Genomic DNA, 55,474 nt, shown 5'->3' with positions numbered 1-55,474 from the left:
CCGCCACAGCCCTCCGATCAAGCCAGCGTTGTGCGTGCGGCGTAACCCATCATCTGCGGCGTAACGGCTGACGCCATGTTGGGTTACGCGGCGGTTGAGGGCTGGGCTTGGTTCAGGATAAGCGTCCGCCGCTAACCCAACCTACGGGTCTAAAACCGCCGAAAACCCGGCAAAATATCCAGATAGCACCCCTGCTTGAGCTAAGCGCTTGTTGCCCATCAAGAAAAAACTTTCGCTGAATATGGCAAAAAGCCCCTAAAGCATCCCGGCTTAGCGCCGATAAAGATTACGAATGCGAAGTAACTGGGGTGCCTGAGCCAGGCAACCGCCCAAGCGCTCGCAACGCCCAGCTACCTTTAAGTACCAGCCCATTGGAGGCAAACACCATGGCCCTTACCGTCAATACCAACATTGCGTCGCTCAACACCCAGCGCAACCTGAACGGCTCTTCCAATGCGTTGGCTACCACCATGCAGCGCCTGTCCACTGGTTCGCGCATCAACAGCGCCAAGGACGACGCCGCTGGCCTGCAGATTTCCAACCGCATGACCAGCCAGATCAACGGCCTGGGCGTCGCGGTGCGCAACGCCAACGACGGCATCTCCCTGGCGCAAACCGCGGAAGGTGCTCTGCAGCAGTCGACCAACATCCTCCAGCGCATGCGTGACCTGTCCCTGCAATCGGCCAACGGCACCAACGATGCTACCGACCGCAAGGCGCTGCAAAAAGAAGTCAGCACCCTGCAGTCCGAACTCAACCGTATCGCCGATACCACCACCTTCGGTGGCCGTAAGGTACTGGACGGCTCCATGGCCAACGTGGACTTCCAGGTGGGCGCCAATGCGCGTGAAACCATTGGTGTATCGATCAAGGCTTCGAGCGCCAAGGATATCGGCTCCTATACCATCAAGTCGTCCGGTACTGTCACTGGCAGCGCTGTCGCAGCGGCAGCTGCCCCGCCAGTGTCAGGTTTGCCAGCTATTGCCGCAGGCGCTTTGGTGATCACCGGTCCAGAAGGGCAAAAAGGCACCGCTACAGCCGTTGCTGTTAACGGATCTGCTCGGGATATTGCAGCCGCCATCAATGGGGTTACTACCGATACGGGTGTCAGTGCAACCGCGACAACCAAAACTGAGTTGAGCGGGTTGGCAGAGACCGGCGTGGTCGGCTTCACTCTTAAGGGGTCGAATGCGACGGCAGTCAATATTGAAGCCACCATTTCCGATGCGACTGACCTTACCTCCTTGGCTAATGTGATCAATGCGCAGTCCTCTGCGACCGGCATCACGGCTGATGCAAGCAAGGGTGATGGCAAGCTGACTCTGACCAGCAAGGATGGCTACAACATTGAGATTGGCAACTTCCTGGTCGATAACGATGGTGCTGGTGAAAATACGACTGATGACATCGTAACGGTCACTGCTTTTGATGAAACGGGTGCTGCTGATACTGCTAACGCCATAACTCTGAATGAGGCTGGTGGTACCACTGCTTTTGACTCTACAACCGTAGTCGGCAACTTCAGCATGTCGGCCCTCGGCGGTTTCAGTGTAACGGGCTCGGCTACTACTTATATTGATGCTGCCGATGTCAACTCCAAGCAATCTGCCGTCAGCGCAATCGATATTTCCACTGTTGATGGTGCACAGGATGCGATTTCGGTCATCGACGGCGCCCTGGCGCAGATCGACGAAGTACGCTCCGGTCTGGGTGCTGCGCAAAACCGCTTCGACAACACCATCAGCAACCTGCAGAGCGTTCAGGAAAACGTCTCCGCCGCCCGTGGCCGTATCCAGGACACCGACTACGCCGCTGAAACCGCGAATCTGAGCAAGAACCAGATTCTGCAACAGGCCGGCACCGCGATCCTGGCCCAAGCCAATCAGTTGCCGCAGGCGGTTCTCAGCCTCCTCGGTTAAACTGACCGGCAAGGTCTGCAATAGGCTGCGGGGGAAAGTGCTTGGCACTTTCCCCCGCTTTGCCGTTGAGAGGTGATGAGATGGATATTGCACTTGGTAATGCATTGCCGGTTGCCGCGCCTACTAAAGGGCGTCTGGAGTCTTTGCCGCCAGTTACAGAGCAGGCGACAGCAGGGCAGGAACCGGCGTCAGTAACGACACCCGTTGAAGCCGAAGGCCAGGCGGATCGTGAATCGCTGGAGCAGGCAGTGTCGAGCATCAAGGATTTTGTGCAAACCATTCGCCGTGATCTGAATTTCAGCCTGGATGACTCCAGTGGTCGAGTTGTGATCAAGGTGACGGACAGCGCTTCCGGGGATGTCATTCGTCAGATGCCGACTGAAGAAGCGCTGCGGCTGGCCGAAAGCCTGGATGAGGTACGCAGTTTGTTGTTCAAGGCCGAGGCATGATTTTTCCGCGTTGCGGCATGTTTCTTGATTGAGTTTCGGTCTTTGGTAGCAAGCGTCAACTCCATGACGAGGTGATCAGCATGGCGGGTATAACGGGTATTGGCTCTGGAATGAATATCGACAGCGTCGTCGGTGCTATGGTCAGTGCGGAAAAGGCCCCAAAAGAGGCGCAACTGGCACGCCTGGAAAAGGCCACGACGACCAAGTTTTCTGCCTTGGGGCAGCTCAAGGGGGCCTTGAGCGAATTCCGGACCGCCATGAAGGATCTCAACAGCCTGGCGCTATTCGAGAAACGCACAGCCACTTCATCCAATACCAGCGTGCTCAGCGCATCCGCCGAAAAAACGGCATTGGCCGGCACCTACCAGCTTGCTGTGCAGGCGTTGGCTACCAGCAGTCGCGTCGCGACCGCTGCCGTTCCCTCTGCCTACTCGGCTGCGGAAGATGGCGTGCTGACGGTCAAGCTGGGGGCCGCTGATACCGCCGGTGTCGACGTGGAAATCGCTGCCGGCGACACCCTCGAGCAGGTGCGCGACAAGCTCAATACCGCCCTCAAAGAAAAAGGCATTAGTGCCAATATCGTCAATAACCCGGCTGATGGCGGCACTTCACGTTTGGTGTTGAGCGCCAAGGAAACGGGTGCTGACAAAGACATCATGATCAGCAGTGATACTTTGACGGAATTGGCCGTCGATGGCAGCGTCGCTGCGACCACTCTTGGTGGTGCTGGCTATCTGGGTTCCCCGGCTCAGGATGCGGAGTTCACTATCGATGGTCTGACGCAAACCAGTGCCAGCAACAGTGTTGCGGGTGTCATCCCGGGCGTAACGTTCAGCTTGTTGAGTGAGAGCGAGCCGGGCAAGACCCTGACTTTGTCCGTTGGACAGGACGCCGGTGGCGTGACGGCCAATATCAATAAGTTTGTCAGTGCCTACAACAAACTGATCGCTACCACTAACGAGTTGACCAAGGTTACTTCGGTCGGTGATGGCAATGCGCCAATTGCTGGGGGATTGGTGGGTGACGCTACCGTGCGTGCTTTGCTTGCCGGTGTGCGCAACGAGTTGGTGAACCCCTCGGATCAGGATGGTGTTCGTGCATTGACTGATTTGGGTATCACGACCCAAAAAGACGGCACCCTGAAAGTCGACAGTGGCAAGCTTAGCAAGGCACTTGAAGAGAACTTTGACGCTGTTGGTACTTTTTTCACTGGCGATAACGGCTTGATGAGCCGTGTTGATAAGCGTGTCGATGGTTATATTCAAACCGGCGGCGTGCTTGAGTCGCGTATGGCGGGTTTGCAATCGACAATTACGGATATTGATAAGCAGAGGGAAAACCTCACGCGCCGCGTTGAGCAGATGCAGACCCGTTTATATTCCCAGTTCAACGCAATGGACTCCTTGGTAGCCCAATTGTCCAACACCAGTAGTTGGTTGACGAGTGCCCTTGAGAATCTGCCCGGTGTAGTGAGAAAGGATAAATAGATAGTGAACAAGCCAATCGACACGTACAAAGCCGTTAAAGTCAGCCAGGAAGTCAGCCCTTACCGCGCCGTGCAATTGTTGCTCGATGGCGCGCTGGAGCGTATTTCTCTGGCGTTACACGCCCAGCAACAAGGTAGTCCCGATGTGCGGGGCGAAGCCGTGGGCAGCACCCTGTCCATCATCGGCATTCTCCAGGGCAGCCTGGACAAGCAGCTGGGTGGCGAGTTGGCGGAAAATCTGGATTCGTTGTACGACTACATGACCCGTCGCCTGGCCGGCGTGGCGCTGGACAAGACGCCGCAGAGCCTGGAAGAGGTGCAGGGTTTGCTGGAGCAGATACGTGATGCCTGGGTCGCCATCGGCCCTGAGGTCGAGCCAGTAGCATCCTGAGGTCAGGGGCGCTTTATAGCAGCCCCACCTATCCTGCGGCTCCTTGCATCTTGCTATTCGTTATTTAAATCAATCAGTTGCATTATCTCCACAGAGCTCCTAAAGCTGCCGCCGGCACTGCCGATACATGAAGTATTCCCGCACTACATTGGAGTACATTCAGCATGAACGCGATGGCAGCAATGCGGCAGTATCAAAGCGTCAATACCCAGGCCCAGGCCGTGGATGCCAGCCCTCATCGGTTGATCCAGATGTTGATGGAAGGCGGTCTGACCCGTATCGCCCAGGCGCGTGGCGCCATGGAGCGTCAGCAGACGGCGATGAAGGGCGAACTGATCGGCAAGGCCATCGGCATCATCGGAGGTCTGCGTGAAGGCCTGGATCTGCAGCGGGGGGGCGAGTTGGCGGCCAACCTCGATAGCCTGTACCAGTACATGGTTTCCCGTCTGCTCGAAGCCAATGTGAAGAATGACGCCGCGCCGCTCGATGAAGTGGCAGGGCTGTTGCGTAATGTGAAGTCCGGCTGGGACGCGATCGGCCAGTGATGCTGTCTGACGTTTTAAGGAGCACGTTCATGAGTTCATCTGTCCAGCGTCTGGAAAGGACCGGAAGCGCCTTGCGCGATGCCCTGGCCGCACAGGATTGGGCGGCCATCGGCGAACTGGATCTGCAGTGTCGCCAGGCGGTTGACGAAGCCATGGTCGAGTCCGTGCAGGACGAAGACGTGCTGCGCGCGCGCATGCAGGAGTTGCTGGATCTGTATCGCGAGCTGGTCGATGTCTGTCAGTCGGAGCAGCGGCGCCTGGCCGGCGAGCTGATGCAGTTGAACCAGGCCCAGCAAGGGGCCAAGGTCTATCAGTTGTTCGGTTGATGGGTTAGCGGTTAGCCGATCTGCAGCAACCCACAATCCGTAGGGTGTCACTCGCCGCAGGCAGTGCACCATGGCTCATCGGCGCGGCACAAAATCCGGCGGGCTGTCGCTTCGCTCCGAGGCCGCCCTACCGGATCGCCGTCCGGACCGTCCGACCGATTGTGTTGTCACGCTGCGTGTACGCTTCTTTTCCTTATCACGACTGTTCTTGTTTTCCCCTTCTTGCAAACAATCGCTTAGGCAATTGGTCGTGAAAATCAAAAAAAGCACGCCATAAAATTGACTATGCTCGGAAAATTGACTTTACTAGCGGCCAATTGCCAGCGCAGTTGTCGTGTTCGACGAAGTGCGCTTCCGTTCGCTCCCAGGATCAGATCAAACATATGTGGCGTGAAACGAAAATTCTGCTGATTGACGATGACAGTGAGCGACGTCGTGATTTGACGGTGATCCTGAATTTCCTGGGCGAAGATCACCTCGCGTGTGGTAGTCATGACTGGCGGGATGCGGTCGCCCAATTGGCTTCCAGTCGCGATGTGCTCAGCGTATTGCTCGGTGATGTGCAGGCCAGGGGCGGGGTCCTGGAGATCCTCAAGCAGGTTGCTGCCTGGGACGAGTTTCTGCCGATTCTGCTGATCGACGAGCATGCGGCTGCGGAGTGGCCGGAAGAGTTGCGCCGCCGCGTGCTGGCGACCCTGGAAATGCCGCTCAGCTACAACAAGCTGCTCGATTCCCTGCACCGCGCCCAGGTCTACCGCGAGATGTACGACCAGGCGCGCGAGCGCGGTCGCCAGCGCGAGCCGAATCTGTTCCGCAGCCTGGTCGGTACCAGCCGCGCCATTCAGCAGGTGCGGCAGATGATGCAGCAGGTGGCCGATACCGAGGCCAGCGTGCTGATCCTCGGCGAGTCGGGCACCGGTAAAGAGGTGGTGGCGCGCAATCTGCACTATCACTCCAAGCGGCGCGAGGCGCCTTTCGTGCCGATCAACTGTGGCGCGATTCCCGCGGAGTTGCTGGAAAGCGAACTGTTCGGCCATGAGAAGGGCGCCTTTACCGGCGCGATCACCAGCCGCGCCGGGCGTTTCGAGTTGGCCAACGGCGGTACCTTGTTTCTCGATGAAATCGGCGACATGCCGCTGTCGATGCAGGTCAAACTGCTGCGGGTGCTGCAAGAGCGCACCTACGAGCGGGTCGGCAGCAACAAGACGCAGAGTGCCGACGTGCGCATCATCGCGGCGACCCACAAGAATCTGGAAGAAATGATCGAGGCGGGCAGCTTTCGCGAGGATCTCTACTACCGGCTCAATGTATTCCCCATCGAAATGGCGCCGCTGCGCGAGCGTATCGAAGATATTCCCCTGTTGATGAACGAACTGATCTCGCGCATGGAGCACGAGAAGCGTGGCTCGATCCGTTTCAACTCGGCGGCGATCATGTCGTTGTGCCGCCACGACTGGGCGGGCAATGTGCGTGAGCTGGCCAATCTGGTCGAGCGCATGGCGATCATGCACCCCTATGGAGTGATCGGCGTGGGTGAGCTGCCGAAGAAGTTCCGCCACGTCGACGATGAGGACGAAGAGTTGACCACCAGCCTGCGCGAAGAGCTGGAGGAACGCTCGGCCATCATCGCCGGGCTGCCGGGGGTCAATACGCCAGCCATGCTGCCGGCCGAAGGCCTGGATCTGAAAGATTATCTGGGCAGCCTCGAGCAGGGCTTGATCCAGCAGGCGCTCGATGACGCCAGCGGCGTGGTGGCCCGGGCGGCAGAGCGCTTGCGCATTCGTCGCACCACCCTGGTCGAGAAAATGCGCAAGTACGGCATGAGCCGGCGCGACGACGAGGTGCTGGAAGACTGATGCCGTAGGGCGTCAGCCGTTACGAGTCTTGCTGTCGCGCCGATCAAGCGCCGTCCGTAGGTTGGGTTAGCGGCGGGCACCTATCATGAATCAAATGCAGCCTTGAACCGCCGCGTAACCCAACATGGGGCAGCCGGCATGTCGCATCTGATGGGTTACGCCGCATTCAAAACGCTGTCTTGATCGAAGCGCCGTGGCGGCTAACCCATCCTACGGGTCTGTTACAGCCGCGCTGTTTTCAGCGCCTTCAAGGCCAATCGCGGCCAAAGCCCCTCCCACTAGTGTCACGACAGGCTTCAAATGTCGCAAACCTGTAGGAGCACGCCATGCGTGCGAATCGCCGGCATGGCCGGCTCCTACAAGCCGATGCATGGGACTCCACAACAAATGATCTGTGACGCGACACTAGAGTCTGGCGCTGAACCGACATTCCAAGGTTGTAGCGACACTCGCCGACGGTCGCCGAGTCAGGGTCTTGGCGCCACTGCATTCCATTCAGCCGGGGCTTTGACGTATTTGCCTGTCTTGTTTTTCAAGCCATTGAAAAACAAGAAATTATTTTTAGGCACGGGTATTGCTAACTCTCTGCTAACTGACTGTCTTATGACGGCTCGCCAGGCGAGAGAGAATGATGAAGCCCAACGCCCAACCTGCCCAAAGTGCTGAACTCGAACCTGCGGTTCCTCAGGAGCTGACCAGCCGCGCCAGCCTGGAGCAGGCCTTTGCCCGCTTCAGCCAGATGTCGACTCAGTTCAGTGAGTCCTACAGCATGCTGGAGGACAGGGTCGCCGAGTTGAAGGGGCAGTTGGCCCTGATCAGCGCCCAGCGCATGCAGGAACTGGCCGAGAAGGAGCGCCTGGCCCAGCGTCTGCAGAGTCTGCTGGATCTGCTGCCGGGTGGGGTGATCGTCATCGACGGGCAGGGCGTGGTGCGTGAGGCCAATCCGGTGGCGTGCAATCTGCTCGGTCTGCCGCTGCTCGGCATGCTCTGGCGGCAGATCATTGCGCGCAACTTCGCCCCGCGTGAGGACGATGGTCACGAAATTTCCCTGAAAGACGGTCGGCGCCTGTCGATTGCCACCCGCTCGTTGCAAGGCGAGCCGGGCCAGCTGGTGTTGCTCACCGACCTGACGGAAACCCGGCGCCTGCAGGATCAGCTGGCGCGGCATGAGCGCTTGTCCGCGCTGGGCCGCATGGTCGCCTCCCTGGCTCATCAGATTCGCACTCCGCTGTCGGCCGCGTTGCTCTATGCCAGCCATCTGACCGAGCAGGTGTTGCCGGTCGAGCAGCAGCAGCGCTTCGCCGGGCGCTTGAAGGAGCGTCTGCATGAGCTGGAGCACCAGGTGCGCGACATGCTGGTCTTCGCCCGTGGCGACCTGCCGCTGCCGGATCGGCTGACGCCCAAGGCGGTGTTCGAGGCCCTGCAGGCGGCGGCCGAGCCCCATGTGCGTGGCATGAGTGTGCGCTGGCAATGCGACAGCCGTGACGGCGAGTTGCTGTGCAACCGCGACACCCTGGTCGGCAGCGTGCTCAACCTGATCGAGAACGCGATCCAGGCCGCCGGGCGCGAGGCGCGCCTGAAGATTCATCTGTATCAGCGTGGCAACAGCCTGCGCCTGTGTATCAGCGACAGCGGTCCGGGTATCGACAGCGTCACCCTGGCGCGCCTGGGCGAACCCTTCTTTACCACCAAGACCACAGGTACCGGCCTCGGCCTGGCCGTGGTCAAGGCCGTGGCGCGCGCCCATCAGGGCGAATTGCAGGTGCGTTCGCGGATTGCGCGCGGTACCTGCGCCCTATTGACTTTGCCGTTGCTTCCCGCGGCACAACCCTTGATTCAGGAGTAATCCCCATGGCTGCCAAAGTTCTGCTGGTCGAAGACGACCGCGCCCTGCGCGAAGCCCTGGCCGATACCCTGGCGCTCGGCGGTCACGACTACCGGGTGGTGGATTGCGCCGAGGCGGCACTCGCGGCTTTGGCGCAGGAACCCTTCGGCCTGGTGATCAGTGACGTGAACATGCCAGGCATGGATGGCCACCAGCTGTTGGCCCTGATCCGCCAGCGCCAGCCGCAACTGCCGGTGTTGCTGATGACCGCCTTTGCCGCGGTCGAGCGTGCGGTGGATGCGATACGCCAGGGGGCGGCGGATTATCTGGTCAAGCCGTTCGAGCCGAAAACCCTGCTGGCGCTGGTCGATCGCCATGCCCTCGGGCGCATGCCGGCGACCGAGCAGGACGGCCCGGTGGCGCTGGAACCGGTCAGTGTGCAACTGCTCGAGCTGGCCACGCGGGTGGCGCAGAGCGATTCGACGGTGTTGATCACCGGCGAGTCCGGCACCGGTAAGGAGGTGCTGGCGCGTTTCATTCACCAGCAGTCGCCACGGGCGGCGAAGCCCTTCATCGCGATCAACTGCGCGGCGATTCCCGACAACATGCTCGAAGCCACGCTGTTCGGCCATGAGAAGGGCTCCTTCACCGGTGCCATCGCCAGCGCGCCGGGCAAGTTCGAGCTGGCCGAGGGCGGCACCATTCTGCTCGATGAAATTTCCGAAATGCCGCAAGGCTTGCAGGCCAAGCTGTTGCGCGTGCTGCAGGAGCGTGAGGTGGAGCGGGTGGGGGGGCGCAAGCCGATCAGCCTGGACATTCGCGTGCTGGCCACCAGTAACCGTGACCTGGCCGGCGAAGTGGCGGCGGGGCGCTTTCGCGAGGACCTCTACTATCGCCTGTCGGTCTTCCCGCTGGCCTGGCAGCCGTTGCGCGAGCGCCCGGCCGACATCCTGCCGTTGGCCGAGCGACTGCTGGCCAAGCACGTCAAAAAAATGAATCACGCGCCTGTTCGTCTGTCGCCGCAGGCGCAACAGAGCCTGGTGACGCATGCCTGGCCGGGTAACGTGCGTGAGCTGGATAACGCCATTCAGCGTGCGTTGATCCTGCAGCAGGGTGGCCTGATCCAGCCGCAGGATCTGTGCCTGACGGCCGCTGCTGGCAGTCTCGCGGCTGCGGCAAAACCGTACCTGACGATGGTGCCGGCGAGTGCCCCGGTGGCGCCGGAAGCCGTTCCGGTCGAGGCGGGTGCCTTGGGCGAAGACCTGCGCCGGCATGAGTTTCAGATGATCATCGATATCCTGCGCGCCGAGCGCGGGCGGCGCAAGGAAGCCGCCGAGCGCCTGGGCATCAGCCCGCGCACCCTGCGCTACAAGCTGGCGCAGATGCGCGATGCCGGCATGGATGTGGAGGCTTATCTGTTTGCCAGCTAGTGTCACGACAGGGTCCAAATGTCGCAAACCTGTAGGAGCACGCCATGCGTGCGAATCGCCGGCATGGCCGGCTCCTACAACTCGATGGCTAACGGCGTCCACGACAAATGATCTGTGACGCGACACTAGCGCTGGCAGCGGCAAGTGGTAAGCAAGAGCCAAAGCCGGCCCGTAGCCAGCTCGCCAGGGTGGACTCAGGAGCGCAGCGAACAGTCCACTATCATCCCGCCCCACCATCCCAGCCAGCGACACCACAACGGCGTATTGCTTCGCGAGTACGCCCTACGGTCTGACCCGATGTTGGCAGCTTTTAGCTTACCGCTTGGAGTTGCATCTTCTAGCTGCCTCTACCTGGCACCCTTGTTGCAATACTTCTGCTACGAGCCGCGTAGTGTCAAAAAACCGCGGCCAGTGGAGGAAGGTCATGAGCCAGGGTATTCAATTCAATCGCTTGATGCTGGAAATGCGTTCCATGCAGACCGAGGCGATGGCGCGGCAGAAACCGGTCGCCAGTGCTCCGGAAGTCGGTGCGCCGAGCTTCTCGGACATGCTCGGCCAGGCGGTGAACAAGGTCAACGAAACCCAGCAGGCCTCCAATCAACTGGCCACTGCCTTTGAAATGGGCAAGAGCGGGGTGGACTTGAGCGATGTGATGATCGCCTCGCAGAAAGCCAGCGTCTCCATGCAGGCCATGACCCAGGTGCGCAACAAGCTGGTTCAGGCGTATCAAGACATCATGCAGATGCCGGTTTAAGGGAAGGTTCTAGATCATGGCCGACGCACTCGCCAGCAACATTCCTGCCACCACTGCCGGCAATGACTCGGGCAAGCCGCTGTTCGGCCTGGCGTTTCTGGAAAATCTCTCGGATATGTCGATGCTGCGCCAGATCGGCCTGCTGGTCGGCCTGGCCGCCAGCGTGGCGATTGGTTTTGCCGTGGTGCTCTGGTCGCAGCAGCCGGATTACCGTCCGTTGTATGGCAGCCTGGAGGGGATGGACGCTTCCCAGGTCATGCAAACCCTGGCGGCTGCCGACATCAGCTATACCGTCGAACCGAATTCGGGTGCCCTGTTGGTCAAGGCCGATGACCTGGCGCGGGCCCGCATGCGCCTGGCCGCCGCTGGCGTGGCGCCGAGCGATAACAGCATAGGCTTCGAGATTCTCGACAAGGAACAAGGCCTCGGCACCAGCCAGTTCATGGAAGCCACCCGCTATCGTCGGGGCCTGGAAGGCGAGTTGGCGCGCACCGTGTCCAGCCTCAACAACGTCAAGGCCGCGCGGGTGCACCTGGCCATTCCGAAGAGCTCGGTGTTCGTGCGTGACGAGCGCAAGCCCAGCGCCTCGGTGCTGGTCGAGTTGTATTCGGGGCGCGCCCTGGAGCCGAGTCAGGTGATGGCCATCATCAATCTGGTGGCCACCAGCGTGCCCGAGCTGGACAAGTCGCAGGTCACGGTGGTCGACCAGAAAGGCAACCTGTTGTCCGACCAGCAGGAAATGTCCGAGCTGAGCATGGCCGGCAAGCAGTTCGACTACAGCCGGCGCATGGAGAGCATGCTCACCCAGCGCGTGCACAATATTCTGCAGCCGGTGCTCGGTGCCGGGCGCTACAAGGCCGAAGTGTCGGCCGATGTCGACTTCAGCGCGGTCGAGTCCACCTCGGAAATGTTCAACCCGGATCAGCCGGCGTTGCGCAGCGAACAACAGGTCAACGAACAACGCAGCAGCGGCGGCCAGGCACCGCTGGGCATCCCGGGCGCCCTGAGCAATCAGCCGCCGGGCGCCGCCGGCGCACCCGAGCAGGCCGCTGGTGGAGCCGCCGCGGGCGGGGCGATTGCCGCGGGTCAGCCGCTGGTGGACGTCAACGGTCAGCAGGTCATGGACCCCGTCACCGGCCAGCCGATGCTGGCGCCGTTCCCGGCGGACAAGCGCGAGCAATCGACGCGCAATTTCGAACTGGATCGCTCGATCAGCTACACCAAGCAGCAGCAGGGCCGTCTGCGCCGGCTGTCGGTGGCGGTGGTGGTCGACGATCAGTTCAAGGTCGATGCGGCCACCGGCGAAACCAGCCGCGTGCCATGGACCACTGACGAACTGGCGCGCTTCACCCGCCTGGTGCAGGACTCGGTTGGCTTCGACGCCAGCCGCGGCGACAGCGTCAGCGTGATCAATACGCCGTTCTCCGCGGTTCTGGGCGAAGAAATCATCGAGATTCCCTTCTACACCCAGCCCTGGTTCTGGGATGTGGTCAAGCAGGTGCTCGGTGTGCTGTTCATTCTGGTGTTGGTGTTCGGCGTACTGCGCCCGGTGCTGAACAACATCACCGGCGGCGGTAAAGGCCGGGGACTGACGGCTGGCGGCCGCCATGGCGATGTCGAGCTGGGTGAGATGGGTGGCCTGAATGGCGAGCTGTCCGATGACCGGGTCAGCATCGGCGGCCCGCAAAGCATCCTCCTGCCGAGCCCTAGCGAGGGGTATGATGCGCAGCTCAATGCAATCAAGAGCCTGGTGGCGGAAGATCCGGGCCGCGTCGCCCAGGTGGTGAAAGAGTGGATCAACGCCGATGAGTGAGAACCGTACAGACGCGAAGTTGAGCAAGGTCGAGAAGGCCGCGATCCTCCTGCTGTCGCTCGGTGAAACCGATGCCGCGCAGGTGCTGCGCCACCTCGGGCCGAAGGAAGTGCAGCGGGTCGGGGTGGCCATGGCCGGCATGCGCAACGTACACCGCGAGAAGGTCGAACAGGTGATGGGCGAATTCGTCGACATCGTCGGCGACCAGACCAGCCTGGGCGTGGGCGCCGACGGCTATATCCGCAAGATGCTGACCCAGGCCCTGGGCGAGGACAAGGCCGGCAACCTGATCGACCGCATCCTGCTCGGCGGCAGCACCAGCGGCCTGGACAGCCTGAAGTGGATGGAGCCGCGCGCGGTGGCCGACGTGATCCGCTACGAGCATCCGCAGATCCAGGCGATCGTGGTGGCCTACCTCGACCCCGACCAGGCCGGTGAAGTGCTCGGCCATTTCGATCACAAGGTGCGCCTGGATATCGTCCTGCGCGTATCCTCGTTGAATACCGTGCAGCCGGCGGCGCTCAAGGAGCTCAACCAGATTCTCGAGAAGCAATTCTCCGGCAGCTCCAACAGCACCCGCGCCAGCATGGGCGGGGTCAAGCGGGCGGCCGACATCATGAACTTCCTCGACAGCTCGATCGAGGGCCAACTGATGGACTCGATCCGCGAGGTCGACGAAGATCTGTCGTCGCAGATCGAAGACCTGATGTTCGTTTTCGACAACCTCGCCGAGGTCGACGACCGCGGGATCCAGGCGCTGCTGCGCGAGGTCTCCTCCGATGTGCTGGTGCTGGCGCTCAAGGGCGCGGACGAGGCGATCAAGGAGAAGGTGTTCAAGAACATGTCCAAGCGCGCGGCCGAGTTGCTGCGCGACGACCTGGAAGCCAAGGGGCCGGTGCGGGTCAGCGACGTGGAAACGGCGCAGAAGGAAATTCTCACCATTGCCCGGCGCATGGCCGAAGCCGGGGAAATCGTCCTCGGTGGCAAGGGTGGCGAAGAGATGGTTTAACCGGAGAGGATCGGCATGGCCCCCAAGGAAGCGCCCAGCGAGTTGATTCGCGCCCAGGACATCAGCGTCATCGACCGCTGGGCATTGCCCAACTTCGACCCGCAGGTCGAGGGTGCCGATCCTGATCCGGCAAGCGCGGCCGACGCCGCCGAAGCCGAGTGCGCCGAGGCGGGGCCGGCCGAATCCGAGGAAGTGGCCCTGGAGGACGTCAAGCCCTTGACGCTGGACGAGCTTGAGGCGATTCGCCAGGACGCCTACAACGAAGGCTTCAGCACCGGCGAGAAGGACGGCTATCACAGCGGTCAGCTGAAAGCCAGGCAGGAAGCCGATGCCGCGCTGGCCAGCAAGCTGCTCGCCGTCGAGCGGTTGATGCAGCAGCTGTTCGAGCCGATTGCCGAGCAGGACCAGCAGCTGGAGGTGGCGCTGGTCAATCTGGTCAGCCACATGGCCCGCGAGGTGATCCAGCGCGAACTGAGCAGCGACTCCAGCCAGATTCGTCAGGTCTTGCGCGAAGCCCTCAAGTTGCTGCCGATGGGCGCCGGCAACGTGCGTATCCAGCTCAACCCGCAAGACTTCGAGATGGTCAAGGCCCTGCGCGAGCGGCATGAGGAAAGCTGGCGGATCGTCGAAGACGACGCACTGCTGCCCGGCGGTTGCCGGGTCGAGACGGAGCACAGCCGCATCGATGCGAGTATCGAAACCCGTCTCGCCCAGGCGCTCAAGCAGCTGTTCGAGCAACAGCGCGAGCAGGCCACGCACCCGCTTGCGGCGGATATTCGCCTCGATCTGGACGTGGGGGAGCCGCCGCATGCGTCTTGAACGCACCAGCTTCGCCAAGCGTCTGGCCGGTTACCGCGATGTGCTGCAGGTGCCCAGCCAGCCGGTGGTCGAGGGGCGTCTGCAGCGCATGGTCGGCCTGACCCTGGAAGCCGAAGGCTTGCGTGCCGCCCTTGGCAGTCGCTGCCTGGTGATCAACGACGACAGCTATCACCCGGTGCAGGTCGAGGCCGAGGTGATGGGCTTTTCCAACGGCAAGAGCTACCTGATGCCGGTCGGCAGCCTGGCCGGCATCGCGCCAGGGGCGCGGGTGGTGCCGATCCCTGACAGCGGGCGTTTGCCGATGGGCAAGTCGATGCTCGGTCGGGTGCTGGACGGCACCGGGCGGGCGCTGGACGGCAAGGGTGGGATGAAGGCCGAAGACTGGGTGCCGATGGATGGGCCGACGATCAATCCGCTGAAACGCCACCCGATCAGTCAGCCGCTGGATGTTGGCATCCGCAGCATCAACGGCCTGCTCACGGTCGGGCGCGGCCAGCGCATCGGTCTGTTCGCCGGCACCGGGGTCGGCAAGAGCGTGCTGCTGGGCATGATGACGCGCTTTACCGAGGCCGACATCATCGTGGTCGGCCTGATCGGCGAGCGGGGCCGTGAGGTCAAGGAATTCATCGACGAGATCCTCGGCGCCGAAGGCATCAAGCGTTCGGTGGTGGTCGCCTCGCCGGCGGACGATGCGCCGCTGATGCGTCTGCGCGCGGCGATGTATTGCACGCGCATCGCCGAATACTTTCGCGACAAGGGCAAGAACGTCCTGTTGCTGATGGACTCGCTGACCCGCTTCGCCCAGGCCCAGCGCGAGATCGCCCTGGCCATCGGCGAGCCGCCGGCGACCAAGGGTTATCCGCCGTCGGTGTTCGCCAAGCTGCCCAAACTGGTCGAGCGCGCCGGTAATGCCGAGGAGGGCGGTGGCTCGATCACGGCGTTCTACACGGTCTTGAGCGAAGGCGACGATCAGCAGGATCCGATTGCCGACGCCGCACGCGGCGTGCTCGACGGCCATATAGTGCTGTCGCGGCGCCTGGCCGAGGAGGGCCACTACCCGGCCATCGACATCGAAGCCTCGATCAGCCGGGTCATGCCGCAAGTGGTAACGCGCGAGCACCAGCGCAGCGCGCAACGCTTCAAGCAGCTGTGGGCCCGTTATCAGCAGAGCCGCGACCTGATCAGCGTCGGCGCCTATGTGCCCGGTGGCGATGCCGACACCGACCTGGCTATCGCACGGCAGCCGGCGATGGTCGAATACCTGCGCCAGAGCCTGGGCGAGAGTGAAAGCCTGGAACGCAGCCGTGCGCAGCTGATGGCGACCTTCACCCCCAGCGCCGCGCCGGGGGGCTAAGTGTCGAGCAGTCGCGCCGCACGCCTGGCGCCGGTTATCGAGATGGCCGAGCGCGCCGAACGCGAGGCCGTCATGCAGCTCGGCCACTGCCAGGGCTTGCTGAACCAGGCGCGGGTCAAGCTGGGTGAGCTGGAACAATACCGCGGCGATTATCAGCAGCAGTGGATCAGCGAAGGCCAACGCGGGGTTTCCGGGCAATGGCTGATGAACTACCAGCGTTTTCTTTCCCAGTTGGAAACCGCCATTGGCCAACAGCGCCAGACCGTGGCCTGGCATGGCCACAACCTGGACAAGGTGCGCGGGATCTGGCAGCAGCGCTACGCGCGCCTGGAAGGCCTGCGCAAGCTGGTGCAGCGCTATCGGGAGGAGGCCCGCCTGAGCGCGGACAAACGCGAGCAAAAACTCCTCGACGAGTTGGCACAACGCATACACCGGGGCGATTCCGCTTGATTGCCTGTTGCCGCTTACGCCGGCGAGTGCTACATCTTGATCACACGGATTGTGCCTCCAGATTGGTTCGGCTGCGATAAGCCTGGTCTGGGGTGTGATCGACTGTCCTGCTCGAGTAAGGAGTTCTGTATGGCCATCACCTCGCTGCCTTCGCCTGATGGGCAAGAGTTGACCATTGTGATTCAGGGACGTTTCGACTTCGGCGCGCACCAGGAATTTCGCGACGCCTACGAGCGCGTCAATTGCAGCCCCAAGCGCTATGTAGTGGACCTCAAGGGCACCACCTATCTCGACAGTTCGGCGCTGGGCATGTTGCTGTTGTTGCGCGATCACGCCGGCGGCGATCACGCGCAAATCCGCTTGCTCAACTGCAACCCGGACGTGCGCAAGATCCTCGCCATCTCCAACTTCGAACAGTTGTTCCAGATCACCTAGGTCCGAGTCATGCCTGCGCGCCTGTCGATTCTGATCGCCGAGGACAACGCGGCCGACCGCATGCTGTTGTCGACCATCGTCAGCCGTCAGGGCCATCGCAGCCTGACCGCCAGCAATGGTCTGGAGGCGGTTGCCCTGTTCGAGCAGGAGCGTCCGCAACTGGTCTTGATGGATGCGCTGATGCCGCTCATGGATGGCTTCGAGGCGGCGCGGCGGATCAAGCGGATGGCCGGCGAGGAGCTGGTGCCGATCATCTTCCTGACCTCGCTGACCGAAGGCGAGGCGCTGGTACGTTGCCTGGAGGCGGGCGGCGACGACTTTCTCGCCAAACCCTACAACCGGGTGATCCTTGAAGCCAAGATCAATGCCATGGATCGTCTGCGCCGCCTGCAGGATACCGTGTTGCAGCAGCGCGACCTGATCGCCCAGCACAACGAGTACCTGCTCAACGAACAGCGCGTGGCCAAGGCGGTGTTCGACAAGGTGGCGCATTCCGGTTGCCTCGCCGCGCCGAATATCCGCTACCTGCAATCTCCCTATGCCTTGTTCAACGGCGACCTGCTGCTCGCGGCGTTCAAGCCGTCCGGCGGCATGCATGTGCTGCTCGGCGACTTTACCGGCCATGGCCTGCCGGCGGCGATCGGCGCCATGCCGCTGGCCGAGGTGTTCTATGGCATGACCGCCAAGGGCTATTGCCTGACCGAGATCCTGCGCGAGATCAACGCCAAGCTCAAACGTATCCTGCCGCTGGGCGTGTTCTGTTGTGCCGCCCTGCTCAATTTCAGCTTCCAGCGCCGGGTCGTGGAAGTGTGGAACGGCGGTTTGCCGGATGGTTATCTGTTACGCGCCGACGGCGCCGAGCGGGTGCCCCTGGTGTCGCGGCATCTGCCGTTGGGGGTATTGGAGCCGGCAGCATTCAACGACCGCTACGAGGTCTTCCCGCTGCAGTTGGGCGACCGGGTTTTCCTGCTGTCCGATGGCGTACTGGAAGCCTGCAACCAGCAGGGTGAGCTGTTCGGCGAGAGGCGCCTGCAGCGGGTGTTTTCCGCCAATCGACAGCCGGCGCAGTTGTTCGCGGAGATCCAGCAGGCGCTGCTGAACTTTCGCGGCGAACTGCAAGACGATGTCAGCCTGGTCGAAGTCAGCATGGTCGAGGAGGGCAGCCTGAATCGTGGGCCATTGGTCTTCACCGGCAGCGGCCAGAACAGCCCGCTGGATTGGTCGGCGAGTTTCGAGTTTCGCGGCGAAACCCTGCGCCGCTTCAATCCGCTGCCGTTCCTGTTGCAGTTGCTGCTCGAGGTCGAGGGCTTGCGTCCCCAGGGCGGCGCGCTCTACAGCGTGCTCGCCGAGCTTTACTCGAATGCCCTGGAGCACGGGGTGTTGGGCCTGGATTCGAGTTTGAAACGCGATGCCGAAGGTTTCGCCGAGTATTACCTGCAGCGCAGCACCCGCCTGGCCGAGTTACGCGAGGGTTATGTGCGTTTTCATCTGCACCTGGTTCCCGAGGCTGCCGGCGGGCGCTTGATCGTGCGGGTCGAAGACAGCGGCTCGGGTTTCGATGGGCAGGCGATTGTAGAGCAACAACTGCGCGTTGACCGCCTGTGTGGCCGCGGCCTGGCGCTGGTTCGGCAGTTGAGCGAGCGCTGTACCTGGCCGGAGGATGGGCAGGGGGTCAGCGTGGAGTTTTCCTGGTCGGCTGGGGCATAATTCCGCGCCTGATGATCAGGGAGCGAGCCGATGTCAGCTATTCATCTCGATAGCGCCGTACTGGCCGCGTTGCAGGATGTCATGGGGGATGAGTATCCGCTGTTGCTGGATACCTACCTGGCGGATTCCGAAGAGCGCCTGCGCCTGTTGCGCCAGGCCCTGCACGAGGCCGACGCGCAGAGCCTGCGCCTGGCGGCGCACAGCTTCAAAGGCAGTTGCAGCAACATGGGCGCGCCCATGCTCACTGCCTTGTGCAAGCAACTGGAAGAAGTCGGTCGACGCGAGTCGCTGGCCGAGGCGCCCGAGCTGATCGAGCGGATCGAACGCGAATTCGCCATCGTGCGCATTCTGTTCAAAGCCGAGCGCCAGCGTTATCGGCGATGAAAGGGAGCTGGATCGGTCAGGGTTGGCGGCGGTGCTGGCCTGATTGGCGGTGCACGATCCCCATTCCCCTGGCTTGCCAGCAACTTGGCCCGGCCTTTGCTAAATCCATGGCACAACCCCATTTGAATGGAGAATGCCCATGGCCGTCGCCTCCGATCCGCTCCTCCGGTCGGCACCGCAAATAAAGCCGCAAACCGCTGCCGGCAAAGCACCGGAAAGACCGGCCGAGCCCCACAAGAACGAGGCTTCCAGTTTTGCCCAGGTGTATGCCAAGGAGCGTCAGGCGAAAGCAGCGGAGCGCAGCGATGCATCTGCCAAGCCCAATCGCGAAGCGAAATCCGCGACCCGGGATGCGCAGAGCGCGCAAGCGCCAGAGCCTGCGACTGTCGCGCAGCCGCCGGAGTTTGCCGATAGCGGCAAGCTTTTGCCGAGCGATGCCGACGATCCGGCCCTCGATCCGTTGCTGGCCTTGGGCCTGCTCGCTCAGCAGCCATTCAACGGCGAGGCGGCAGACCTCGATCTGGCGCTCGCCGGCGAGGCGCAGCCGCCGATGACGACCGCACTGCCGGGAGCCTGGCCGCCGCCACAGTTGCCGACGGCCAATGCCGATCCCGAGTCGGATGGGCTGGCGCAGCTGCCGGCGGTACAGATGGCCCTGGAGCTGGGTGCCAAAGCCAAGGTCGCCGTGGCCGAGCAGGGGGCGCCAGGCGCTGTGGTGACGCAAACGGCGCAGGGTGCCGGGCAGAGCTTTGCCAGCGCCATCGCGGCCATGGGCGCTCAGCAGGCGGAGCCCGAGGTCGACTTGCCGGCGCTCGAGCTGAGCACGCAGGGTCTGGAGGCGCTCAAGGAAAGCGCCGCGGACAATCGGCCGGAAAACTTCGTCGCCAAGCTCAGTGCGCTGAGTCAGGCCGTTGCTCAGCAGACCGCGCAAGCTCCGCGCGCCGGGCTGATGGCCGGCCAGCCGGTGCCCATGCAGCAGGCCGGTTGGGGCGAGGCCGTGGTGGATCGGGTGATGCTGCTCTCCAGCCAGAACCTCAAGTCCGCCGAGATCCAGCTCGATCCGGCCGAACTGGGGCGCCTGGAAGTGCGCATCAGCGTCAATCAGGAGCAGACCCAGGTGACCTTCGCCAGCGCCAACTCCGGGGTGCGTGACGCCCTCGAGGGACAGATGCACCGTCTGCGCGAGATGTTCACCCAGCAGGGCATGAATCTGCTCGATGTGAATGTTTCCGATCAGTCGCTCAACCGTGGCTGGCAGGGGCAGGGCGGCGATGGCAAGGGGCGTGGCGATACGGGCGCTGAGTTGCTGGGCGGGGTTGACGAGGAGCTTGCGCCGCTCGCTGTGGAACTCAAGGGCAACCGGTCCGGCAGCGGGCGCGGCATGGTCGACTATTACGCTTGACCAGGTGCGCGGCAAGCGTCGCGCCCGAACAACTGGCCGATGGGTATCGCTGCGCTCAACCGCATCCTACAAAAACGCTGCGGTCGCCAACCCGTAGGATGGTGTTGAGCGAAGCGATACCCATGCCGTGGCGTTGAGCGTGGCGATACCCATCACAACTGGGCGCCAGCCGACACAAGAATTTAGGTTGCAACGACTGCAGGCAGGCGGTCGGGCGGTGATCCGTCGATCGTCGCTGGGTATCGCTGCGCTCAAGCCTACGCGGCCCGCCGCATTCTACAACCCCCCCCCCTCTCCGAACGGATCGCCGTCCGCCCCCGCAATGGGGGCGGACGTGGCGTTTTCGGGTGACAGCAAGGGGCGAGACTGGTATACCCGCTGGCCATCGTTGAGTCGAAACGCAATTACCCAGGTTGGCGCGCTACTGGCTTGATGCTTCCCGCGCCGGGTGCCCGCCGAACTGCAGATATTCGCAAGCTGGCATAACACTTGCTCTCAACCCTTTGAACACGGATTGAACTCCGATTAGTGACGGATAATTGGCATGGCTAAGAAAGACGCGGCGCAGGCCCCGGCAAGCGCCGAGGCGAAACCGGCCGGTAAGTTGAAGCTCATCATCTTGATTGTCGTGGCCTTGCTCCTGGCTGTGGGGTTGTCGGTGGGCGGTACCTGGTTCTTCCTCAGCAAGGACGCGGCGAAGAGTGAAGTCGCGGCGGAACCCGTGGACCCTGCGCTGCCCGTCAAGCAAGCGGCGATCTACGAAGAGTTGGCGCCGGCGTTCGTGGTCAACTTCACCCACAACGGTCGGGCGCGCTACATGCAGGTCAGCGTGGCCTTGCTGGTGCGTGACCAGGTGGCGCTCGATGCGCTCAAGGTGCATATGCCGGTGCTGCGCAACCGTCTGGTGATGCTGTTCTCCGGCCAGGATTTCGAGGCATTGATCACCCCGGTGGGCAAGGAAATGCTGCGCCAGCAGGCCACGGCCAGCGTGCAGGAACTGGCGCAGCAGGAGACGGGCAAACTGACTGTCGAGCAGGTGCTGTTCACCAACCTGGTGTTGCAATAGGGCGTGTTCGGCGCCTGCGTGAACCGTCGTCCAAGACCCTAGAGGGGAGCTCTACATGGCTGTGCAAGACCTGCTTTCCCAGGATGAAATCGATGCGCTGCTGCACGGCGTCGATGACGGCCTGGTCGAGACCGAGGACGAGGCCGAACCGGGAAGCGTCAAGCAATATGACCTGACCAGTCAGGACCGCATCGTCCGTGGGCGCATGCCGACCCTGGAAATGATCAACGAGCGCTTCGCCCGCTACACCCGCATCAGCATGTTCAACCTGCTGCGGCGCTCGGCGGATGTGGCCGTCGGCGGTGTGCAGGTGATGAAGTTCGGCGAGTACGTGCATTCGCTGTATGTGCCGACCAGCCTCAATCTGGTCAAGATGAAGCCGCTGCGCGGCACCGGACTGTTCATCCTGGATGCCAAGCTGGTGTTCAAGCTGGTCGACAACTTTTTCGGTGGCGACGGTCGTCACGCCAAGATCGAAGGTCGTGAATTCACCCCCACCGAACTGCGCGTCGTGCGCATGGTGCTCGATCAGGCGTTCATCGACCTCAAGGAAGCCTGGAACGCGGTGCTGGACATCAACTTCGAGTACGTCAACTCGGAAGTCAATCCGGCCCTGGCCAACATCGTCAGCCCCAGCGAAGTGATAGTGGTGTCGACCTTTCATATCGAGCTGGACGGCGGTGGCGGCGACCTGCACATCACCATGCCCTATTCGATGATCGAACCGATCCGCGAGATGCTCGATGCCGGTTTCCAGTCCGACGTCGACGATCAGGACGAGCGCTGGATCAAGTCCCTGCGCGAAGACATCCTCGAGGTCAGCGTGCCGCTCGGCGCCACTGTGGCCAAGCGCCAGCTGAAACTACGCGACATCCTCCATATGCAGCCCGGCGATGTGATTCCGGTGGACATACCCGAGAACGTAATCATGCGTGCCAATGGCGTACCGGCCTTCAAGGTCAAGCTCGGCGCGCACAAGGGCAACCTGGCGCTGCAAGTGCTGGAACCCATCGACCGCCAGCGCTGACGGCTGTCATTGCACAGCGCAACGCTCGCCCAATCCCTTACCAGCCAGCCGAGGACAGACGATGGCAGACGACAATGAACACACCTCTCCCGAGGAGCAGGCGCTGGCCGATGAGTGGGCTGCGGCCCTGTCCGAATCCGGCGACAGCGCTAATCAGGATGATATCGATGCCATGCTCGCCGTCGGTGGGGCGGCTGCGCCGGCTGCGCCACGCGCGCCCATGGAGGAGTTCGGCAGCGGGCCCAGGGGCAATCTGCCGGTCAGCCTGGAAGGGCCGAATCTCGATGTGATCCTCGATATCCCCGTGTCGATCTCCATGGAAGTCGGCAACACCGATATCACCATCCGCAACCTGCTGCAGCTCAACCAGGGTTCGGTGATCGAACTCGATCGTCTCGCCGGCGAGCCGCTCGATGTGCTGGTCAACGGCACCCTGATCGCCCACGGCGAAGTGGTGGTGGTCAACGAGAAGTTCGGCATCCGCCTGACCGACGTGATCAGTCCCAGCGAGCGGATCAAGAAACTACGTTAATGCACAGACTTTTCGGCGTCACCCTGCTCCTGCCGTTCACCGCCCTGGCCGCCGAGCCGGCCGCGCAAACGCTCACGCCCATGGCCGGCAGCGGCATCGCTGGGCAGTTGCTGCAACTGCTGCTCGGCCTGTTGCTGGTGATCGGCCTGATTTTCCTGCTGGCCTGGTTGATGCGCCGCGTGCAGCAACTAGGTCCGCGCGGCGGCCAGGTGATCAAGATAGTCGCCAGCCAGGCCCTGGGGCCGCGCGATCGGCTGGTGCTGGTGCAGGTCGGCGGCGAGCAGATTCTCCTCGGTCTGACGCCGGGGCGCATCGCCCCCCTGCATGTGCTGAAGGAGCCGGTGCACCTGCCCGATGGCGAGCCGGCCTCGACCGAGTTCGCCCAGCGCCTGATGGAGCTGCTGGGCAGGGATCAGTTGGGCAAGGATCAGAAGGACAAGTCTTGATGAGTGCGTTGCGCCTGCTGCTGGTTCTGCTGTTTACCCTGCTCGCGCCTCTGGTGTTTGCTGGCGAGGTGTTTGCCGCCGACAATCCGTTGTCGGTCCCGGCGATCACCCTGAGCACCGACGCCGAAGGCCAGCAGGAGTACTCGGTCAGCCTGCAGATCCTGTTGATCATGACGGCGCTGAGTTTCATTCCAGCCTTCGTCATGCTGATGACCAGTTTCACCCGGATCATCATTGTCTTCTCCATCCTGCGTCAGGCCCTGGGTTTGCAGCAGACGCCGTCCAACCAGATCCTCGTCGGCCTGGCGCTGTTTCTCACCCTGTTCATCATGGCGCCGGTGTTCGAGCAGATTAACCGCGATGCCCTGCAGCCCTATCTCAACGAGCAATTGCCCGCTCAGGAGGCGCTTGCCAAGGCCGAGGTGCCGCTGAAGAACTTCATGCTGGCGCAGACCCGCGAAAGCGATCTGGAGCTGTTCATGCGCCTGTCCAAGCGTAACGACATCGCCAGCCCGGAAGAGGCGCCGCTGGTGATCCTGGTGCCGGCATTCGTGACTTCCGAGCTGAAGACGGCGTTCCAGATCGGCTTCATGATCTTCATCCCGTTCCTGGTGATCGATCTGGTGGTGGCCAGTATTCTCATGGCCATGGGCATGATGATGCTCTCGCCGCTGATCATTTCCCTGCCGTTCAAGATCATGCTGTTCGTCCTCATCGATGGCTGGGCGCTGATCATGGGCACCCTCGCCGCCAGCTTCGGAGGAACCTGAGCATGACCCCCGAGGTAGCCGTCGACCTGTTCCGCGAGGCGCTGTGGCTGACCGCGACCATAGTCGCGATCATAGTCGTGCCCAGCCTGCTGGTCGGCCTGCTGGTCGCCATGTTCCAGGCCGCGACCCAGATCAACGAACAGACCCTGAGCTTTCTACCGCGCCTGCTGGTGATCCTGGTCACCCTGATCGTCGCCGGACCCTGGCTGGCCCAGCGCATGATCGAGTACACGCAGAATCTGATCATGAACATCCCCCTGTTGATCGGCTGAACGTCCATGCATAAAGCTAGCGCGCGTCCCAATAGCAGGGTTGGGTTTTGACATGCTGGAACTGAGCGATGCGCAGATCGGCGGCTGGGTGGGCTCCTTCCTCCTGCCGCTGTTTCGCATCGCCGCGTTGTTGATGGTGATGCCGATCATCGGCACCCAGCTGGTGCCGCTGCGCGTGCGCCTGTATCTGGCGCTGGCGATTTGCCTGGTGTTGCTGCCCAACCTGCCAGCGATGCCGCAGATCGATGCGCTGAGCCTGCCGACCTTTATCCTGATCGCCCAGGAAGTGCTGATCGGGGTGATGCTGGGCTTTATCCTGCAGTTGTTCTTCCATGCGTTCGTCATCGCCGGGCAGATAGTGGCGACGCAGATGGGTCTGGGCTTTGCCTCCATGGTCGATCCGGCCAACGGCATCTCGGTGGCGGTGATCGGGCAGTTTCTGCTGATGCTGGTGACCCTGCTGTTTCTCGCCATGAACGGCCATCTGGTGGTCTTCGAGGTACTGGCCGAGAGCTTCGTCACCCTGCCGGTTGGCGGCGGCTTTCTGGTCGAGCATTACTGGCAACTGGCCAATAAGCTGGGTTGGGTGATAGGCGCGGCGCTGATTCTGGTGCTGCCGGCGATCACCGCGCTGCTGGTGGTCAACCTGGCCTTCGGGGTGATGACCCGCGCCGCGCCGCAGCTGAATATTTTCTCCATCGGCTTTCCGCTGACCCTGGTCATCGGCTTGGTGATCTTCTGGATTGGCATGGCCGATATTCTCGCGCAGTACCAGGTGTTCGCCAGCGAAGCCCTGCAACTGCTGCGCGAAATGGCGCGGGCGGGTTAGGCCATGGCCGAATCGGAAAGCGGTGCCGATAAGAGCGAGGAACCCACGGAGAAACGCCTGCGCGAATCCCGTGAGAAGGGCCAGATCGCCCGCTCCCGCGAGCTCAACACCCTGGCGATCATGTTGGCCGGGACCGGTGGCCTACTGGCCTTTGGCGGCAGCCTGGGCAGCGCCCTGCTGTCGATCATGAGCGGCAACTTCTCGCTGTCGCGCGAGGTGATCATGGACGAGCGCTCCATGGTGATCTGGCTGCTGGCCTCCGGCAAGGTCGCCGTGGATGCCGTGCTGCCCCTGTTTCTGGCCTTGCTGATCGCCTCCATCGTCGGCCCGATCGCCCTGGGCGGCTGGCTGTTCTCGGCCAAGGCGATGGCGCCGAAGATGAGCCGGATGAATCCGTTGGCGGGGCTCAAGCGGATGTTCTCGGCCAAGGCACTGGTCGAGTTGCTCAAGGCGCTGGCCAAGTTCATCCTGGTGCTTGCCGTGGCGCTGGCGGTGCTGGCGGCCGACGTCGACGACCTGCTGGCCATGGCCCATGAGCCGCTGCAGATGGCGATCCTGCATGCCGCCCAGTTGGTCGGCTGGAGCGCCCTGTGGATGGCTTGCGGGCTGGCGCTGATTGCGGCGGTGGATGTGCCGTTCCAGCTCTGGGACAACAAGCAGAAGCTGATGATGACCAAGCAGGAAGTGCGCGACGAATACAAGGACAGCGAGGGCAAGCCCGAGGTCAAGCAGCGCATCCGCCAGCTGCAGCGCGAGATGGCCGAGCGGCGCATGATGCAGGCCGTGCCCGAGGCGGACGTGGTGATCACCAACCCGACCCACTTCGCCGTGGCCCTGAAATACGACCCGAGCAAAGGCAATGCGCCGGTGTTGCTGGCCAAGGGCGGCGATTTCACCGCCTTGAAGATTCGCGAGATCGCCCAGGAGCACCAGGTCATGCTGCTGGAATCGCCGGCCCTGGCGCGGGCGGTGTTCTATTCCACCGATCTGGACCAGGAAATCCCCGCCGGCCTGTACCTGGCCGTGGCCCAGGTGCTGGCCTACGTCTATCAGATCCGCCAGTACCAGGCCGGCAAGGGCAAGCGCCCGGCGCCACTGCCGGATTTGCCTATTCCGCCGGATTTACGCCGCGAGTAGGTTGGGTTGGCGGCGCATAGCGTATGGGTACAGGCAACAAAGCCCTTCGAGTGCCGCGTAACCCAACGAGCGTCAGCCGCCATGCCGCAATGATGGGTTACGCCGCGCGCAATACGCTGTCCTGATCGAGCTTCATATGAGCGGCTAACCCATCCTACGGGCTCATCCCCCATCCCGCCCAGGCAAAGTTGGACAGCTTCTTGCAGACCCCTTGGCAAAGGCGCGATTAGCGTCAAAAGATTGAATTGGCTGGGGTAGGGATGTGGCAGTAGATCGCTCGCAAATGGTCGGCAACGTGCGCAGCAACCTGTCCGGGTTGCGCGAGGGCAATCTGGGCATCCCCTTGATGCTGCTGGTCATGCTCGGCATGGTCATGCTGCCGATTCCACCGTTCCTGCTCGACGTGTTGTTCACCTTCAGCATCGCCCTGTCGATCGTGGTGCTGCTGGTCGGCATTTATGCCTTGCGTCCGCTGGATTTCGCGGTGTTTCCGACCATCCTGCTGGCGGCGACCTTGCTGCGTCTGGCGCTGAACGTCGCCTCCACCCGCGTGGTGCTGCTCAACGGCCATGACGGTCATGGCGCGGCGGGACAGGTGATCCAGGCCTTCGGCGAGGTGGTGATCGGCGGCAACTACGTGGTCGGTATCGTGGTGTTCGCCATCCTCATGATCATCAACTTCGTGGTGGTGACCAAGGGCGCCGGGCGCATTTCCGAGGTCAGCGCACGCTTTACCCTGGACGCCATGCCCGGCAAGCAGATGGCCATCGACGCCGACCTGAACGCCGGCCTGATCGACCAGGCGGAAGCCAAGAAGCGCCGCTCGGAAGTCTCCCAGGAGGCCGACTTCTACGGCTCGATGGACGGTGCCAGCAAGTTCGTCCGTGGCGACGCCATCGCCGGTCTGCTGATCCTGTTCATCAACCTGATCGGTGGCATCGCCATTGGCATCTTCCAGCACGACCTGAGCTTCGCCGATGCGGGCAAGGTCTATACCCTGCTGACCATCGGCGACGGCCTGGTCGCGCAGATCCCCTCGCTGCTGCTGTCGACCGCGGCGGCGATCATGGTCACCCGGGTCTCCAGCTCGGAAGACATGGGTGCCCAGGTCAACCGGCAGATGTTCGCCTCGCCGCGTGCCCTGGCCGTGTCGGCGGCGATCATGATCGCCATGGGCCTGGTGCCCGGCATGCCGCACTTTTCCTTTATCAGCCTGGGCCTGGTCGCCGCCGGCGGCGCCTACTGGATCGCCAATAAGCAGCGCAAGGTCAAGGAAGAGGAAGTGCACGAGGTGCAGCGTCAGCAGGAGCTGCTGCCGGCGCAGCGGGCCCAGGAGGTCAAGGAGCTCGGCTGGGACGACGTCATGCCGGTGGACATGGTCGGCCTGGAGGTCGGCTACCGGCTGATTCCGCTGGTCGACCGCAACCAGGGTGGCCAGTTGCTCGCGCGGATCAAGGGGGTGCGCAAGAAGCTCTCCCAGGAGATGGGCTTTCTCATGCCCTCGGTGCATATCCGCGACAACCTCGACCTGCAGCCCAGTGCCTACCGCTTGACCCTGATGGGGGTCAGCGTGGCCGAGGCCGAGGTCTACCCGGATCGCGAGCTGGCGATCAATCCGGGCCAGGTATTCGGCAGCCTCAACGGGCTTGCCGCCAAAGATCCGGCGTTCGGCCTGGAGGCGGTATGGATCGACCCGAGTCAGCGCGATCAGGCGCAATCGCTGGGCTACACCGTGGTCGATGCCAGCACCGTGGTCGCCACCCACCTCAATCAGGTCCTGCACAAGCATGCGCACGAACTGCTGGGGCACGAAGAGGTGCAGCAGCTCATGCAGTTGCTGGCCAAGAGCTCGCCGAAGCTGGCCGAAGAGCTGGTGCCGGGCCTGGTGTCGCTGTCGACCCTGCTCAAGGTGCTGCAGGCGCTGCTGCAGGAACAGGTGCCGGTGCGCGACATCCGTACCATCGCCGAAGCCATCGCCAACGTGGCGCCGAAGAGTCAAGATCCCGCCGCGATGGTCGCGGCAGTGCGCGTCGCCCTGGCCCGCGCCATCGTGCAAAGCATCGTGGGACTAGAGCTGGAGCTGCCTGTGATCACCCTTGAGCCGAGGTTGGAACAGATATTGCTAAACAGTCTACAGAAGGCCGGTCAAGGCTCCGAGGAGGGCATCCTCCTGGAACCGGGCATGGCCGAGAAGCTGCAGCGTTCCCTGGTGGAAGCGGCGCAGCGCCAGGAAATGCTCGGCAAACCGGTGATTCTGCTGGTGGCCGGACCGGTTCGGGCGATGCTCTCGCGTTTTGCACGGTTGGCGGTACCGAGTGTGCACGTGCTGGCCTACCAGGAAATCCCGGACAACAAGCAGGTCACCATCGTCGCAACGGTGGGGCAGAATTAACCGAGGTAACAGGCCATGCAGGTCAAACGCTTTTTCGCTGCCGATATGCGCCAAGCCATGAAGCTGGTCCGCGACGAGCTGGGCGCGGACGCCTCGATCATCGGCAACCGCCGGGTTGCCGGCGGCGTCGAGTTGACTGCCGCACTGGACTACCAGATTCCCGCCGCCCCCGCCCGCCAGCCGAACCCGGCACTGGAAGCCGAGTTGCGCCAGACCCAGGCGCGTATCGCCTCGGCTCAGGCCGAACTGGTGACCCGTACGCAGGCCGATGCCGGCAAGGATCGCCAGCTGTTCGTCGAACAGCCGGCGGCGCCGCTCGACAGCCTGGATAGCGCGCTGCACATGGCCGCGCCGGCGCCCATGACGGCCAGCGACCAGGGTGCGCTGGAGGCCATGCGCTCCGAGTTGCACGGCTTGCGCGAGTTGCTCGAAGGCCAGCTGGGCTCCATGGCCTGGGGGCAGATGCAAGCGCGCCGGCCGCAACAGGCCAACCTGTGGCGGCGCCTGCAACGCATGGGCCTGCCCGCCGAGTTGTCGCGGGTGTTGCTCGAGCGCGTGGCGACTGTCGCCGAGCCGCGCCAGGCCTGGGGTATGTTGCTCGCTCACCTGGCGCGTGCGATTGAAACGCCGCAGCAGGAGCCGCTGGAGGAGGGCGGGGTGATTGCCCTGGTCGGCCCGGCCGGCATGGGTAAAACCACGACCCTGGCCAAGCTGGCCGCGCGTTACGTGCTCAAGTACGGCGCCCAGCATGTCGCCCTGGTCAGTCTGGACAGCTATCGGATCGGCGCCCAGGAACAACTGAAGACCCTGGGCCGTATTCTCAATGTGCCGGTGACCCTGGTCGATCCGGGACAGTCGTTGACCCAGGCCCTGGCGCCCCTGGCGCGCAAACGCGTGGTCTTGATCGACAGCGCCGGCCTGCCGGCCAGCGACCCCGCCCTGCACATGCAGCTCGAGACCCTGGCCAGTCGCGGCATCAAGGCCAGGAATTACCTGGTCCTGGCCGCCACCAGCCAGAGCCAGGTGCTCAAGGCCGCCTACCACAGCTACAAGCGCTGCGGTCTTTCCGGCTGCATCCTGACCAAGCTGGATGAGGCCACCAGTCTGGGCGAGGTTTTAGGTCTGGCTATTGGCCAGCGTCTACCGGTAGCCTATCTGACCGATGGACCGCGGATTCCGGATGATTTGCAGGTGCCGCGCAGCCACCAGTTGGTGAGTCGTGCGGTGGGGCTGCAGAATGCCGAGGACCCCAGCGAAGATACGATGGCCGAGATGTTTGCCGGGCTTTATCAACATCCGGCGCGGCGCGCCGGTTGATGGCCGCTGCGGCAGTGATTCAGCGATATGCGGCGAAGCGTGGTATCCGCCAGTGGCTTGACGGAGTACAAACAGCCACATGGTTTCAGGCGAAGTCAGACAAGGTGTGTAGATAACATGGGTATGCATCCCGTACAGGTGATTGCGGTGACCGGCGGCAAGGGCGGCGTCGGCAAGACCAATGTGTCGGTGAATCTGGCGCTGGCGCTGGCTGACCTCGGTCGGCGGGTGATGGTGATGGACGCCGACCTGGGCCTGGCCAACATAGACGTGCTGCTGGGCTTGACGGCCAAGCGCACACTGGCCGATGTGATCAGTGGCGAGTGCGAACTGCGCGATGTGGTGCTGCAAGGCCCCGGTGGCATTCGTATCGTGCCCGCGGCCTCCGGCACGCAGAGCATGGTGCAGCTCTCGCCGATGCAGCATGCCGGCCTGATCCAGGCCTTCAGCGATATCAGCGACAACCTCGATGTGTTGATCGTCGATACCGCCGCCGGTATTGGCGACTCGGTGGTCAGCTTCGTCCGCGCCGCCCAGGAAGTGCTGGTGGTGGTGTGTGACGAGCCGACCTCGATCACCGATGCCTATGCCCTGATCAAGCTGCTCAATCGCGACCATGGCATGAGCCGTTTCCGCGTCCTGGCGAATATGGCGCACAGCCCGCAGGAAGGCCGCAACCTGTTTGCCAAGCTGACCAAGGTTACCGACCGCTTCCTCGATGTCGCGCTGCAGTACGTCGGCGCGGTGCCTTACGATGAATCGGTACGCAAGGCCGTGCAGAAGCAGCGCGCGGTCTACGAAGCATTCCCGCGTTCGAAGTGTTCCCTGGCGTTCAAGGCGATTGCCCAGAAAGTCGATGCCTGGCCGCTACCGGCCAATCCGCGCGGCCATCTGGAGTTCTTCGTCGAGCGTCTGGTGCAGCAACCGGCCGCGGATACGGCCATATGACAGCAGCTTCTGGACTTCGTATGTACAGCAAGGCTCAGACCCAGGACGCCCAGCACCAGTTGATCGAGCGCCATGCGCCCCTGGTCAAGCGGATTGCCTATCACTTGCTGGCGCGCCTGCCGGCCAATGTGCAGGTGGATGACTTGATCCAGGCCGGGATGATCGGCCTGCTCGAAGCCTCGAAGAAATACGACTCCAGTAAGGGTGCCAGTTTCGAAACCTTTGCCGGCATCCGTATTCGCGGTTCGATGCTCGATGAGGTGCGCAAAGGCGATTGGGCGCCGCGTTCGGTGCACCGCAACAGCCGCATGGTCAGCGACGCAATACGGGTAATTGAAGCCAGAACCGGTCGAGATGCTAAAGATCAAGAGGTTGCGGCCGAACTCCAATTGAGTCTCGAGGATTACTACGGCATTCTTGGCGACACTTTGGGCAGCCGCCTGTTCAGTTTCGACGACCTGCTGCAGGACGGCGAACATGGCGGGCTGCACGAAGACGCCAGTTCCACCCATTCCGAACCTTCGCGAGAGCTGGAAGACGAGCGCTTCCAGGGCGCATTGGCCGATGCCATCGGTCACTTGCCCGAGCGGGAGCGGCTGGTGTTGGCGCTGTATTACGATGAGGAACTGAATCTCAAGGAAATTGGTGAGGTTCTGGGGGTTAGCGAATCGCGCGTCAGCCAGTTGCATAGCCAGTGTGCCGCACGTCTGCGGGCGCGGCTGGGGGAATGGCGAGCGAGATAGCAGTCCGTTGGAAATCTGGCGAGTGGGGTAGTTTCGCAGCGGCCTGTCGGGCCGGTTTCACGATTAAAAGCGTGCCCAGGTGCTGGGTTCGTTTGGGACTGTACGGAGGTCGACTTGGACAAAAACATGAAAATCCTCATCGTTGACGACTTTTCAACGATGCGCCGGATCATCAAGAACCTCCTGCGCGATTTGGGGTTTACCAATACCGCAGAGGCCGATGACGGCACCACTGCATTGCCGATGCTGCACAGCGGCAGTTTCGATTTTCTGGTGACTGACTGGAATATGCCAGGCATGACCGGGATCGACTTGTTGCGTGCGGTGCGCGCCGACGAGCGCCTGAAGCACCTGCCGGTGTTGATGGTGACCGCCGAAGCGAAACGCGATCAGATCATCGAGGCCGCACAAGCCGGGGTGAATGGCTATGTGGTCAAACCGTTCACGGCCCAGGTGCTGAAAGAAAAGATTGAAAAAATCTTCGAGCGGGTCAACGGCTGATGTCTGCCGCGAGGGCACTATGGAATACGATGACTGCGCTCAGGGTGACGTCGAGTCGACCCTGAAAATTCACGCGCGCCAATTGGTGGACAGCCTGGAACACGGCGATTTTGGCGAAGCGGTACAACTGATCAACGATATCAACAAGGTGCGCGACCGTGGTCTGTATCACGAGGTCGGCAAACTGACGCGCGAGCTGCATAACGCCATCGTCAATTTCCAGCTCGATCCACGGGTGCCGCATGCCAAGGAAGTGTCGCAAATCGCCGACGCCACCGAACGCCTGAACTATGTGGTGACGATGACCGAGAATGCGGCCAATCGCACCATGGACCTGGTCGAACAGAGTTCACCGCTGGTCAATGGCATCGGCAGCGAAGCGCAGCGCCTGAGTGCCGACTGGGGCCGCTTCATGCGTCGGGAACTGGGCGCTGACGGCTTTCGTGACCTGGCCAAGCGCATCGAACTGTTCCTCGCCAGCAGCGAGCGCGACAGCGTCCAGGTGTCGGCCCATCTCAACGATATTTTGCTCGCCCAGGACTATCAGGACCTGACCGGTCAGGTGATCAAGCGGGTGACCCAGCTGGTCACCGAAGTGGAAAGCAACCTGCTCAAACTGGTGCTGATGGCCAGCCAGGTCGACCGCTTTGCCGGTATCGAGCATGACCACGCCGTGCTGCGTGCCGAACAAGAACAACAAAAAAAGCCTTCCCACGGTGAAGGTCCGCAGATTCATGCCGATAAGCGTGAAGACGTCGCATCCAATCAGGATGATGTCGACGATCTGCTTTCCAGCCTGGGATTTTAGGAGCACGTCTATGAGCTTCGGCGCCGATGAAGAAATCCTCCAGGACTTCCTGGTGGAGGCCGGCGAGATTCTTGAACTACTGTCCGAACAGCTTGTAGAGCTGGAGAGTCGCCCGGACGACATGAATCTGCTCAACGCTATTTTTCGCGGGTTCCATACCGTCAAAGGTGGTGCCGGTTTTCTCCAGCTCAATGAGTTGGTGGAATGCTGCCATATCGCAGAAAACGTCTTCGACATCCTGCGCAAGGGTGAGCGGCGCGTCGACTCCGAATTGATGGATGTAGTGCTGGAAGCGCTGGATGCGGTCAACGGCATGTTCAGCGAAGTGCGCGAGCGCGTCACGCCGACGCCGGCCACGCGCGAATTGCTGGCGGCCCTGGCGCGTCTGGCCGAACCGGCGGCTGCCGTTGCGCTGGCGCAGCCCGTTACCGAGGCTGTTGTCGAGGCGCCAGCGTTAGCCGCTGGCGATATCACCGACAGCGAGTTCGAGCAGTTGCTCGATGCGCTGACCCAAGCGCCCGGCCAGGCGGCGAGCACCAGCGTTGGCAGCGACGAAATCAGCGATGACGAGTTCGAGTCGCTGCTCGACGAGTTGCATGGCAAGGGCCAGTTCGCCCCGCCGCCAGTGGTCGCCAATGTCGCGCTGCAACCCGCACCTGCCGCCGTCAGTGACGAGATCAGCGACGACGAATTCGAGGCGCTGCTCGACCAGTTGCATGGCAAGGGTCAGTTCGCCGCCCCGGCAGCGGCCGTTGCGCCGCCTCAGGTCGCGGCGCCCGCGGCAAGCGATGAAATCAGCGACGACGAATTCGAGGCATTGCTCGATCAGCTGCACGGCAAGGGCAAGTTCGTCGAGCCGGCCGCGATCGCCAAGGTGCCCGCCGCGCTAACTCCGGCTAAACCTGCGGCAGCCGCTCAGTCTGTGGCCAAACCCGCAGCCAAGGTTGCCCCGTCGAAAGCGTCGGCGCCGGCCGCCGCAGTCGCCGACAAGGCGTCAGCGCCCAGCGAAGCGGAAACCACCGTGCGGGTGGATACCGCGCGCCTGGACGAGATCATGAACATGGTCGGCGAGCTGGTGCTGGTGCGTAACCGCCTGGTGCGCCTGGGCTCCAACAGCGCCGATGAGGCCATGGCCAAGGCCGTCTCCAACCTCGACGTGGTCACCGCGGATCTGCAGACGGCGGTGATGAAGACGCGCATGCAGCCGATCAAGAAGGTCTTCGGCCGCTTCCCGCGCCTGGTCCGCGATCTGGCGCGCAGCCTGAAGAAAGAGATCAATCTGGAACTGGTCGGTGAGGAAACCGACCTCGACAAGAACCTGGTCGAGGCGCTGGCCGATCCGCTGGTGCACCTGGTGCGCAACGCCGTCGACCATGGCATCGAAACCCCGCAAGAGCGCGAGGCCGCGGGCAAGTCGCGCGGCGGCAAGGTGGTGCTGTCGGCCGAGCAGGAAGGCGATCATATCCTGCTGTCGATCTCCGATGACGGCAAAGGCATGGACGCCGACGTGCTGCGCGCCAAGGCCGTGGAGAAGGGCCTGCTGGACAAGGACGCGGCCGACCGGCTCAACGAGTTCGAGTGCTACAACCTGATCTTCGCCCCGGGTTTCTCGACCAAGACCGAGATATCCGATGTGTCCGGCCGCGGCGTCGGCATGGACGTGGTGAAGACCAAGATTTCCCAACTCAACGGCACGGTCAACGTGTTCTCGGTCAAGGGCCAGGGCTCGAAGATCGTCATCAAGGTACCGCTGACCCTGGCGATCATGCCGACCCTGATGGTGATGCTGGGCAACCAGGCGTTCGCCTTCCCGCTGGTCAACGTCAACGAGATTTTCCACCTCGACCTCTCGCGTACCAACGTGGTCGACGGCCAGGAAGTGGTGATCGTGCGCGACAAGGCATTGCCGCTGTTCTACCTCAAGCGCTGGCTGGTACGCAGCGCCGCCCATGAGGAGCAGGGCGAGGGCCATGTGGTGATTCTCACTGTCGGTAGCCAGCGCATTGGCTTCGTCGTCGACCAGCTGGTCGGTCAGGAGGAAGTGGTGATCAAACCACTGGGCAAGATGCTCCAGGGCACTCCGGGCATGTCCGGCGCGACCATCACCGGCGATGGGCGTATCGCCTTGATTCTCGATGTGCCGAGCATGCTCAAGCGCTACGCGCGGCGCATCTGATTGTTCGCGGCGCCGCCAGGGGCGGCGCCGTTTAGGAGTGTTTATGGTGGTCAAGGTGTTGGTGGTGGACGATTCCGGCTTTTTTCGCCGGCGCGTTTCGGAAATTCTCTCGAGCGATCCGAATATTCAGGTGGTGGGTACGGCGACCAATGGCCGCGAAGCCATCGACCAGGCGCTGGCGCTCAAGCCCGATGTGATCACCATGGACTACGAGATGCCAATGATGGACGGCATCACGGCCGTGCGAAACATCATGCAGCGCTGCCCGACCCCGGTGTTGATGTTTTCCTCGCTGACCCACGAAGGCGCGCGTGTCACCCTGGATGCGCTGGATGCCGGGGCGGTGGATTTCCTGCCGAAGAATTTCGAAGACATCTCGCGCAACCCGGAAAAGGTCAAGCAACTGCTCTGCGAGAAGGTGCACAGCATCGCCCGCAGCAATCGCCGCGGCCTTGTTGCTGCGCCAGTAGTGAGTGCCAGCGCATTGGGAAAGCCGACAGCGCTCAGTAGCCTCGGTCGTCCCGGCATCGCCGTGCCTGCGCCAACCCCCGCGACGGTTACTGCGCGCGCGAGTGCGCCCAAGCGCAAGTCCTACCGGCTGGTGGCCATCGGTACTTCGACCGGCGGGCCGGTGGCGCTGCAGCGCGTGTTGACCCAGTTGCCGGGCAACTTTCCGGCGCCGCTGGTGCTGATCCAGCACATGCCCGCGGCTTTTACCAAGGCATTTGCCGAGCGTCTGGACAAGTTGTGCCGGATCAGCGTCAAGGAGGCCGAGGACGGCGACCTGTTGCGCCCTGGACTGGCGCTGCTGGCCCCGGGCGGCAAGCAGATGATGATCGATGGCCGCGGCGCCGTGAGGATTCTGCCGGGCGATGAGCGCCTGAACTACAAACCCTGTGTCGACATCACCTTCGGTTCGGCGGCCAAGTCCTTCCACGACAAGGTGCTGGCGGTGGTCTTGACCGGCATGGGTGCCGATGGGCGCGAGGGCGCGCGCCTGCTCAAGCAGGGCGGCAGCCAGGTGTGGGCGCAGGACGAGGCCAGTTGCGTGATCTACGGCATGCCGATGGCGGTGGTCAAAGCCAATCTGGCGGACGCCATTTACAGCCTCGACGATATCGGTCGGCATCTGGCCGAGGCGTGCGTGTAATGGATGTGCTGAGCCTGATCGGGGTCATCCTGGCGTTCGTCGCCATTCTGGGTGGCAACTATCTGGAGGGTGGCCATGTCGCGGCGCTGCTCAATGGACCGGCGGCGTTGATCGTGCTTGGCGGCACCCTGGGCGCGGCCTTCCTGCAGGCGCCGGTCAGCGTGTTCAAGCGGGCCCTGGTGATCCTGCGCTGGATTTTCTTCCCGCCGCACATCGATCTGGTCGGCGGCATCGAACATGTCGTCGGCTGGAGCATGACCGCGCGCAAGGAAGGCCTGCTCGGCCTCGAGGCGGTGGCCGATAGCGAGACCGATCCCTATGCGCGCAAGGGCTTGCAGTTGTTGGTCGATGGCGCCGAGCCGGAAGCCATTCGCAGCATCCTCGAGGTCGATCTGTACACCCAGGAGGGCCGCGATATCCAGGCCGCCAAGGTCTACGAGAGCATGGGCGGTTACGCGCCGACCATCGGCATCCTCGGTGCGGTGATGGGCCTGATCCATGTGATGGGCAATCTGGCCGATCCGAGCAAGCTCGGCAGCGGGATTGCCGTGGCCTTCGTCGCCACCATCTACGGGGTCGGGTTTGCCAACCTGCTGTTGCTGCCCATCGGCAACAAGCTCAAGGCCGTTGCCCAGCGACAGTCGCGCTACCGCGAGATGTTGCTGGAAGGCATTCTGTCGATCGCCGAGGGTGAAAACCCGCGCTCCATCGAATTGAAGCTGCAAGGCTTCATGGAGTAGCCATGGCGCGTCGCAGGCACCACGAAGAGCACGAAAACCACGAGCGCTGGCTGGTCTCCTACGCGGACTTCATTACCCTGTTGTTTGCCTTCTTTGTGGTGATGTACTCGATGTCCTCGGTCAATGAGGGCAAGTACAAGATTCTCTCGGACAGTCTGACCGGGGTGTTCAATCAGCCCGACCGGGCGATCAAGCCGATTCCTGTGGGCGATGAGCGGCCGCGCACCACCGAGCCGGATCGTGCGCTGGTCGATGAGGACGAGCAGGCCGGTCAGGCGGCAGACTCCCTGCAGGGCATTGCCGAGAGCATGCGCCAGGCGTTTGCCGGGCTGATCGACGCCAAGCAACTGAAAGTGAGTGGCAACGAGTTGTGGATCGAGATCGAACTCAGTTCCAGCCTGCTGTTCCCCAGTGGCGATGCCTTGCCGAACAATGCGGCATTCGACCTTGTCGAGAAAATTGCCAAGATTCTGGCGCCTTACGAGAATCCGGTGCATGTCGAGGGTTTTACCGACAATCTGCCGATCAAGACCGCGCAGTACCCGACCAATTGGGAGTTGTCGGCGGCCCGGGCGGCCAGCATCGTGCGCATGCTCGCGATGGATGGGGTCAACCCCGGACGCTTGGCGTCGGTGGGTTATGGTGAGTTTCAGCCGGTGGCGGATAACGCCACGGCCGATGGCCGGGCACGCAACCGGCGGGTGGTGTTGGTGGTGTCGCGTAACCTCGATGTGCGCCGCAGCGTGAGTGGTGTGGGCAGTTCCAATGCGCGCCCCGATAGCGCCTTGCAGCGGGCTGGCACGCAACCTGCACCAGCGCCTGCAGTGCAGGCCCCGCCAGCGGGTGCCGTCAATCCTCCGTCGTTTGCCCCCTAGGGCGACGCCTGTTCTCGGTAGGGTCTGGATCATGCCGGGAGGACCAACAAGATGAGAGTCTGGGCAGTAGCCAATCAAAAGGGTGGTGTGGGCAAGACCACCACCGCCATCGCCCTGGCCGGCCTGCTGGCCGATGCCGGCAAGCGCGTGGTCGTGGTCGATCTCGATCCCCATGGCTCGATGACCAGTTATTTCGGCCACGATCCGGATGCGCTGGAGCACAGCTGCTTCGACCTGTTCCTGCATCAGGGCGTGGTACCTCAGGGGCTGCCGGAACAACTGCTGTTGCCCACCAGCCACGAGCGCATCGCCCTGTTGCCGTCGAGCACCGCCCTGGCCACGCTCGAGCGTCAATCGCCCGGGCAGAGCGGTCTGGGCCTGGTCATCGCCAAGAGCCTGGCGCAGCTGTGGCAGGGCTACGACCATGCGGTTATCGACAGCCCGCCGCTGCTCGGCGTGCTGATGGTCAATGCGCTGGCGGCCAGCCAGCAGCTGGTGATCCCGGTGCAGACCGAGTTTCTCGCGGTCAAGGGCCTGGAACGCATGGTCAGCACCCTGGCGATGATCAACCGGTCGCGCAAACAGGCATTGCCCTACAGCATCGTGCCGACCCTGTTCGACCGGCGTACGCAGGCCTCGCTGAGCACCTTGCGCCTGCTGCGCGACAGCTATCCGGAGCACCTGTGGCCGGCCTATATTCCGATCGACACGCGCCTGCGCGATGCCAGCCGGGCGGGGCGCACGCCCTCGCAGTTCGACCCCAACAGCCGCGGTGTGCTGGCCTATCGGGCGCTGCTCAAACACCTGCTGGCGCAGCAGTTGGCGGCGCAGGTGGCTTGAGATGAGGGTCTATGTCGAGCCGAAGCGTTCAAGTATGCCGCCACTGCGGCCGATAGGTTGTACAGGCTATTTTTGCGGATTCCATCTATGAGTCGTCCCGTCGCCATCGCCACGCGTCCCCAGTTGGCCTTGCAGTCCTATCTGGACAGCTTGCTGCAGGAGGCTGCAGTCGAATTGGCCGAAAGCAGCCTCGACGAGTTCGAGGCCGCGGTGCTGGAAGAGCAGGCGCGCGATGCCGGCCTGCTGTCCGCTGCGCCCGTACAGGTGCTGGCCGAGCCGCTGCCGGTTGTCGTGCCGGTGATCGAGCCCGCGCCTGCTGTGGTCGCCCGGCCGGTGTCGGTTGAGCCGGTGATCGACGTTCATCTACCCGCTATAACGCTGAACCAGGTGCCCGGCTTGCAGTCGGGAGAGCGGCCGGAGTGGGCGCAGGAGCCGTTCGAGTGCCTGTTGTTCGACGTCGCCGGCCTGACCCTGGCGGTGCCGCTGGTGTGCCTGGGTTCGATCTTTGCGCTGGCGGGACAGGAATTGACGCCATTATTTGGCCAGCCGGACTGGTTTCTCGGCATACTGCCGTGCCAGGCCGGTAACCTGAAGGTCCTGGATACCGCGCGCTGGGTGATGCCTGACCGCTATCGCGATGATTTTCGCCAGGGGCTGCAGTATGTGATTTCAGTGCAGGGCTATGAATGGGGTTTGGCCGTGCACCAGGTCAGCCGTTCGATTCGCCTGGACCCGAGCGAGATCAAGTGGCGCAGCCAGCGCACCCAGCGACCCTGGCTGGCGGGTACGGTGATCGAACACATGTGTGCCTTGCTGGATGTGGCGGCCCTGGCTGAACTGATCGCCAGCGGCGCGGCCAAGCGCATGGTCAATGGCCAGATTCACTGATTGAGACATGACAGGCTCGCCCTGGCGGCGGGCCTACGGATGATGACCCGCGGTTTGAACCGCGCACGCCGCACAGTGCGGCTTACGACGAGGCTAGGGCTATGAAGAAGAATTCTGCACAGGGCGCTGAAGATCCCATCCTGCAATGGGTGACCTTCCGCCTGGACAACGAAACCTACGGCATCAATGTGATGCAGGTTCAGGAAGTGCTGCGCCACACCGAGATCGCCCCGGTGCCGGGCGCACCGAGCTATGTGCTGGGTATCATCAATCTGCGCGGCAATGTGGTGACGGTGATCGACACCCGCCAGCGCTTCGGTCTGGACTCGGCGGCGGTGAGTGACAATACCCGCATCGTGATCATCGAGGCGGACAAGCAAGTGGTCGGCATCATGGTCGACAGCGTGGCCGAGGTGGTCTATCTGCGCCAGTCCGAGGTGGAAACCGCGCCGAATGTCGGCAACGACGAGTCGGCCAAGTTCATCCAGGGCGTGTGCAACAAGAATGGCGAGCTGCTGATTCTGGTCGAGTTGGACAAGATGATGAGCGAGGAAGAGTGGTCCGAGCTGGAGAGTATCTAGACCATGCTCGAGATCGCGCTGATCCTGCTCGGGCTGGTGTGCCTGGGGTTGGTCGGCACCTGCGTCTGGCTGATCATGCAACAGCGCCACCTGGCGTCGCTGCAGGCCGAGCGGGATGCGGCGCGCGATCTGCGGATCAAGGAGCTGGGTAAACGCCTGGACATCTATCTGGCCGGTAGCGTGCGCATGGGCGAAGAGCTGCACGAACTGCGGCAGGTCGTAGCTCCGTTGCCGGACAAGCTCAGCCAGATCGAGCAGCGCGACCCCAGCAGCCTGTCGTTCACCCAGGCCGCGCGCCTGGTCGGCCTGGGCGCCAGTGTCGATGACCTGACCCAGTCCTGCGGACTGAGCAAGGCCGAGGCGGAGCTGATCAGCAAGCTCAATCAGCCGAAAAATCGTTAATTGTCAATTTGTCGCTACGCGCTGTAGTCCGGATGCAATCAGGGCTGGCCGTGTGCTCCCCGGATTGCATCCGAGCTACAGGCGCTGCCTGCTAGCGGGGCGGTCCGTCGAGCAGCGGCAGCGGCGGGGTGATGTCGTTATCGCGCTGGAAGCCCGGCGGGCACTTGCCCTTCAAGTGCCAGGCGAAGGCGATGATCTCGGCAATGCAGCGATACAGTTGCTCGGGGATCGCCTCGCCCAGTTCCAGGCGTGCCAGCAGGCGCACCAGATCGGCATTCTCGTAGATCGGCACCTCATGCTCGCGGGCGATTGCCAGGATCGCTTCGGCCAGCTCGTCATCACCCTTGGCGCTGAGGCTGGGCGCATTCTGGCCGTCATAGGTCAGGGCGATGGCTTGGCGCGGGACTGGTTTTTTCATGCGGTTTCGTCTACCCAGCGTTGTTCCAGGCCGGTCTTTGGGCCTTGGGGGGGCGTGCCCTGAGTGCACGCCAGTTCGCCGACGGTCAGGCCGGCGGCGGTCAGGCGTTCACGCAGCGTATTCAGCTCGGCGTCGATCAGGTTGGCGGTGCGCGGGCGCTCGGCCCATAGCTGGCTGGACAGGCTGCCGCGGGCCAGCTGTGCCTGGACTTGCAGCGGCCCCAGCGGTTCCAGGTCGAAGGCCAGTTCGACTTTCCACCGCGCCTCCTTGGGCTGCTTGCCCGGCGATTTCTGTGGTTCTTCGTGCTGGATTTTCACCTGCAGGGGCACTAGGTCGCGCTGATCGCGCATGGGCAATTCCAGTTGCCAGGTGGTCAGCAGGTTGCCGTCCGGGCCGACCTGGCTCTGCGCCAGGCTGGACAGTTGGTGGGTCTGCAGGCGCGAGACGGCGGCGGCGGCCAGTTTCAGCAGGGTCTGCAGATCGGCGTCACCCTCCATCGCCTGCAGCAGGCGTGACGGCAGGGGAAAACGCAAGGCCGTTTGGCGTGCGTTGGCTTGGCCGAGGGAGCCGAGGATGTCGCGGGCGAGCGCCGGCAGCGCCTGGGCCATGGCGGCGCTGGCGTTGGCCGTGGCCAGTGGCGTGCCGGACGCCAGGGTGGGCAGCAGTTGGCTGATCAGGCGCAGCAGGTTGGCTTTCATGTCGGTGGGCAGGGCATGACCCTGGCCACCGAGCAGTTTGCTTTCGAGGAACAAGCCGCTGTTTTCCATGGCCTGGCTCAGCCCTTTGCCGGTACTCAATTGGGCGACATCGGGCAGGGCATTGAACAGTTTGTCGATGCTGCTACGCAGGCCTTCCGGCAGTGCGTCCTTGCCCACTGTGCCTTGCAGGGCCTTGAACAAGCCCTCCAGCGAGCCCTGACGGTTCTGTTGGCTGGCCAGTTGCTGGCTCAATTCGAGCTGGTCGAGACGCCCGCTGAGGGGCAGGAAATTCAGCGCCTGACTGCCTTGCACCTGCGCGCTGAGCAGGCTGCCGAGGGGCAGCGCCAAAGGCGTTTCCAGCGACAGCTTGCTGCCCGCCAGCGGGCTGTTGAGCAGGTTCACTATCACCTTGTAGAGCGCCTGCTGTGCTTTCGCCTGGACCAACTGTTCGCGGGCCACGACCTTGCCTTGCAGCAAGGTGCCGATCGGCAGTTGCTCGAGATCCAGGCTGGTCAGGGCTTTCTCGCCGCCGGCTAGCAGGGCTACTGTCAGGCGGCTTTGCGACAGCGCCGTGACCATCAGTGGGGCGCCTTGGGCAAGGGGGCGTGGGCTGCTGGCCTGCAGGGTTGCCTGACGACCATTGTCCAGTGTCAGCTTGAGCAAAAGCTGAAAGCTGTGCGCCATTTCCTTGAGGGCGACCACCTCGGCCTTGGCGGTTTCGCCATTGGCCAGCAAGCCTTGTAGCGGCTGCAGCAGCTTAAGCGCCAGATCGCTGCCTGGCGCGCTGGCACGGTTGTTCGGCGGCGCTGGCGCTAGCGGGCGGGAACTGCTGATTTCGCTCATTGGCGGGTAACACCCTGTCGAAAATGCCCACTGCGGCGAGTAGGGCATAGCATGTATAATCGCGCCCCGTCTGGGTCGGCTGCGTATTCAACTTGCGTCAGTATAGCGGCCGGGACACTGCCGACTTGAACCGCTTTTTAGGTGGATATACCGTGACAAGCCCTCTTCTCGAAGCCGTGGCGCTCGCTTGTGAGCGGGATTGGCGCATGCTTTTCGAACGGCTTGAACTGCGTTTGGCGGGCGGCGAGATGTTGCAGATTTCCGGTCCCAACGGCAGCGGTAAGACCAGCCTGCTGCGTTTGCTCGCCGGACTGATGCAGCCAACGGCCGGGGAGATTCGCCTGAACGGTCAGCCGCTGGCTTCGCAGCGCAGCGAACTGGCGCGTAATTTATTGTGGATAGGTCACGCCGCCGGGATCAAGGGCCTGCTCACTGCCGAAGAGAACCTGGCCTGGTTATGCGCGCTGCATCGTCCGGCTGAACGCACGGCGATCTGGCAGGCGCTGGAGGCAGTTGGGCTGCGCGGTTTCGAGGATGTGCCCTGCCATACCCTGTCGGCCGGCCAGCAGCGTCGCGTCGCGCTGGCGCGGTTGTATCTGGACGGGCCGCCGTTATGGATACTCGACGAACCCTTTACCGCCCTCGACAAGCTCGCCGTGGCACAACTGGAAAACCATCTGGCCTGGCACTGCGAAATGGGCGGCCTGGTGCTGCTGACCACTCATCACACGCTGACGGTCAAGCCCGCCGGTTACCGCGAGCTTGATCTGGGACAGCGTATTCTATGAGCGATGTGTTCAGTCTGTTGGTCGCGCGCGAAGCACGACTGTTGTTTCGCCGGCCCGCCGAGCTGGCCAATCCGCTGGTGTTCTTCGCTATCGTGATCGCCCTGTTTCCGTTGGCCGTGGGGCCGGAGACGCAGCTGTTGCAAACCCTGTCGCCGGGGTTGGTGTGGGTGGCGGCGCTATTGGCCGTGCTGCTCTCGCTGGATGGGCTGTTTCGCAGCGATTTCGAGGATGGCTCGCTGGAGCAGTGGGTCCTTTCGCCGCATCCCTTGCCTCTTCTGGTATTGGCCAAGGTACTGGCAAACTGGCTGTTCTCCGGTTTGGCCCTGGTGCTACTGGCGCCATTGCTGGCTCTGATGCTCGGCTTGCCGGGGCGTTGCCTGCCGGTGTTGTTGCTCTCGCTGTTGCTCGGTACGCCGGTCTTGAGCCTGCTCGGCGCGGTCGGCGCGGCGCTGACGGTGGGCCTCAAACGGGGTGGCCTGCTGCTGGCGCTGCTGATTCTGCCGCTGTATATCCCGGTGCTGATTCTTGGCAGCGGGGCGCTACAAGCCAGCCTGCAAGGATTGCCGGCGGTCGGTCACCTGTTGTGGCTGGCCAGTCTCACCGCGTTGGCGGTGACCTTGACACCTTTTGCGATTGCCGCCGGTCTGACCATCAGCGTCGGCGAGTGATCTACAACCGTGCTACCGAGGACGGCCATGCGCGGCCATTACCCCGGAGACTGATGAGTAATCCGATGAACTGGACGTGGTTTCACAAGCTGGGCTCGCCCAAATGGTTTTACCAGATCAGTGGGCGTCTGCTGCCCTGGCTGAGCGCGGCCGCCGCCTTGTTGCTGGCGGTCGGGCTGGTCTGGAGCCTGGCCTTTGCGCCGCCGGACTACCAGCAGGGCAACAGCTTCCGTATTATCTATATCCATGTGCCGGCAGCGTTTCTGGCCCAGTCGGTGTACGTCATGCTGGCGGTGGCGGGCGTGGTCGGCTTGGTGTGGAAAATGAAACTTGCCGATGTGGCCGTGCAACAGGCTGCGCCTGTAGGTGCCTGGATGACCGTGATCGCGCTGGTGACCGGCGCCATCTGGGGCAAGCCGACCTGGGGCGCCTACTGGGTCTGGGATGCACGCCTGACCTCGATGCTGATCCTGTTGTTCCTGTATTTCGGGGTGATCGCCCTCGGTCAGGCCATCAGCAACCGCGACAGCGCGGCCAAGGCCTGCGCGGTGTTGGCCATCGTCGGGGTGATCAACATTCCGATCATCAAATACTCGGTGGAGTGGTGGAACACCCTGCACCAGCCTGCCACCTTCAGCGTGGTCGAGAAACCGGCCATGCCGCTGGAAATGTGGCTGCCACTGTTGATCATGGTGCTCGGCTTCTACTGTTTCTTCGGCGCCGTATTGCTCCTGCGCATGCGCCTGGAGGTGCTCAAGCGCGAGGTGCGCAGCAGCTGGGCCAAGGCCGAGATCAGAGCTCAAGTGGAGAAAGGCCTGTGACTTTCACCTCGTTCGCCGAATTTCTCGCCATGGGCACCCATGGCCTCTATGTCTGGACGTCCTTTGGCATCAGCCTGGCCGTGCTGGCGTTGAATGTCGTGCTGCCGCTGCTGGCGCGTCGCCGTTACCTGCAAGACGAGGCGCGTCGTTTGCGTCGGGAGGAGTTGCAATGAACCCTGTTCGCAAGAAACGTCTGCTCATCATCCTGGCGACCCTCGCTGGTGTGGGCATCGCCGTGGCCTTGGCCCTGAGTGCGCTGCAACAGAACATCAATCTGTTCTATACCCCGACCCAGATCGCCAGCGGCGAGGCGCCACAAGACACGCGCATCCGAGCTGGCGGCTTGGTGGAAGTGGGCTCGGTCAAGCGCTCCAGCGACTCGCTGGAAACCGACTTCGTGGTGACCGACGGGGCGGCCAACGTGACCATCCGTTACAGCGGCATCCTTCCAGACCTGTTCCGCGAAGGCCAGGGCATCGTCGCCATGGGCAGGGTCAACGCCGATGGCGTGTTGATCGCCGACCAGGTGCTGGCCAAGCACGATGAAAACTACATGCCGCCGGAAGTCATGCAGGCATTGGAGCAAAGTGCAATGAAGCAAAAGCATGACGCGGCCACCCAAGGGGGTGCGCAATGATTCCCGAACTCGGTCACCTGGCGATGATCCTGGCGCTGTGCCTGGCCCTGGTGCAGGCCAGCCTGCCGCTGATCGGCGCCTGGCGCGGCGATCGGCAGTGGATGAGCCTGGCGCAGCCCGCGGCCTGGGGCCAGTTCGCCTTCCTGGTCTTCGCCTTCCTGTGCCTGACCTACGCCTTCATGGTCGATGATTTTTCCGTCGCCTATGTGGCCCACAATTCCAACAGTGCGCTGCCCTGGTATTACAAGTTCAGTGCGGTGTGGGGCGCCCATGAGGGCTCGCTGCTGCTCTGGGCGTTGATCCTGGGCGGCTGGACCTTCGCCGTGTCGATCTTCTCCCGTCAGTTGCCCGAGGAGATGCTCGCCCGCGTACTCGGGGTGATGGGCATGATCAGTGTCGGCTTCCTGCTGTTCCTGATAGTCACCTCCAACCCGTTCGAGCGCTTGCTGCCGAACACGCCGCTGGACGGCCGCGACCTCAATCCGCTGCTGCAGGATTTCGGCCTGATCATCCATCCGCCGATGCTCTACATGGGCTATGTCGGCTTCTCGGTGGCCTTCGCCTTCGCCATCGCCGCCTTGCTCGGCGGCAAGCTGGATGCGGCCTGGGCGCGCTGGTCGCGACCCTGGACCATAGTCGCCTGGGCTTTCCTCGGCATCGGCATCGCCCTGGGCTCCTGGTGGGCCTATTACGAGCTTGGCTGGGGCGGCTGGTGGTTCTGGGATCCGGTGGAGAACGCCTCCTTCATGCCCTGGCTGGTCGGCACCGCGCTGATCCACTCCCTGGCGGTGACCGAGAAACGCGGCGTGTTCAAGAGCTGGACGGTACTGCTGGCGATTGCCGCCTTCTCCCTGAGTCTGCTCGGCACCTTCCTGGTCCGCTCCGGGGTGCTGACCTCGGTGCATGCGTTTGCCACCGACCCTGCGCGTGGCGTGTTCATCCTGGCCTTCCTGTTGATCGTGGTCGGCGGTTCGCTGACCCTGTTCGCCATCCGCGCGCCTGTGGTCAAGAGTCAGGTCGGTTTCGCCCTGTGGTCGCGCGAGACCCTGCTGTTCGTGAATAACCTGATCCTGGTGGTGGCAGCTGCGATGATTCTGCTCGGCACCCTCTATCCGCTGGTGCTGGATGCCATGAGCGGGGCCAAACTGTCGGTCGGCCCGCCGTATTTCAACGCGCTGTTCGTGCCGTTGATGGGCCTGCTGATGGTGATGATCGCGATCGGTGTGCTGGTGCGCTGGAAGGACACGCCGCTGCGCTGGCTGCTGGGCATGCTGGCCCCGGTGCTGATCGGCAGCGTGGCCTTGGCCGCGCTGGCGAGCGTACTGCACGGCGACTTCAGCTGGGCGGTGCTGGGTGTCTGTCTGCTGGCCGCTTGGGTGGTATTGGCCGGTGTGCGCGACATTTTCGACAAGACCCGCCACAAGGGGCTGCTCAAGGGCTTGCCAGGTCTGGGCCGCAGCTACTGGGGCATGCAGACGGCGCACCTCGGTTTGGCCGTGTGCGCCCTCGGGGTCATCCTGACCAGCATGGGCAGCTTCGAGCGCGACATGCGCATGGCCCCGGGCGATTCGGTGGAGATGGGCGGTTACCAGTTCATCTTCGAGGGTGCCGAACACTTCGAGGGGCCGAATTTCACCTCGGATAAAGGCACCGTGCGGATCCTCGAAGATGGCCAGCAGATTGCCGTGCTGTACCCGGAGAAGCGTCTGTATAGCGTGCAGCAGTCGGTGATGACCGAGGCCGGAATCGACGCCGGCATTACCCGCGATCTGTTCGTCGCTCTGGGGGAGCCGCTGGAAGACGGCGCCTGGGCCGTGCGCGTGCACATCAAGCCGTTCGTGCGCTGGATCTGGTTCGGTGCCTTGCTGATGGGCCTGGGCGGCTTCCTCTCGGCGAGCGACAAGCGCTACCGGATCAAGGTCACCACCCGCGTGCGTGAAGCCCTGGGCATGACGGGGGCGCAAGCATGAAGCGGCTGATCCTGTTGTTGCCGTTGGCTGGCTTCCTGGTGCTGGCCGGCTTCCTCTACAAGGGCCTGTTCCTCGACTCGCGCGACATCGGCTCGACGATGATCGGCAAGCCGCTGCCCGAGTTCGCCCTGGCGTCGCTGGAAGAGCCGGCGCGCACCCTCGGCACCGCCGATTTCGAGGGGCCGGCGCTGGTCAATGTCTGGGCGACCTGGTGTCCGACCTGTCGCGCCGAGCACGAGATGCTCAACCGCCTGGCCGGGCAGGGCGTGGCGGTCTACGGGATCAACTACAAGGACAACGGAGACGCTGCGCGCCGCTGGCTCATCGAACTGGGCAACCCGTACCGCTTCAACGTCGAGGATCCGCAGGGCAGCCTGGGCATCAATCTCGGTGTCTACGGTGCGCCGGAGACCTTCCTGATCGACAAGAGTGGCATCATCCGCCACAAGTACGTCGGCGCCATCGACGAGAGCGTCTGGCGTCAGCAACTGGCGCCGCTGTACCGCGAACTGATGGACGAGGCCGGCCGATGAAACGATTGCTGACGGCGGGCCTGCTGGGTCTGACCCTGTCGCTGGGCGCCCAGGCGGCCATCGACACCTACGAGTTCGCCGACGAGGCGCAGCGCCAGCGTTATCGCAGCCTGATCGAGGAGCTGCGTTGCCCCAAGTGCCAGAACCAGAACATCGCCGACTCCGATGCGCCGATTGCCATGGACCTGCGTGCGCAAGTCTATCGCATGCTGGAAGAAGGCCAGAGCAACGAGCAGATCATCGATTTCCTGGTGTCGCGTTACGGCGATTTCGTCCTCTACAAGCCGCCGCTCACGACCCGTACCCTGTTGCTCTGGTACGGCCCGGCCGGGCTTCTGCTCGGTGGTTTCGTCCTGCTTGGAGTGGTGGTACTGCGTCGTCGGGGCAAGAAAACCGCGGGCACGAGTCACCTTTCCGCCGATGAGCAGCAACGCTTGGCTGCTCTGCTCAGCCAAAAGCCTACCAATCAAGCGCCTCGGGATAAGAAAGACTGATGATCGAATTCTGGCTGTCCGCCGGCCTGCTGTTGCTGGCTGCCCTGGGTTTTCTGCTGATCCCGGTTCTGCGTGGCCGCAAGGTCCAGGCCGCAGAAGACCGTACCGCATTGAATGTCACCCTCTATCAGGAGCGCCTGCAGGAGCTGGAGAATCAGCGTCAGACCGGTACGCTCAGCGAGGAGCAATGGCAGAACGGCCGCGATGAAGCGGCCCGCGAACTGTTGGCCGACACCGACGGAGCCGAGAGCACCGCCCGGGTCGGTGTGCTCGGCAGCAAGGTGCCGCTGACCGCCGCCTTGCTGATGCCGCTGCTAGGCTACGGCTTGTACCTGTACTGGGGCGCGATCGACGATGTCGAACGTGCGCGCACCTTCGTCGAGCAACCGCAGACCATCGAAGCCATGACTGCGCGCCTGGAAGCAGCTGTGAAGGCTGATCCAAAGTCCGTTGAAGGCTGGTACTTCCTTGGCCGCACCTACATGGCCCAGGAACGTGCCGCCGATGCTGCCGGTGCATTCGAGCGCGCGGTGGCGCTCGCCGGGCGCAAGCCGGAGTTGCTCGGCCAGTGGGCGCAGGCGCTGTATTTCTCCGGCGACAAACAGTGGACCGAGCAGCTGCAGGCGCTGGCCGATGAAGCGTTGCAGGCCGATCCGGCGGAAGTCACCAGTCTCGGTCTGCTCGGCATCGCCGCCTATGAGGAAGGGCGTTTCGAGGAGGCCATTGGCTTCTGGGAGCGTCTGGTCGCCGTCTTGCCCGAACAGGATCCCTCGCGCCAGGCCATCCAGGGCGGCATCGCCCGTGCCCGTGAACGTCTGGCTGTGCCGACGGACACGACGCCGGCTGCCGCCGCGACCGGGCAACTGAGGGTCAAGGTCGATTTGGCTGCGGCCTTGAAAGATAAGGTGCAGCCGAGTGACAGCGTGTTCGTCTTTGCCCGTGCGGCCTCGGGCACCCCGATGCCGTTGGCGGTCAAGCGCCTGACCGTGGCCGATCTGCCGACCGAGGTCAGCCTGTCGGACAGCGACGCGATGATGCCGCAGCTGAAAATCTCCGGATTCGCACAGGTACAGCTGGTGGCGCGCATTTCGCGCAGCGGTAATGCTTCTGCCGGCGAATGGATCGGCCGCAGCCAGCCGTTGCCCAGCAGCACCACCGAGGCGCAGCACCTGACCATCGACACCGCGGACGGTCAGGCGCAATGAGCCGATGGCTGGCGCTTGTCCTGGTTATCGGCCTGTCGAGTCTGGCCGGCTGCGCGGTACAGGGCACAGCGCCGATCGGCCAGGTGCTGGTGCTGAGCAAGTCGCACCCGCGCTACGCGCCGCCGCCTGGGGTGGAAAGCCACTGGGATGCGGGGTTGGGGGTCTATGTGGTGGGCGGTGCGCGTGACCTGTATTACCGCGAGCGCACCTATTACCGTTGGAGCAGCGGCTGGAGCTGGGCGACCAACCCACAAGGGCCGTGGCAGCCGACCGACAGCAGCGGCGTGCCGCCGGGCCTGTACCGGCGGTACGCGCAGTAGCGCTGTCTCTGCGTCAGGCCGAGTGTGCAGTGTCCTAGGGGCCGCCGCCCCGCGTAGCCCGGATGAATTCCGGGGAGGCGGGAGAGTCCCCGGATGCATTGGGCTACGGTCATATGTCGCGATCAGGCCAGCACTCCATCACGGAAGTCGCGCAGCGCCTGCTCGATTTCTTCCCGGCTATTCATCACGAACGGCCCGTACTGCACGATTGGCTCACCCAGCGGCTTGCCGGCGATCAGCAGCAACTTGGCGCCGTCGCGGCTGCCCAGGTGCAGTTCGCCGTGGTCGGACAGGCGCACCAGGCGTCCGGCGGGCACCGCCTGTGCACTGGCGCCCGGCAGCTCGAGCGTGCCTGCGTAGACGTAGAGCATGGCGCGATGGCCGTCAGGCAGGCGCGGGGCAATCTGGCTGCCGGCTGGCAGGTGCAGGTCGAACAGTTGCGGCTCGGTATGCGGGCGTTGCACGGCGCCGCTTTGCTGCGCCTCGCCGTCGTCGAACTGGCCGGCGATCACCACCACCTCGACGCCGCTGGAGCTGGTCAGGCGCGGAATCTCGCTGGCGGGAATGTCGCGGTAGCCGGGGGCGCCGAGCTTGTCCTTGGCCGGCAGGTTGAGCCACAGCTGGAAACCGCGCATGGCCCCCTGTTCCTGCTCGGGCATCTCGCTATGGATGATGCCGCGGGCGGCGGTCATCCACTGCACGTCGCCGCTTTGCAGCAGGCCGACATTGCCCAGGTGGTCTTCATGGCGCATGCGGCCTTCGAGCATATAGGTGATGGTCTCGAAACCGCGGTGCGGGTGCGGCGGGAAGCCGGCGATATAGTCGTCCGGATCGTCCGAGGCGAACTCATCGAGCATCAGGAAGGGGTCGAAGCGCTCGATCCCGTTGCCGCCAATCACTCGGTTCAGGCGTACGCCAGCGCCGTCGGACGCGGGTTGGCCGGGCTGGATGGCGAGTACGCTGCGCAATGGGCTCATGGAGCACCTCTTCAAGTTGGGATGCGCCCATCCTATGTCTATAAATAAGATTGATGGTTGCGAAATTCGCGAGATAAGAATCGATTTTTTCGATGATAAGTAGGCGGAGCAGGCCGCTTTTCGCCAGGCAGTTCGAAATTCTCGATCAGCCGGCAGGTAGCCTGGCCATCCACGGCGCATTGCGCCCGCTGCGACATTGCGCTTTGCCTCGCAACGGCGCTCGATAGCCGAGCCGCGTCAGGTTAAAAGCCTGGGGTGGCTCCCTATGGTCGGGCTATTCGGCAATCAGCAGCTTGCGCGATTCGTTATAGAAATAGCGAATCTTCTCGTACTCGAACGGCGAGTTGAGCTGGCCGTAGCGGAAGTTGACGGTGGAGCGCTGATCGACCGTCTCGAGCAAGAAAATTTCCGGATGACTGTTGCTGGCTTCGGCCACGTTGAGCCAGTTGACCTGGCTCTTGGTACTGAAATCCATCACCAGCCCGCCGGTATCGCGCAGGTTGGAGGGGCCGAGCAGCGGCAGCATCAGGTAAGGGCCGGCCGGTGCGCCGTAGAACCCCAGGGTCTGGCCGAAGTCTTCGCGTTGTTTCGGCAGGCCCATGCGACTCGCCGGATCCCACAGTCCCGCGACGCCGATGGTGGTATTGAGCAGCAGGCGGGCGGTGGTCTGCATCGAGCGCCTGGCTTTGAACTGCAGCAGGCTGTTGAGCAGGTTGGGCACATCGCCGAGGTTGCTGAAGAAGTTGCTCACCCCATGTTGCACGACAGTCGGGGTGACATAGCGATAACCCTCGACTATGGGCAGAAACACCCATTGATCGAAGCGGTAGTTGAAGTGGTAGACCCGCCGGTTCCAGGACTCCAGGGGGTCGTAGACATGCAGGGCACCCAGGGTCGAGCGCTCGAACTCGCGCTGGTCGAGGCCTGGGTTGAACTGCAGGTGTTGCAGCGGTTGCTTGAAGCCGTCGTCATCGACTTGATGCTCGGCCTGTGTCGGGCCGCTGGTCAGCAGCAGACTCAGTAGCAGGGTTGTAGCAAGAGGCTTAACCACGGAAGAACTCCAGCATGGCGTCGCTGTTGACCCGGTAGTTGAGGTTGCCGCAGTGCCCGCCGAAGGGGTAGATGGTCAGGCGCTCGCCCAGGGTTCGACGCAGAAAGCCCAGGTCGCCAGGGCCGAGGATGAGGTCATCGGCGTTGTGCATCACGGCGATCTTGCTGCTGTTCTTCAGATAGTCCTCGACGGCATAGAGACTGACCTGATCCATCATCTGGGTAATGCTGCCGCCGTTATGACGGTCCCGCCACATCGGGATCAGCTGCTCGGAGATGTAGCAGTCGAAGTCGCATTGCAGGGCGCGTTTGAAGAAGGGGGTAAGGCTGGTGCTGTCGTCGATCGGGTAGCGTGCCGGGGTGATCAGGCCGCGCCGGTTGATCAGGTCAGAGGTGAAGGCGATATCGGCGGCGGCGAAGCGGAACACCGCACCGATCAGCATGGCCATCTGCTCGTCGGAAAGCTGTTCCTTGGAGCGCTGGAAGTCGAAGAGCATCGCCTCGTTGAGGTCGACGTAGCCCTTTTCCTGGAAATAGCGGGTCAGCTTGGCCAGCACCGTCTCGTAGAAGGTGGTGCTGTCGTCGATGCCTTCGACCCGGGTCTGTACCAGGCGGTCGAGGTTGCTGGTCGAGGTGTAGAGGTTGACCGGCGGATTGAGCAGCAGCACACGTTTGAAGTTGAAGCTGCGTCGGGTTTCGTCGAGCTGACTGACGAATGCCGCCTGCAGGGCGCCCAGGCTGTAGCCGGTCAGGTGGAAGGCACTGACCTGCAGGCGTGGATGCTGGGCGCGCACGGCCTGCATCGCCCGGTACAGATCGTCGGCATCTTCGCCGGTGAGGCCCGGTGTGGCGAAGCGCGAGGCGGCGGTCATGAAGTCGTAGCTGGTCGGCGAGGACAGCTGCACCACATGGTAACCGGCGCCGTAGAACAGCTTCTTCAGGTAATCCGCCGTGCTGCTGGAGTAAGGCATACCCGTGCCGGCGATGATGAAAATCAGCGGCGCCTCACCTTTTTGCTTGGCCAGGCGATAGCCCATCTTGGTCACCGGCCAGAAGTTGTCCGGCAGTTCGAACTCGCGCTCCGGACGCAGTTTGACCCGGTAGTCCTGTTGGTCGATGTCGGCATCGGCCGGCAGTTGCGGTCGCAACTCGGACGGTGTGGTGGCGATGGTCGCCTCGAAGGGGTTGGTCAGTGGGTAGCCATAGCTTTGCGCGTCGATGTCGGCTGCCAGCAGCGGCCCACCAAGAGTTATGCCGCAGAGCAGGGCGGCGAGGCGATATACCAGCGGCATGACTCAAATCCCTTTAACTGAGGGCGGATTGAACGAGTTGAAGAGCTGAGACAACCAAACCTGCGGAGAGTGCCAGTCAGGCCGATTTTTGACTCAGCTCATGCAGCGCCGGGCCGGTCAGGCGATATTGCGTCCAGTCGTCCAGCGGCTCGGCACCGAGGCGCCTGTAGAAGTCGATGGCCGGTTCATTCCAGTCCAGTACCGACCATTCCAGGCGTCCGCAGCCGCGCTCCATGGCCAAGCTCGCCAGCTTGCCGAGCAAGGCGCTGCCGAGTCCCGTGCCGCGGGCGCTGGGGCGCACATAGAGGTCTTCGAGATAGATACCGGGTTTGCCAAGGAAGGTCGAGTAGTTGTGGAAGAACAGGGCAAAGCCCGCCGCCGCGCCATCGACCTCACCGATCAGTACTTCGGCAAAGGGGCGTGTTCCGAACAGGTGTTCGGTCATGTGTGCCGGGTCGGCTACTACCTGATCGCTGAGCTTCTCGTACTCGGCCAGTTCGCGGATAAAGCCCATGATCAGCGCAACATCGTCACGCTGGGCACTGCGGATGTGCAAGAGGGGCATGGTCGTTCCTTGAGTTGCTGGTCAGGCGAGCATGCGGTGTGGCCATGGGGTCTTGCAAGCTGTGTCCATGCAATCGGCTGCGGTTGTGAAACTATCGAATGCCAGCGCAAGCAAGTTGCTTCAGACGTTCGCCGCTCATCACCAGTGCTCAAGCCTGATGGTGCAACCAGGCATGTTTCGGTCGCTCTGGTACCGGACTCGAATGTTTCTCCAGGCGTTGCCAGATCTTCTCGTGAAAGTAGAAGCCGACCGAGTTGCACCGTGGCTCGATGGCCGCCACCAGGCCACTGGCCGCGACACTACCGGTCAGCGCATAGGTCACCGCAAAGGCGATGCAGAAGTGCATCAGGGTGAAGGTCAGGGTCTTGAGCATGGGACGCCTCTAATGAGAAGTACTAGCGATTGATTGTCAGGTTAGCGGCTCCTTGTCGATTGAATAAATGTTTCATTTAAATTGTTTCGATAGTATTTGGTAATTTAAAAGACCGTCGAGCAGTGTGAAGCAGCGAAAGTCGTCAATAAAATGCTCAAACGAATTTGACAAGGCGACGCGGGCGGCTAACTTGAAGGGCGCGGCGCATGGAAGTCCCGCGTCGCACATTGTCCCGCGTCGCTCATTGTCGACTTGAGCTTTTCTGAAATGGAGTTCCAACATGCATAAACGCTACCTCTCTACCCTGCTGTGTGCTGTTCTGGCCGCAGTTACTCTCAACGTCTCCGCCGCCGAAACTACCAAGACTGCACCCGCGAAGCCTGCGGCCGTGCAAGTGGCGGAGGTCGGCAAGGTCAATCTCAACACGGCCGATGCTCCCACGCTGCAGCGTGAGCTGAGCGGTATCGGCGAGACCAAGGCCAAGGCGATAGTGGCGTACCGTGACGCCCATGGCGCATTTGCCTCGGTTGACGAACTACTCGAGGTCAAGGGCATCGGCGAGTCCATCCTGGCGAAGAACCGCGACAAGCTGAGCGTCAATTAACCCGTAAGCTGGAAGATGGAGGCCGGTCACTGACTGGCCTTTTTGCATTTAGTGTCGCGATACAAGTCTGCGGATTCCACGACACTTGGACACTCAGCCCACGATCATTTGGACACTCGTTCCATGCTCACTTGGACACCTGATCCACGTCCAGTTGGACAGGCAGTCGGAGCGCAGCGACGCAGGTTTGCATTGTTAGTCTGAAGTCTCTGTCGCCGTCAATTTCGTTGCGCGTCTGCGCATCGATTCGCCCTTCAGTTCGATCCGATAAGCGTTGTGCACCAGCCGGTCGAGGATCGCATCGCCCAAGGTCGGATCGCCGATCAGTGCGTGCCATTTGTCCACTGGCATCTGGCTGGTCACTAGCGTCGAGCGGTTGCCGTAGCGGTCGTCCAGCAGTTCAAGCATGTCGCGCCGTTGCGCA

The 55,474-nt window shown here is 62.8% G+C and carries 59 protein-coding genes and 1 pseudogene; 52 read left to right on the top strand and 8 right to left on the bottom strand.

Annotated elements, in window-relative coordinates; translation table 11 throughout:
• Positions 1-386: 386 nt before the first annotated feature.
• From BM315_RS01575 to BM315_RS01375, 41 genes are all read left to right on the top strand, one after another.
• Positions 387-1,919, top strand: coding sequence for a flagellin (locus BM315_RS01575; RefSeq protein WP_090497119.1), 1,533 nt, complete (start codon positions 387-389; stop codon positions 1,917-1,919).
• An 80-nt stretch (positions 1,920-1,999) separates the two neighbouring features.
• Positions 2,000-2,368, top strand: coding sequence for a flagellar protein FlaG (locus tag BM315_RS01570; RefSeq protein WP_090497117.1), 369 nt, complete (start codon positions 2,000-2,002; stop codon positions 2,366-2,368).
• Between the two features lie 80 nt (positions 2,369-2,448).
• Positions 2,449-3,855: a flagellar filament capping protein FliD gene (gene fliD, locus BM315_RS01565; protein ID WP_090497115.1), complete on the top strand. Its 1,407-nt coding sequence runs from the start codon at positions 2,449-2,451 to the stop codon at positions 3,853-3,855.
• Positions 3,856-3,858: 3 nt separating this feature from the next.
• A complete protein-coding gene (fliS, locus tag BM315_RS01560) occupies positions 3,859-4,245 on the top strand; it encodes a flagellar export chaperone FliS (RefSeq protein ID WP_090497113.1) in 387 nt (128 codons plus the stop codon).
• A gap of 164 nt (positions 4,246-4,409) precedes the next feature.
• Positions 4,410-4,790 (top strand): flagellar export chaperone FliS, encoded by a 381-nt coding sequence (gene fliS / locus BM315_RS01555; RefSeq protein ID WP_090497111.1) that lies wholly within the window; start codon positions 4,410-4,412, stop codon positions 4,788-4,790.
• Between the two features lie 29 nt (positions 4,791-4,819).
• Positions 4,820-5,116 (top strand): flagellar protein FliT, encoded by a 297-nt coding sequence (gene fliT, locus BM315_RS01550; protein ID WP_090497109.1) that lies wholly within the window; start codon positions 4,820-4,822, stop codon positions 5,114-5,116.
• A gap of 383 nt (positions 5,117-5,499) precedes the next feature.
• Complete coding sequence (locus BM315_RS01545) at positions 5,500-6,972, top strand: sigma-54-dependent transcriptional regulator (protein ID WP_090497108.1); 1,473 nt, start codon at positions 5,500-5,502, stop codon at positions 6,970-6,972.
• Positions 6,973-7,603: 631 nt separating this feature from the next.
• Entirely contained in the window at positions 7,604-8,818 is a 1,215-nt protein-coding gene (locus BM315_RS01540; protein WP_090497482.1) for a sensor histidine kinase, read from the top strand.
• Positions 8,819-8,823: 5 nt separating this feature from the next.
• Positions 8,824-10,227: a sigma-54-dependent transcriptional regulator gene (locus BM315_RS01535; protein ID WP_090497106.1), complete on the top strand. Its 1,404-nt coding sequence runs from the start codon at positions 8,824-8,826 to the stop codon at positions 10,225-10,227.
• A 424-nt stretch (positions 10,228-10,651) separates the two neighbouring features.
• Positions 10,652-10,981: a flagellar hook-basal body complex protein FliE gene (fliE, locus tag BM315_RS01530; protein WP_090497104.1), complete on the top strand. Its 330-nt coding sequence runs from the start codon at positions 10,652-10,654 to the stop codon at positions 10,979-10,981.
• Positions 10,982-10,997: 16 nt separating this feature from the next.
• Positions 10,998-12,794, top strand: coding sequence for a flagellar basal-body MS-ring/collar protein FliF (gene fliF / locus BM315_RS01525; protein WP_090497102.1), 1,797 nt, complete (start codon positions 10,998-11,000; stop codon positions 12,792-12,794).
• On the top strand, positions 12,787-13,803 hold the full coding sequence (gene fliG, locus BM315_RS01520) for a flagellar motor switch protein FliG (RefSeq protein WP_090497100.1): 1,017 nt from the start codon (positions 12,787-12,789) through the stop codon (positions 13,801-13,803). Before fliF ends, fliG begins: the two co-directional genes overlap by 8 nt.
• Before the next feature lie 15 nt (positions 13,804-13,818).
• Positions 13,819-14,622, top strand: coding sequence for a flagellar assembly protein FliH (gene fliH, locus BM315_RS01515; RefSeq protein WP_090497098.1), 804 nt, complete (start codon positions 13,819-13,821; stop codon positions 14,620-14,622).
• The gene (gene fliI / locus BM315_RS01510; RefSeq protein WP_090497095.1) at positions 14,612-15,976 is read left to right on the top strand and encodes a flagellar protein export ATPase FliI; all 1,365 of its coding nucleotides are present in this window, start codon (positions 14,612-14,614) and stop codon (positions 15,974-15,976) included. The genes fliH and fliI overlap by 11 nt, the downstream gene beginning before the upstream one ends.
• A complete protein-coding gene (gene fliJ / locus BM315_RS01505; RefSeq protein ID WP_090497093.1) occupies positions 15,977-16,426 on the top strand; it encodes a flagellar export protein FliJ in 450 nt (149 codons plus the stop codon).
• A gap of 129 nt (positions 16,427-16,555) precedes the next feature.
• Positions 16,556-16,861 (top strand): STAS domain-containing protein, encoded by a 306-nt coding sequence (locus tag BM315_RS01500; protein ID WP_090497091.1) that lies wholly within the window; start codon positions 16,556-16,558, stop codon positions 16,859-16,861.
• A 9-nt stretch (positions 16,862-16,870) separates the two neighbouring features.
• On the top strand, positions 16,871-18,568 hold the full coding sequence (locus BM315_RS01495; RefSeq protein ID WP_090497089.1) for a fused response regulator/phosphatase: 1,698 nt from the start codon (positions 16,871-16,873) through the stop codon (positions 18,566-18,568).
• Positions 18,569-18,598: 30 nt separating this feature from the next.
• A complete protein-coding gene (locus BM315_RS01490; protein ID WP_090497087.1) occupies positions 18,599-18,952 on the top strand; it encodes an Hpt domain-containing protein in 354 nt (117 codons plus the stop codon).
• A 139-nt stretch (positions 18,953-19,091) separates the two neighbouring features.
• Positions 19,092-20,354, top strand: a complete 1,263-nt coding sequence (locus BM315_RS01485; RefSeq protein ID WP_090497085.1) for a flagellar hook-length control protein FliK — start codon at positions 19,092-19,094, stop codon at positions 20,352-20,354.
• 544 nt (positions 20,355-20,898) lie between these two features.
• On the top strand, positions 20,899-21,420 hold the full coding sequence (gene fliL / locus BM315_RS01480; RefSeq protein WP_090497083.1) for a flagellar basal body-associated protein FliL: 522 nt from the start codon (positions 20,899-20,901) through the stop codon (positions 21,418-21,420).
• Between the two features lie 55 nt (positions 21,421-21,475).
• The gene (gene fliM / locus BM315_RS01475) at positions 21,476-22,447 is read left to right on the top strand and encodes a flagellar motor switch protein FliM (protein WP_090497081.1); all 972 of its coding nucleotides are present in this window, start codon (positions 21,476-21,478) and stop codon (positions 22,445-22,447) included.
• 61 nt (positions 22,448-22,508) lie between these two features.
• Positions 22,509-22,979 carry a flagellar motor switch protein FliN gene (fliN, locus tag BM315_RS01470; RefSeq protein WP_090497080.1) on the top strand — a complete coding sequence of 157 codons (471 nt, stop codon included), beginning with the start codon at positions 22,509-22,511 and terminating at the stop codon, positions 22,977-22,979.
• On the top strand, positions 22,979-23,425 hold the full coding sequence (gene fliO, locus BM315_RS01465; protein WP_090497078.1) for a flagellar biosynthetic protein FliO: 447 nt from the start codon (positions 22,979-22,981) through the stop codon (positions 23,423-23,425). The genes fliN and fliO overlap by 1 nt, the downstream gene beginning before the upstream one ends.
• Complete coding sequence (fliP, locus tag BM315_RS01460; protein WP_090497076.1) at positions 23,425-24,195, top strand: flagellar type III secretion system pore protein FliP; 771 nt, start codon at positions 23,425-23,427, stop codon at positions 24,193-24,195. The genes fliO and fliP overlap by 1 nt, the downstream gene beginning before the upstream one ends.
• Before the next feature lie 2 nt (positions 24,196-24,197).
• Positions 24,198-24,467 (top strand): flagellar biosynthesis protein FliQ, encoded by a 270-nt coding sequence (fliQ, locus tag BM315_RS01455; RefSeq protein ID WP_090497074.1) that lies wholly within the window; start codon positions 24,198-24,200, stop codon positions 24,465-24,467.
• Between the two features lie 52 nt (positions 24,468-24,519).
• A complete protein-coding gene (fliR, locus tag BM315_RS01450; RefSeq protein ID WP_090497072.1) occupies positions 24,520-25,296 on the top strand; it encodes a flagellar biosynthetic protein FliR in 777 nt (258 codons plus the stop codon).
• Positions 25,297-25,299: 3 nt separating this feature from the next.
• Entirely contained in the window at positions 25,300-26,433 is a 1,134-nt protein-coding gene (gene flhB, locus BM315_RS01445; RefSeq protein WP_090497071.1) for a flagellar biosynthesis protein FlhB, read from the top strand.
• A 283-nt stretch (positions 26,434-26,716) separates the two neighbouring features.
• On the top strand, positions 26,717-28,825 hold the full coding sequence (gene flhA, locus BM315_RS01440) for a flagellar biosynthesis protein FlhA (RefSeq protein WP_090497069.1): 2,109 nt from the start codon (positions 26,717-26,719) through the stop codon (positions 28,823-28,825).
• Between the two features lie 15 nt (positions 28,826-28,840).
• Positions 28,841-30,142, top strand: a complete 1,302-nt coding sequence (gene flhF / locus BM315_RS01435; protein WP_090497067.1) for a flagellar biosynthesis GTPase FlhF — start codon at positions 28,841-28,843, stop codon at positions 30,140-30,142.
• A gap of 117 nt (positions 30,143-30,259) precedes the next feature.
• Positions 30,260-31,090: a flagellar synthesis regulator FleN gene (gene fleN / locus BM315_RS01430; RefSeq protein WP_170862136.1), complete on the top strand. Its 831-nt coding sequence runs from the start codon at positions 30,260-30,262 to the stop codon at positions 31,088-31,090.
• The gene (gene fliA / locus BM315_RS01425) at positions 31,087-31,833 is read left to right on the top strand and encodes an RNA polymerase sigma factor FliA (RefSeq protein WP_090497065.1); all 747 of its coding nucleotides are present in this window, start codon (positions 31,087-31,089) and stop codon (positions 31,831-31,833) included. The genes fleN and fliA overlap by 4 nt, the downstream gene beginning before the upstream one ends.
• Before the next feature lie 126 nt (positions 31,834-31,959).
• Positions 31,960-32,334 carry a chemotaxis response regulator CheY gene (locus BM315_RS01420; protein WP_170862135.1) on the top strand — a complete coding sequence of 125 codons (375 nt, stop codon included), beginning with the start codon at positions 31,960-31,962 and terminating at the stop codon, positions 32,332-32,334.
• Positions 32,335-32,353: 19 nt separating this feature from the next.
• Positions 32,354-33,142 carry a protein phosphatase CheZ gene (locus tag BM315_RS01415; RefSeq protein WP_090497062.1) on the top strand — a complete coding sequence of 263 codons (789 nt, stop codon included), beginning with the start codon at positions 32,354-32,356 and terminating at the stop codon, positions 33,140-33,142.
• A gap of 10 nt (positions 33,143-33,152) precedes the next feature.
• Positions 33,153-35,318: a chemotaxis protein CheA gene (locus BM315_RS01410; RefSeq protein WP_090497060.1), complete on the top strand. Its 2,166-nt coding sequence runs from the start codon at positions 33,153-33,155 to the stop codon at positions 35,316-35,318.
• Between the two features lie 43 nt (positions 35,319-35,361).
• Positions 35,362-36,468 (top strand): protein-glutamate methylesterase/protein-glutamine glutaminase, encoded by a 1,107-nt coding sequence (locus BM315_RS01405; protein WP_090497058.1) that lies wholly within the window; start codon positions 35,362-35,364, stop codon positions 36,466-36,468.
• Complete coding sequence (locus BM315_RS01400) at positions 36,468-37,208, top strand: flagellar motor protein (protein WP_090497056.1); 741 nt, start codon at positions 36,468-36,470, stop codon at positions 37,206-37,208. The genes BM315_RS01405 and BM315_RS01400 overlap by 1 nt, the downstream gene beginning before the upstream one ends.
• A 2-nt stretch (positions 37,209-37,210) precedes the next feature.
• On the top strand, positions 37,211-38,083 hold the full coding sequence (gene motD, locus BM315_RS01395) for a flagellar motor protein MotD (protein WP_090497054.1): 873 nt from the start codon (positions 37,211-37,213) through the stop codon (positions 38,081-38,083).
• 51 nt (positions 38,084-38,134) lie between these two features.
• The gene (locus BM315_RS01390; protein WP_090497052.1) at positions 38,135-38,923 is read left to right on the top strand and encodes a ParA family protein; all 789 of its coding nucleotides are present in this window, start codon (positions 38,135-38,137) and stop codon (positions 38,921-38,923) included.
• 87 nt (positions 38,924-39,010) lie between these two features.
• Positions 39,011-39,811: a CheW domain-containing protein gene (locus BM315_RS01385; protein ID WP_090497050.1), complete on the top strand. Its 801-nt coding sequence runs from the start codon at positions 39,011-39,013 to the stop codon at positions 39,809-39,811.
• A gap of 101 nt (positions 39,812-39,912) precedes the next feature.
• Complete coding sequence (locus tag BM315_RS01380; protein WP_090497048.1) at positions 39,913-40,392, top strand: chemotaxis protein CheW; 480 nt, start codon at positions 39,913-39,915, stop codon at positions 40,390-40,392.
• A gap of 3 nt (positions 40,393-40,395) precedes the next feature.
• Positions 40,396-40,794, top strand: coding sequence for a DUF2802 domain-containing protein (locus BM315_RS01375; protein ID WP_090497046.1), 399 nt, complete (start codon positions 40,396-40,398; stop codon positions 40,792-40,794).
• A gap of 91 nt (positions 40,795-40,885) precedes the next feature.
• Here BM315_RS01375 and BM315_RS01370 read toward each other — a convergent pair whose 3' ends face one another.
• Together BM315_RS01370 and fliK are read right to left on the bottom strand one after the other, a co-directional pair.
• Entirely contained in the window at positions 40,886-41,212 is a 327-nt protein-coding gene (locus BM315_RS01370) for an EscU/YscU/HrcU family type III secretion system export apparatus switch protein (protein WP_090497044.1), read from the bottom strand.
• Positions 41,209-42,753 carry a flagellar hook-length control protein FliK gene (gene fliK, locus BM315_RS01365; RefSeq protein ID WP_090497043.1) on the bottom strand — a complete coding sequence of 515 codons (1,545 nt, stop codon included), beginning with the start codon at positions 42,751-42,753 and terminating at the stop codon, positions 41,209-41,211. The genes BM315_RS01370 and fliK overlap by 4 nt, the downstream gene beginning before the upstream one ends.
• A 152-nt stretch (positions 42,754-42,905) precedes the next feature.
• Here fliK and ccmA point away from each other — a divergent pair, with 152 nt between their 5' ends.
• The 10 genes from ccmA to BM315_RS01315 all read left to right on the top strand — a co-directional run bounded on the left by ccmA (position 42,906) and on the right by BM315_RS01315 (position 50,189).
• Positions 42,906-43,541, top strand: a complete 636-nt coding sequence (gene ccmA, locus BM315_RS01360) for a cytochrome c biogenesis heme-transporting ATPase CcmA (protein WP_090497039.1) — start codon at positions 42,906-42,908, stop codon at positions 43,539-43,541.
• The gene (gene ccmB / locus BM315_RS01355; RefSeq protein WP_090497037.1) at positions 43,538-44,209 is read left to right on the top strand and encodes a heme exporter protein CcmB; all 672 of its coding nucleotides are present in this window, start codon (positions 43,538-43,540) and stop codon (positions 44,207-44,209) included. Before ccmA ends, ccmB begins: the two co-directional genes overlap by 4 nt.
• A gap of 65 nt (positions 44,210-44,274) precedes the next feature.
• Positions 44,275-45,030 (top strand): heme ABC transporter permease, encoded by a 756-nt coding sequence (locus BM315_RS01350; RefSeq protein ID WP_090497035.1) that lies wholly within the window; start codon positions 44,275-44,277, stop codon positions 45,028-45,030.
• Complete coding sequence (gene ccmD, locus BM315_RS01345; RefSeq protein WP_090497033.1) at positions 45,027-45,203, top strand: heme exporter protein CcmD; 177 nt, start codon at positions 45,027-45,029, stop codon at positions 45,201-45,203. Before BM315_RS01350 ends, ccmD begins: the two co-directional genes overlap by 4 nt.
• Positions 45,200-45,667, top strand: a complete 468-nt coding sequence (ccmE, locus tag BM315_RS01340; RefSeq protein WP_090497031.1) for a cytochrome c maturation protein CcmE — start codon at positions 45,200-45,202, stop codon at positions 45,665-45,667. The genes ccmD and ccmE overlap by 4 nt, the downstream gene beginning before the upstream one ends.
• Positions 45,664-47,637 carry a heme lyase CcmF/NrfE family subunit gene (locus BM315_RS01335; RefSeq protein ID WP_090497030.1) on the top strand — a complete coding sequence of 658 codons (1,974 nt, stop codon included), beginning with the start codon at positions 45,664-45,666 and terminating at the stop codon, positions 47,635-47,637. Before ccmE ends, BM315_RS01335 begins: the two co-directional genes overlap by 4 nt.
• Positions 47,634-48,170, top strand: a complete 537-nt coding sequence (locus BM315_RS01330) for a DsbE family thiol:disulfide interchange protein (protein WP_090497027.1) — start codon at positions 47,634-47,636, stop codon at positions 48,168-48,170. Before BM315_RS01335 ends, BM315_RS01330 begins: the two co-directional genes overlap by 4 nt.
• On the top strand, positions 48,167-48,664 hold the full coding sequence (locus BM315_RS01325; protein WP_090497025.1) for a cytochrome c-type biogenesis protein: 498 nt from the start codon (positions 48,167-48,169) through the stop codon (positions 48,662-48,664). The genes BM315_RS01330 and BM315_RS01325 overlap by 4 nt, the downstream gene beginning before the upstream one ends.
• The gene (ccmI, locus tag BM315_RS01320) at positions 48,664-49,869 is read left to right on the top strand and encodes a c-type cytochrome biogenesis protein CcmI (RefSeq protein ID WP_090497023.1); all 1,206 of its coding nucleotides are present in this window, start codon (positions 48,664-48,666) and stop codon (positions 49,867-49,869) included. Before BM315_RS01325 ends, ccmI begins: the two co-directional genes overlap by 1 nt.
• Entirely contained in the window at positions 49,866-50,189 is a 324-nt protein-coding gene (locus tag BM315_RS01315) for a hypothetical protein (protein ID WP_090497021.1), read from the top strand. The genes ccmI and BM315_RS01315 overlap by 4 nt, the downstream gene beginning before the upstream one ends.
• A 122-nt stretch (positions 50,190-50,311) precedes the next feature.
• Here the strand turns inward: BM315_RS01315 and BM315_RS01310 are convergent, their stop codons facing one another.
• The 5 genes from BM315_RS01310 to BM315_RS01290 form a co-directional block, all read right to left on the bottom strand.
• A complete protein-coding gene (locus tag BM315_RS01310; RefSeq protein WP_090497019.1) occupies positions 50,312-51,166 on the bottom strand; it encodes a pirin family protein in 855 nt (284 codons plus the stop codon).
• Between the two features lie 274 nt (positions 51,167-51,440).
• Complete coding sequence (locus BM315_RS01305; protein WP_090497478.1) at positions 51,441-52,193, bottom strand: MlaA family lipoprotein; 753 nt, start codon at positions 52,191-52,193, stop codon at positions 51,441-51,443.
• Between the two features lie 16 nt (positions 52,194-52,209).
• Complete coding sequence (locus tag BM315_RS01300) at positions 52,210-53,508, bottom strand: serine/threonine protein kinase (RefSeq protein ID WP_090497017.1); 1,299 nt, start codon at positions 53,506-53,508, stop codon at positions 52,210-52,212.
• Between the two features lie 76 nt (positions 53,509-53,584).
• Complete coding sequence (locus BM315_RS01295) at positions 53,585-54,073, bottom strand: GNAT family N-acetyltransferase (RefSeq protein ID WP_090497015.1); 489 nt, start codon at positions 54,071-54,073, stop codon at positions 53,585-53,587.
• A 148-nt stretch (positions 54,074-54,221) separates the two neighbouring features.
• Positions 54,222-54,446, bottom strand: coding sequence for a DUF2061 domain-containing protein (locus BM315_RS01290; RefSeq protein WP_090497014.1), 225 nt, complete (start codon positions 54,444-54,446; stop codon positions 54,222-54,224).
• A 280-nt stretch (positions 54,447-54,726) separates the two neighbouring features.
• Between BM315_RS01290 and BM315_RS01285 the strand changes: the two genes are divergently transcribed.
• Positions 54,727-55,050 (top strand): ComEA family DNA-binding protein, encoded by a 324-nt coding sequence (locus BM315_RS01285; RefSeq protein ID WP_090497011.1) that lies wholly within the window; start codon positions 54,727-54,729, stop codon positions 55,048-55,050.
• 195 nt (positions 55,051-55,245) lie between these two features.
• Here BM315_RS01285 and istB read toward each other — a convergent pair.
• A pseudogene (gene istB, locus BM315_RS01280) lies at positions 55,246-55,474 on the bottom strand (IS21-like element ISPre4 family helper ATPase IstB); the annotation flags it as partial.

This window comes from Pseudomonas borbori (assembly GCF_900115555.1).
GTDB classification, from domain to species: domain Bacteria; phylum Pseudomonadota; class Gammaproteobacteria; order Pseudomonadales; family Pseudomonadaceae; genus Aquipseudomonas; species Aquipseudomonas borbori.
The sequence above is the reverse complement of the archived record's forward strand: the minus strand, read 5'-3'. Positions and strand labels throughout refer to the sequence as shown.

Bases quoted from the DNA above. Each gene is read 5' to 3' on its own strand.
- BM315_RS01575 (WP_090497119.1), top strand. From the start codon at position 387: ATGGCCCTTACCGTCAATACCAACATTGCGTCGCTCAACACCCAGCGC.
- BM315_RS01570 (WP_090497117.1), top strand. From the start codon at position 2,000: ATGGATATTGCACTTGGTAATGCATTGCCGGTTGCCGCGCCTACTAAA.
- fliD (WP_090497115.1), top strand. From the start codon at position 2,449: ATGGCGGGTATAACGGGTATTGGCTCTGGAATGAATATCGACAGCGTC.
- fliS (WP_090497111.1), top strand. From the start codon at position 4,410: ATGAACGCGATGGCAGCAATGCGGCAGTATCAAAGCGTCAATACCCAG.
- fliT (WP_090497109.1), top strand. From the start codon at position 4,820: ATGAGTTCATCTGTCCAGCGTCTGGAAAGGACCGGAAGCGCCTTGCGC.
- BM315_RS01545 (WP_090497108.1), top strand. From the start codon at position 5,500: ATGTGGCGTGAAACGAAAATTCTGCTGATTGACGATGACAGTGAGCGA.
- BM315_RS01540 (WP_090497482.1), top strand. From the start codon at position 7,604: ATGAAGCCCAACGCCCAACCTGCCCAAAGTGCTGAACTCGAACCTGCG.
- BM315_RS01535 (WP_090497106.1), top strand. From the start codon at position 8,824: ATGGCTGCCAAAGTTCTGCTGGTCGAAGACGACCGCGCCCTGCGCGAA.
- fliE (WP_090497104.1), top strand. From the start codon at position 10,652: ATGAGCCAGGGTATTCAATTCAATCGCTTGATGCTGGAAATGCGTTCC.
- fliF (WP_090497102.1), top strand. From the start codon at position 10,998: ATGGCCGACGCACTCGCCAGCAACATTCCTGCCACCACTGCCGGCAAT.
- fliG (WP_090497100.1), top strand. From the start codon at position 12,787: ATGAGTGAGAACCGTACAGACGCGAAGTTGAGCAAGGTCGAGAAGGCC.
- fliH (WP_090497098.1), top strand. From the start codon at position 13,819: ATGGCCCCCAAGGAAGCGCCCAGCGAGTTGATTCGCGCCCAGGACATC.
- fliI (WP_090497095.1), top strand. From the start codon at position 14,612: ATGCGTCTTGAACGCACCAGCTTCGCCAAGCGTCTGGCCGGTTACCGC.
- BM315_RS01500 (WP_090497091.1), top strand. From the start codon at position 16,556: ATGGCCATCACCTCGCTGCCTTCGCCTGATGGGCAAGAGTTGACCATT.
- BM315_RS01495 (WP_090497089.1), top strand. From the start codon at position 16,871: ATGCCTGCGCGCCTGTCGATTCTGATCGCCGAGGACAACGCGGCCGAC.
- BM315_RS01490 (WP_090497087.1), top strand. From the start codon at position 18,599: ATGTCAGCTATTCATCTCGATAGCGCCGTACTGGCCGCGTTGCAGGAT.
- BM315_RS01485 (WP_090497085.1), top strand. From the start codon at position 19,092: ATGGCCGTCGCCTCCGATCCGCTCCTCCGGTCGGCACCGCAAATAAAG.
- fliL (WP_090497083.1), top strand. From the start codon at position 20,899: ATGGCTAAGAAAGACGCGGCGCAGGCCCCGGCAAGCGCCGAGGCGAAA.
- fliM (WP_090497081.1), top strand. From the start codon at position 21,476: ATGGCTGTGCAAGACCTGCTTTCCCAGGATGAAATCGATGCGCTGCTG.
- fliN (WP_090497080.1), top strand. From the start codon at position 22,509: ATGGCAGACGACAATGAACACACCTCTCCCGAGGAGCAGGCGCTGGCC.
- fliO (WP_090497078.1), top strand. From the start codon at position 22,979: ATGCACAGACTTTTCGGCGTCACCCTGCTCCTGCCGTTCACCGCCCTG.
- fliP (WP_090497076.1), top strand. From the start codon at position 23,425: ATGAGTGCGTTGCGCCTGCTGCTGGTTCTGCTGTTTACCCTGCTCGCG.
- fliQ (WP_090497074.1), top strand. From the start codon at position 24,198: ATGACCCCCGAGGTAGCCGTCGACCTGTTCCGCGAGGCGCTGTGGCTG.
- fliR (WP_090497072.1), top strand. From the start codon at position 24,520: ATGCTGGAACTGAGCGATGCGCAGATCGGCGGCTGGGTGGGCTCCTTC.
- flhB (WP_090497071.1), top strand. From the start codon at position 25,300: ATGGCCGAATCGGAAAGCGGTGCCGATAAGAGCGAGGAACCCACGGAG.
- flhA (WP_090497069.1), top strand. From the start codon at position 26,717: ATGGTCGGCAACGTGCGCAGCAACCTGTCCGGGTTGCGCGAGGGCAAT.
- flhF (WP_090497067.1), top strand. From the start codon at position 28,841: ATGCAGGTCAAACGCTTTTTCGCTGCCGATATGCGCCAAGCCATGAAG.
- fleN (WP_170862136.1), top strand. From the start codon at position 30,260: ATGGGTATGCATCCCGTACAGGTGATTGCGGTGACCGGCGGCAAGGGC.
- fliA (WP_090497065.1), top strand. From the start codon at position 31,087: ATGACAGCAGCTTCTGGACTTCGTATGTACAGCAAGGCTCAGACCCAG.
- BM315_RS01420 (WP_170862135.1), top strand. From the start codon at position 31,960: ATGAAAATCCTCATCGTTGACGACTTTTCAACGATGCGCCGGATCATC.
- BM315_RS01415 (WP_090497062.1), top strand. From the start codon at position 32,354: ATGGAATACGATGACTGCGCTCAGGGTGACGTCGAGTCGACCCTGAAA.
- BM315_RS01410 (WP_090497060.1), top strand. From the start codon at position 33,153: ATGAGCTTCGGCGCCGATGAAGAAATCCTCCAGGACTTCCTGGTGGAG.
- BM315_RS01405 (WP_090497058.1), top strand. From the start codon at position 35,362: ATGGTGGTCAAGGTGTTGGTGGTGGACGATTCCGGCTTTTTTCGCCGG.
- BM315_RS01400 (WP_090497056.1), top strand. From the start codon at position 36,468: ATGGATGTGCTGAGCCTGATCGGGGTCATCCTGGCGTTCGTCGCCATT.
- motD (WP_090497054.1), top strand. From the start codon at position 37,211: ATGGCGCGTCGCAGGCACCACGAAGAGCACGAAAACCACGAGCGCTGG.
- BM315_RS01390 (WP_090497052.1), top strand. From the start codon at position 38,135: ATGAGAGTCTGGGCAGTAGCCAATCAAAAGGGTGGTGTGGGCAAGACC.
- BM315_RS01385 (WP_090497050.1), top strand. From the start codon at position 39,011: ATGAGTCGTCCCGTCGCCATCGCCACGCGTCCCCAGTTGGCCTTGCAG.
- BM315_RS01380 (WP_090497048.1), top strand. From the start codon at position 39,913: ATGAAGAAGAATTCTGCACAGGGCGCTGAAGATCCCATCCTGCAATGG.
- BM315_RS01375 (WP_090497046.1), top strand. From the start codon at position 40,396: ATGCTCGAGATCGCGCTGATCCTGCTCGGGCTGGTGTGCCTGGGGTTG.
- BM315_RS01370 (WP_090497044.1), bottom strand. From the start codon at position 41,212: ATGAAAAAACCAGTCCCGCGCCAAGCCATCGCCCTGACCTATGACGGC.
- fliK (WP_090497043.1), bottom strand. From the start codon at position 42,753: ATGAGCGAAATCAGCAGTTCCCGCCCGCTAGCGCCAGCGCCGCCGAAC.
- ccmB (WP_090497037.1), top strand. From the start codon at position 43,538: ATGAGCGATGTGTTCAGTCTGTTGGTCGCGCGCGAAGCACGACTGTTG.
- BM315_RS01350 (WP_090497035.1), top strand. From the start codon at position 44,275: ATGAACTGGACGTGGTTTCACAAGCTGGGCTCGCCCAAATGGTTTTAC.
- ccmE (WP_090497031.1), top strand. From the start codon at position 45,200: ATGAACCCTGTTCGCAAGAAACGTCTGCTCATCATCCTGGCGACCCTC.
- BM315_RS01335 (WP_090497030.1), top strand. From the start codon at position 45,664: ATGATTCCCGAACTCGGTCACCTGGCGATGATCCTGGCGCTGTGCCTG.
- BM315_RS01330 (WP_090497027.1), top strand. From the start codon at position 47,634: ATGAAGCGGCTGATCCTGTTGTTGCCGTTGGCTGGCTTCCTGGTGCTG.
- BM315_RS01325 (WP_090497025.1), top strand. From the start codon at position 48,167: ATGAAACGATTGCTGACGGCGGGCCTGCTGGGTCTGACCCTGTCGCTG.
- ccmI (WP_090497023.1), top strand. From the start codon at position 48,664: ATGATCGAATTCTGGCTGTCCGCCGGCCTGCTGTTGCTGGCTGCCCTG.
- BM315_RS01315 (WP_090497021.1), top strand. From the start codon at position 49,866: ATGAGCCGATGGCTGGCGCTTGTCCTGGTTATCGGCCTGTCGAGTCTG.
- BM315_RS01310 (WP_090497019.1), bottom strand. From the start codon at position 51,166: ATGAGCCCATTGCGCAGCGTACTCGCCATCCAGCCCGGCCAACCCGCG.
- BM315_RS01300 (WP_090497017.1), bottom strand. From the start codon at position 53,508: ATGCCGCTGGTATATCGCCTCGCCGCCCTGCTCTGCGGCATAACTCTT.
- BM315_RS01295 (WP_090497015.1), bottom strand. From the start codon at position 54,073: ATGCCCCTCTTGCACATCCGCAGTGCCCAGCGTGACGATGTTGCGCTG.
- BM315_RS01290 (WP_090497014.1), bottom strand. From the start codon at position 54,446: ATGCTCAAGACCCTGACCTTCACCCTGATGCACTTCTGCATCGCCTTT.
- BM315_RS01285 (WP_090497011.1), top strand. From the start codon at position 54,727: ATGCATAAACGCTACCTCTCTACCCTGCTGTGTGCTGTTCTGGCCGCA.